The sequence below is a fragment of the Haladaptatus marinus genome, assembly GCF_051194195.1.
On the sequence record NZ_JBLZNK010000003.1, the window covers coordinates 655,182 to 708,368 of the forward strand.

Sequence of the window (53,187 nt, forward strand, 5' to 3'; positions counted from 1 at the left end):
CCGTTAGCGGGCCGACGACGCTTCGCGTGTTCGATGCAGAGGAGGGCGCAGGTGAACACTGCCAACTCGGCAACCTGTCGCTGGCCCATGGGGAAATCTACGATTGGTTGGACGACAGCCTCTAATCGCGCTATCGAAACGCTCTTTTCAGTAGTTGAATAACTTCGCGCTCCCGTTCGAATATGACCACGATGAACCGAATCATGGTGCTTGGCTCGCCGGGGGCAGGAAAATCCACGTTCGCCAAGCGATTGGGCGAGACGCTCGACAGGCCCGTCACGCATCTCGACGCCCGGTTCTGGGAGCCGGTATGGGAAAAACCGAACAGCGATGACTGGGAGGAAACGCATCGAAATCTCATCGAACAGCCGAAATGGATTCTCGATGGCAACTATGGAAGTACCATCGACCCACGGCTCGACGCCGCTGACACCGTTCTTTTGCTTTCAGTATCGAGATACGTCTGTCTCTACCGAGTCATCAAACGATGGCTTCTGAACTACGGCGGAACCCGCCCCGACATAGCCGAGGGCTGTGAGGAAAAAATCGACTTCGAGTTTCTCCGATACGTCTGGAACTTTCCGAACGACAAGATTCCGGCGATGGAGCGAAAGTTCGAACGGCTCGACGAGGGAACAACCGTGATTCGACTCCGGTCGAACGCGGAGCGAGATGCCTTTCTCAACCGACTCGGGGAGAAATAACGCCGGAATCGCGGGGTCAGACGACTCGGTTGACCATCCCCTCGCGGTTCCCCTCCGCAAGTGCCTCGTAGTTGGCCACGATAATGTCGCGCCAACGCGTCGGTTTGTGCGGCGTCGAACCGGCCATATGCGGCGTGAGAACCGCGTTTGAGAGGTTCCACAGCGGCGAGTCGGACGGAAGCGGCTCGGTCGAAAACACGTCGAGTCCGGCACCTCGAATGAGCCGATACTGGTGCGCGCGTATCAGGGCGTCTTCGTCCACTACATCGCCTCGGGCAATGTTGACGAGCACTGCATCGCTCGGCATGAGGTGGAACTCCTCTGCTCCGAGAAGGCCGCGCGTTTCGTCCGTCAGCGGACAGGCGAGAACGACGTAGTCCGACTGCCGAAGCACTTTATGGTAGTCGTCGGCAGGGTTCAACTTCGAGAAAGTTGAACCACCGTCAACAGTTATCAACCAGCCTTCTGTGTTGTACGTATGGTGTCACCGAAATACGAAACCCGAGGGACGTTCACCGTCGCCGGTCTCAAATATCGTGGGGGGAACGAGAACGACGAGGTTTCACAGTTGTGGGATTCGTACGGGGAGCGAATGGACGAAATCCACGCTCTCGCCATCACGGATGAGGCGTTCGGGGTGTGCTACGAGCACGACCACGACAACGGGACATTCAGCTATATCGCTGGCGTGGCAGTCGGGTCGGACAGGGAGATACCGGCGGAGATGGACACCGTGTCGGTTCCCGAGCAAACGTACGCCGTCTTCACGGCGACCCTCGACTCCCTCGGGGAGACGATAGATACAATCTACGACCAGTGGTTCCCGGCATCGGAGTACCGCCGTGCTGACGGGCCGGAGTTCGAGCGATACGGACGGGAGTTCGACTCGGACTCGCCGGATTCCGAATTCGAGTATTTCGTTCCGGTCGCGTCCGGGACGTAACTCCGCCTCAGTTAAACGCCTCGACTTCGTTCGTCAAATCCCGCGGTTCATCGACGGGCCCGTTCACGAATAGACCGTGACCGATGATGACACTCGCGACGATGCCAGCCGCGATAATTGCCACTGGAAGCGAAATCCGGGTCAGAACCCCGACACCAGCACCGAGGCTCATACTCGCGGCGATGCCGAACAAAACGAGGTCGTAGTACTGCCACGTGTATGCCATACAATCCTGTTGTTTCTCCAGCCACGAATAGCTAGGGGCGGACTGTAGCTAGTCGAAGAGGGAATTCACACTCGAACTCGACCGGCGAACCGATTCGTAGAAGGCGCGTTATGGCGGCGCTATTCAGACGAGAGACAGTCGCTGTGGAACCGGTGCGAAAAAATGGAACGGTCGCGATTTATTCTTGCGTGTCGTTGCTGGGTTCGCTAAACACGTTGTCATTTTTGAACGGGTTGTGCCTCTCGGGGTGTTCGATGTGGCGACACTGGACGGCGCCGAATCCGAGCGACCACTTGACCCTGTCCGACTGAATCTCGTTGCCGACGTGCTTTGGAATCCACCAGCAGAAGCCGTAGAAGTAGGTGTGGGAATTCTTGAAGCATTTGCCCTTCTCTCTCGGTCGGCCGTCAAGGAGATGGCCGTGGTGGAGTTTCCGTTTGCAGAGGTCTTTGAGCGTGGTAACGAAGACGGGGGAACAGGAACAACCTCTCATCGACTCCATATCCCGGTCACCCGGGAATTCGGCCTGCATCTCGTTCTGGAATTTCGTCTGCTCGGACGCCAGCGCGTCGGTGTCGCTGATGTACGGGTACCTAAGGAGAGCTACGTGGATGTTCTCGGCGAGTTCGCCATAATCGTCGTCGTCAACGTCGGTTTCAGGGTTCTCTCGGCCGTTTTCGTCTTCCCAGAGTTTACAGCCCGCCCACACGTACGTGGGGTTGTCGAAGACGTGGAGGCTGATGAGTTCACAGCCCCAGTCGCCCGGCTTGGCGTCCCCGATCTGGAAGATGGGGCCGGGGTTGTTCGTAAGCCGACTCTCGCTCCCGTTCCAGCCTCGTTTTTTGCCCTGGTAATATCGCTGTCACCGGTCGACTTTTAGGTCGAGTTTCCCGGCAGTAACCGTGTTATTGCGGCTGATTTCTTTGTCGTTCAGCCACGCCATCGTGCCCGCGCCGCCGAAGGCAGCGCCCGCGCCGATTCCGCCAAGTCCGAGGAGTGCTTTGCGCCGTGTCAGGTTTGGTTTCTTGTCTGACATGATTGGTACGTAATCCTCGGCCATGACGACTTCGTCCCGAAGCCCGCATCGGTCGAGGACAACAGACCATCATTCCACGATATGGGCCGTATATATACACTCGAAGATGGTTCCATAGAAAACGTATGAGGGAACCATAGATACAGTATAGTGGATTTCTATCGAACCGAGACTAATTATCCATGAGAACAGATGGAATACGACACCGTCCAAGTGCCATTTGGAGGGTTCCAATCGGTTGCGGAGTCGAGTCTCGGTGCAACAGACAACTGTTGTGGGGTGGCAGAAGACTGTTCTGAGACGAAAGGAAATCATCCCGCATTACCAGAAACCGGATTAGAGAGCACATAGCTAACCCCCTGTCCATCCACCATCTGTGAGCGCACCATGGGTGGAAATTGCCAATCATGTTGGAACAGTCGGGTCGGACAATGAACGCGACCGCCGTTCAACGGTCTCAATCGTCGTCATTGGAAGATGTCAGCTCGGAGGGTCTCACGCAGGACATTGCGTTCCGAATGCTGAGCTGCCAACGTCGGCGATACGTCATGCACTATCTCCTCCAACGGGAGGCATCCGCCTCCCTGCACGAATTATCGAAACAACTCGCAGCGTGGGAGAACGACATTTCGGTCGAGGAGGTCACGTACAAGCAACGATTGCGCGTTTACACGGCGATGCGACAGTCACATTTGCCGAAGATGGACGACAATGGCGTCGTCGAGTTCGATGCCAACGCAGGCACGGTGTCTCTCACTGAGGACGCAACGAAACTAGAGGTGTATCTCGACATCGTTCCGCACGACGGAATTCCGTGGAGTAGCTTCTATCTCGGGCTTGGAGCGTTGTCTGCCGGTCTCATAGCGGTTGCCTGGCTCGGGCTGTTTCCGTTTACCCTCCTTCCGGACATCGCGTGGGGAATCGTCGTCACGTCGTTGTTCGTGACATCTGCAGTCGTTCACAAACGCCACGATACGCAACACCATCTCGGTCAGGAGGGAAAGCCGCCCGTATGAGTCCTCTATCCGATCCGGGATTGCGGCGTGTTCTCCACGTCGGTGGATTAGCAATCATCGCCGCTGGAGTCCTGTTGATGGCTATCGTCATGTTCCCGCAAGTCATCGGCGCAGACCAAAGCTACGTGGTGGTGTCCGGCAGTATGAGTCCCTCCATGCACGCGGGCGATGTCGTCGTGGTTCGTGCCACCCCGGCGGCGTCCATCGAAGCTGGAGATGTCATCACGTTCGAATACGAGGGGGAGGCGACCGCGATGACTCACCGCGTCGTTGAGGTGGTTCAGCGCGATGGTCAAGTACACTTTCAAACGAAGGGTGACGCCAGCGAGGAAGTAGATTCGCGGCTGGTTCCAGCCAGCAACGTCACCGGGACGGTGTGGTTCCACATTCCGTATCTCGGACATCTCCTACACCTTGCACAGTCGAAACTCGGCATTCTCGCGCTCATCCTAGTTCCGGCGGTGCTCCTCGTTGCCACGGAATTGTATTCGCTGGCAAACGCAGTGAATAGCAACGATGGGAGTTCGGCCAATACGGAGAGAGAAGAGCGCGAACCGGAACCCACGGAGGGATCACAATGAATACGGCAAGAACGAAACTCGTCGTCCTCGCGCTAGTAGTACTGCTCGCGTTCGGAGCCCCCACGGTCGATCGATCGTTGGGCGTGCTTTCGGACAGCGAGACATTCGACTCGGCTGAAATCGTCGGGGGAACGGAAACGGGGACCAGCGACGCAGGTGTCCAGCCGACGGACAGTGTGAACGAAACGACGACGAAGGGAACGTCGCCGGAAAAGACGACCACGACGAACGAAACGGCCGCCAACGGAAATACGACGAGCGAGAGAGGGACTGCCGAAAGGACGACGGAAGCGACGACTCGAACGACGGGAAAAACGACCGCAACTGGTTCGGAATCCGGATAACGGACGGTACACTTCGTCAGTCGATTTTACCCGTGCCCTCGATGCTGATGGCCGGACACGGACGTATCTTCGGTTAGATGCGGGTATTTCACCCGTCTCGTCCGCTCCGGACATCGGTTGCAATCACCGTCCGACGAGTGGGAACAGTTCTCGGAGCCCCTCGATTTCGTAGGTTGGGTCGACCGAGAGCTCGTACTCCGTGCGGTGTGGTCGGCGGATGAACACCGAGTCGAGGCCGGCGTTGTGAGCCGCGAGTACGTCGCTTTCGCTGTCGCCGACGAAGAGGGCGGATTCTGCGCCGAGGTCGCCCAGGGCTTGCTCTAAGAAATACGGCTCGGGCTTTTTCCGGTGGAAGGCGTCGAGCGTCGGTGGCCTCCCGTAGTAGGTCTCGAAATGGCCACCGAGGTCAAAATGGTCGAGCATGAACTCGATGGTCGCGTGCTGATTGGAGCTGACGATTCCCAACGGCCGGTCGAACGACTCCAGCGCGTCCATGTCATCGTAGGTCGTGGTTCGACCAGCCCGGAGTTCGCGCAGTTGGGCTTCGGAGGCGGCGGTGTCACGAGCCTTCCAGAACTCGGCTCGGTCGAAACCGTAAGCGTCGCACACTCGCGCTAGGTCGTCCGGTGTCACACTGCGTGCGACGGCATCGAGATGCTCGTCCGCAGGCTTCGTGTCGAACTCGTCGAATACGGACAGTGCGGCCTCTCGAAGAATGGTTCCATTCGATGGTTTCACCAGCACGCCGTCGTTGTCGAACAACACCGCATCGTAGCTCATTTGCCGAAAACTGTTCGTCCGAACGGAGTATGCCTTTTGTTTCCGATGGCCGGACACATTCGCGTGTCAGGCTCGAACACCTATCGATGGATTCAAACGCTGACTTCACCGACAAGCAGGTCGGAAAACGCGTCGTCGCGGCCAACGGAATCGAAGTCGGGGTCGTCAAAACGGTACGGAACGGAACGCGATACGTCGAAGTCGGTTCCGACGTGAGGGGGGAAACGACCATCGAACTCGGATGGGATGGAACTGTCCACCACTCGGTTCACGAACTAAAGCGGCAGTTCATCGCCGACATCACCGACGACACGATTCGACTTTCCGTCTGAGTATCCGCCGGAACGTACGGCAGACGGTTATAAACCGACGAACGGCAGTCAATCGGTTGGTCGTCACCGTCTTCCTGCCACATTTTCGAAAGTGTCGAAAAGGGTTCCGGTGCGGTTCGTCTAGTTTATTCGACCGATACGATGTTCCACTCGTCGTCGGTCACGCGCTGTTCTGCTAGCGTTTCGCCGTCACCGAGCAGCCGGAACGAAAATCCGTCCTCGTTCCGTTCGGTTTGGAGTCTTGTCGTGGTCACGTCCGCGGTGACTTCGGCACGCCGTTCGTCCGGAATCCAATCGTCACGTACCGCAGTTAGTCCGTAATCCGTGTACGCGAGCCTGGTTGACTCCTCGATAGTGCCATCACTTCTGACTTCGGCGACGACTTCATCGGTTGACTGATTCTCTCGAACGACGAGCGTGTACGTCGTGAGCGACATACGAATCCGTTCACTCTACGCACCCATTCACGGCGGGGTTGCAAACGCAGGTCGTTTTTATTCGACCCGTTCCAGCACGATTCCGTCCTCGAACCGCCGCGTTTGCCCGCTTTCTCGGCGCGGAGTCGTTCCAGTTCGTCGGGCGAGACATCCGCACGGTCGGCCAGCGTGTAGACGATTTCGAGCACGTCGGCCAGCTCTTTGGGGTCACCGGATTCGTGGAATTCGGCGACTTCTTCGTCCAGTTTCTCGGCCAGTCGGCGGTCGTACTCTGTGCTGCTTGCGACGTGAATCGTCGGCTGTTCGCCGTTCTCTTCGATGATGGTCGGTATTCGGTCACGGACGAGTTTGTCGTACTGAGTCACGTGACAAAATCCGGCCATGAGTCGAAAAGGGATGTCGCTATCGACGTGGTTCGAACGCGTAGACACAGCCTCGTCACTGCCGGTGTAGACGTGTTCGTTGTCCGCCGCCGGACGCGTTCGGACGGCGTTCCTCGTCTCGAACTGCTGGCGTTTTTCTCCGTGTGTCGAATCGAGCAGGTAGACTCGGCCGTCGCTCGCGCCAACGTAGACACGCCCGACGACGGCGGTCGGTTGCGTGAGACGACTTTCGGTGTCCGCGGTGAACGTGTCCGGTTGGAACAGCCACTCCATCGTTCCGTCCCACGGCGATAGTTTCCGGAGTCGCTGCCCGCGCGTTTCGGGATGGCCGTACCGAGTGTCACAGACGGCGTAGAGCGACGCGTTCGTCACGGTGAGACTGACGACAGCTTCGTCGCTGCGGGTTCGAGTTCGCCAAAGGACGCTTCCGTCCATCCCGAGGGCGTGAAGGTTGTATCCTGCGAAGGCTGACACGGTGCCGCTGCCGACGTAGAGTCGGCCGGTTTCGAACGCGAGTGATTCGGGGTCGCATCCGGGGTCGAACGACCATTCGAGATGGCCGGACTCGCCGTCGAGTGCCCACACTCGATCGTCGCCAGCGACGTATGCGTGCAGTTCGCTGGCCACGACTGACGAACACCTCGGGCCGTGGAACTGCCAGCGTTGGTCGCCGGATTCGGCATCGAGTGCGACCATTCCCGTCTCGGTGCCAACGAAAACCGTTTCATCGACGACAGTCGGACTCGTGGTCGCGGAACCATCGAGGGAGCAGGTCCACCGTTCCTAGCCCGTTTCCGGGGTCAGCGCGAACACCCGGTCACTACTCACGGCGTAGAGTGCGTCTTCCAGGACGAGGTCGTTCGTAACACTTCCGTTCGAATCGTACCGCCAGCGCGGTTGTCCGTCTTCGAGCGCGACGATCCGTCCATCCGCGTTTGCGGCGTACACCATGCTGTCGGTTCCGATCGTCACTGCGGTGCTAACCGGACTGCCGGTGTCGAAACGCCGATTCGGCGTGGAAGGCGTCGATGGAGGGAGGGAAACGAACTCGGAAGCACCGGCAACGCCGAGGCGTCCTTCGAGGAGTACCTCGGCTACTTCGGCAACGCCTATCGCTACGGTTTCATCGTGGAAATCGAAGACCCGACCGGTGCCGACATGACACCATTCAAACATTACTCGATGGGGCGATTCTCCCACGAAAACGCCGTCTTCATGCCCGACCGAAAGCCGGTCTATATGAGCAACGACGGCACCGGTACCGTCTTTTTCAAATTCGTTGCCGACCGCGCAGGTGACCTGTCCGTCGGAACGCTCTACGCCGCGAAACCAAGCAGGACAGCGGGAACGACCCGAAGGCCGTCGATTTCGACATCGAATGGATAGAGATCGCCAGCGCGAGCGACGACGAAGTCGAATCGTGGATTGCCGAATACGACGGCCAAGATCCCGACGACGACCCAACGTACATCACCGACGAGGACGTGCAGCTGTGGGCGGCCGAAAAGGCAGATGACGACCGCGTTGCCTTCCTCGAATCGCGGAAAGCCGCCGCCGCAGTCGGCGCGACGAACGAGTTCCGGAAGATGGAGGGAGTCAACATCCCGCCGAACGCCACGCTCGGCGATTACATGTACATGGCGATGTCCGAAACCAACGAGACGATGGGAATGGACACGGGAGCGGACGGCGAAAACGAAATCCGACTGAAAGGCAACGACTACGGCGCGGTTTATCGGATGCAACTCGAACCGGGATACGAGGTGTCCCGAATGGAACCCGTCCTCACCGGTGGCCCAGACGCCAACATCTGTGGTGGCTGTCCATATGACGCCGCACCGAACTCCAGAAGTACGGTGTGTAAAAGCTGTGCACACAACCCGAAGGAGGACGAAGACGGCAACTCGGGTGCCGGAATGTCCGCCCTGAAAAACAGTGGCTCGATGGACCTCGAAAGCACCATTGCCGACCCCGATAATCTCGTCGTCATGCCGGACGGTCGCGTCGTCGACGGCGAGGATTCCGGCCTTCACGAAAACAACATGCTGTGGGTTTATGACCCCGGCGAGGACTGAGTAACGCCATCCGTTTCACACTCCGATAGCGGTTCCACTCCGTCGAAACGTTCGGATCGTCCCACTCGAAGCCATACTCTACTTCGAAGGTCGCGAGTCTGTCACGGAGTGTTTCCGTTCGATTTCCGTCAGCGATTCGAGAGCCGACCCGATGGGCTCGACGCTAGCCGTCACTTTCGTTGTGTTTCGTACATCTCGTCGCCGGTAGCGTCGTTCGCTCGCTCACCGCGTCGATTCGTTCCTCGACATTCGCTGTCGCAGTTTTCGTCCCCTTGGCGAGCGAGAGGACGCCGGTTTCGGTGCCACACAGTTTGCCCTTGAGTTCCGATTCGCCCATGCCGAAGGTATAAATGACTTGATTTGTTCCATAAACGGTGGTACGGTGGGAAGGGAGATAACTCGGCTACCTACAATAAACTATATTCCGAGAGACAAAGTCTGTTAATCTGGACTTAGAAGCCCTCTCCGAGGCAAAATTCAAAATGTAGAATCAACTGTGTAATTAATAATTAATAAACTAACCATGGCGAACAATTTTTAGGGTGATGTGTGTATCCATGTATCATGGCATCAGATTTCGGAGCACTGTCGCTGTTACCACCGCTGTTGGCTATCGTACTGGCTGTCGTCACACGGAGAGCGATGTTGTCGCTGTTCATCGGCGTCTGGGTTGGTGGCATCATCTACTCCAAAAGTCTCGGCGTCGCACAGATGTTCGACTGGATTATCAATTCCATCGGGGCGAGCACGTTCAACGCGAAAATCCTCGTGTTTACCCTGCTGTTAGGGGCCGGTATCGCGCTTATTTGGCGGTTAGGTGGTGCGTTCGCGATTACGCGCTTTGCCACCCGTAGAATCGATTCACACCGGAGAGCAGGAATTACGACATGGTTGCTCGGTCTCCTTTGGAACTTCGACGATTACGCCAACAACGCCATCGTCGGCAGTTCGATGAAGGACATCGCCGACGAGATGCGAATGTCCCGCGAGAAACTGGCGTACATCCTCGATTCGACCGCCGCGCCGATGGCGACCATCGGGCTGTCCAGTTGGGTCGCGTTCGAAATCGGCCTCATCAGGAACCAGTACAAGGAACTCGGCATCCAAGGGGAAACTCCTACTGCGGCCACGACGTTCCTGCAGAGTATCCCGTTCAATATGTACTCGATACTCGCGTTGGCGATGGTCGGTATCATCGTCGTCACACAGCGGGATTTCGGCGAAATGCTCGACGCCGAAAACCGCGCACAGCGCACCGGGAACGTCATCCGTGAGGAAGCAAATCCTCTCCAGAGTATCAAGGAAGATTTGGGAGAGCCCGTACTGGACAACGCACCCCTTCGGATGTTCGTCCTGCCCGTGTTCGTGCTCGTCGTCACCGTTATCGCCGGCGCGGCGATAACCGGGTATGCCCCGAATCGAAATCTCGTGCAGATGTTCGAGAACACGGATATCGCGGGTGCACTCGTGTGGGGTTCGTTCGGCATGGTTGCGACATCCATCGTGTTGTCGCAGGTTCACAGTGCGATGAGTCTCGATGAAACGATGGACACGGTTCTCGATGGATTCGCAACGATGCTTCCGGCGGTCAGTATCCTCGTGCTAGCGTGGTCGATCGGTTCCGTTGCCAGCGCGCTCGGCACCGGCCAATTCGTCACGGGACTCGCCAAGGGAGTCGTCTCACCGGTACAGCTCCCCGCCATCATCTTCATCACCTCGGCGTTCATTTCCCTCGCCATCGGTACGTCGTGGGGAACGATGTCGATTATGACGCCAATCGTGATACCGCTGGCATGGAACATCGGTGGCAATTCGCCATCGTTCATCGCCGTCGCCGTCGGTGCGATGTTCAGCGGTGCCATCTTCGGCGACAACTGTTCGCCCATTTCCGACACCACCATCCTCGCATCGACGTTCGCGGGATCTGACCACATCGACCACGTCCGCACGCAGATGTACTACGCAGGAACCGTCCTCATCGCGACGGCGGTTATCTACTTGCTGTACGGTATGACGGGCCTCAGCCCGCTCGTGCTCCTGCCAATCGGTATCGTGGTGTTGTTCGGCCTGGTCTATGCGTTCTCGGAGGTAGACGCAAAACGCAAGAACATCTCCGCGAAGCCGGGGTCGAAGCAACATTCGAAACCCAACGTGAGCAGCGACGACTAAGTAGCATCGAGGGAGGGGGTACCTGTTTTCTCACCATCCAAAGCGGAACATTACTCCGCAGTCCGATCCGACAACGTCTCCGATAGCTGTTTGCTTACGCCGGAGAGGTACGCCGTTCCCCAGATGGCGACGATGAGCGCTCCCATCGTGTTATAGAAGAGATCGAACACCGTGTCGCCTAGACCGTACTGCGTGAGGATTTTCCCGATAGAGAGCAGGCGTCCGATTTCTGCCGTGAGGAACTCGATGAGCTCCCAGACGACGCCGAACGCCATAACGAACAGGAGCAGGTAGACGAACATGAACCGTGGCGTGAGGTTTAATCCGTCAGTGTACTCATCGATTGCTCGCGCCGTGGCGTAGGCAGTCGCGGCAACGAGCGATGACGACAGGGCGTGAGTCATGTGATCCCACCACCACACCGATTTGTACGCGCTCAGGTCGATGATTCCCGGAATCTGAAGCGTGCCGAACGCATGGAGGAACATCGCCGTCGTAATCCACAGGACGAGCCCGACATCCATCGTGATGCCGTAATCGCGTTTGAGCAGTGCAGGCAACTGCGTGACCACGAGGCCAACGAACGCGTTGACGATGATGCCGGTGTTCCCCTCCCAGAGTCCGGCGACGAGAATACCGACGAGTCCGGCCTGCATCACGCGGACGAGTTGGGCCTGTCGCTTCTTCGAAAGATGGAGTTTCTCGCGTATTTTCATGCAAACTCCACCTCCTCCGCAAAGCGAGCATCAGCCCGTTCACGTCGCCGGAAGTACCAACGGAAAATTCCGCCAGCGACGAGTCCAGCCGCGGTTGCGGCGATAAAGACGGACATCAACTGATTGTTCGTCTGCACGAACGGCGTCCCCCACATATCGTGTGCAAAACCGGCACCGACCGCCCAGAACCCTGCGACAGCCATCGTCGTGATGACGGCGAAAAACACCGCAAATCCCGGCGTCATTCGAACGGCGGTCAGTAAATGGAGGTCTACGACGAGGAGCAGTGCTAACGTAGCGATAGAGAATGCGGAGACGAACTCCGTGGCAAAATCCGGACGGAAAACGCTGACCGCCAGCGGAAGTGCGGCGACCAATAGGAACGGAAACGGAAGCATCTCACGCCACGACTTGCTGGCAATCATCGGTGCAATTCCGACTGCGACGACCGTGATTGCGAATCCCGCTACGACCAACTGGTCGAACAAGATGCTCGTCGTGGCGAACGAAACGACGATGCCCAGTAGCAACCACGACAGTGCGGCGTTCATCCCCGTATCCCGAACGAACCAATCCTCTAATTGTGTCATCTGTGTCCCCCAAACGAGGATATCGGCTTCGCTCCCGTTATCCCCGCGCGAATGGACGACGTATGTACGCATAAAAACATGTTCACTCCGTCAGTCAGGAAGTCGGGCTGTAGTATTCGAGGCGGCGATGAAACATACGGTGTCGAGTCCACGGTTCGGACCGCTCAGGGGAGGGAATTCAATGACAACCCATTTGCGTCGATAACCCCAATCCGGTGCAATGACATCGCCCGAAAACGGCGACGGGGAGCGTTTGAGAGACGGTGGCGAGCGTTCGGGGAGCGATGGGAAACGTCCGGGGAGCGACGGGGAGCACCAACTGCAAGAGAAGTTCGAGACGGCGGAGCGAGCGCTCGCGTTCTACGAAAACAGCATGCATGACCACGTCAACGAGACGATGCGCGAATTCATCGACAACCGCATCATGTTCTTCCTTTCGACCGCGGACGAAACCGGCGAGACGGACTGTTCGCCGCGAATCGGTCCGGAGGGATTCGTCCACGTGTTGGACGAAAATCGACTCACGTACCCCGAATTTCGCGGCAACGGCGTCCACGCTTCTCTGGGCAATATCGAGGAAAACCCTCATGCGACGATGCTCTTTATCGACTGGTGGGATACCACGGTCGGCCTGCACGTCAACGGCCGTGCGACGCTCCACGACGAGGTAGCCGAAATCGAGAATTCGCCTGAAACTGACCGGCTGAAGGGATGGGTCGTCCTCGAAGTCGAGGAGGCGTATATCCACTGTGCGAAACACATTCCACAACTCAGCATCGAGGAGTTCGACCCGCCGTGGGGTACCGACGACCCGGAAGCGAAGCAGACCGGATTCTTCGAGTGAGCGCTCGGAGGAGTTTCAGAAATCGATTCACTCGGCCGACCGTTCCCTGCCCATTCGGCATCGACCGGCCGATGTCGTGGATATCGTCGTTCTGCGACTCTCACCAAAAACAGTCTCGATTCGTCAAAAACATCGGTTTTTCACAACAACGACACCGATTTCCGCTCTACAGATGAGCAAGGCGAGTGCCTTGAGGGTTGACCTCGAGGCAGTTCACCCAAGCGTCACGTCGAGGTAGAGCATCACGACGACACCAACCATCATCCCGAGAGTGGCGGCACGTTCGTTGCCACGAGCATGCGTCTCGGGGACGATTTCGTCGCTGATGACGAACAGCATGCCGCCCGCCGCGAACCCCATCGCGTACGGAAGTATCGGCATGGCGACCTGTACCGCGAGCGCGCCGAAAACGGCGAGTGGAATCTCGACCAGACCGGCCCGGATTCCCGCGACGGAGGCATAAAAGAGCGAACCAAGTCCGGCGTTTCGCGCGGCGACGGCGACGGCCAACCCCTCGGGAATGTTCTGGATACCGATTGCCAGTGTCAGCGCGAGCGCGTCTCCGAGATTACCGCCACCGAATCCGACGCCGACGGCGAGCCCTTCGGGCATGTTGTGGAGCGTGATGGCGACGATGAACAATAGAACGGAGGCGGTTCGCGGGTCGCTGGTGCCGTTTTCCCTGACATCTCCCGTGATGACGACGTGGACGTGCGGAACCCACTGGTCGGCTTGGTCTAAGACGAGCACGCCGAGGGCGAATCCGACGACCACGGGAACGACGCCACCGACTTCGATACCGGGGAGGATGAGACTGGTGAAACTCGCCGAGAGCATGACACCTGCGGCGAACCCCAGTGCCGAATCCAGCGACCGTTCCGAGGGGTCTTGCCAGACGAGGACGAGCAGTGCTCCGAGCGTGTTCAGAACTGCGATGATGATGCCGCCAGCGAGGCCCCACAATACGCGGTTGTGTCCGACCAACTCGACAAAAAGGTCTTCCAACATAGCGCTCGATTCGTCCTGCCAGACGAATCGGAACGATAAAAATCCGCGGTCGAGTGGGCAGGAGATTGAAATTCATCGAGGTTGACTGGTGTGTATGGGGGTTTGTGACATCTGCGAAAGTCGGAAGTCGAAAGGTACCAAGTTGGTCGGTCGAACCGGGGAGCTGTGGGTGTGTCGAGGCTGTATGATGCGGGCCGTAACCGGAAAAAAGGAGGAACTGTCGTTCATGAACTGGTAAGCCGAGTTTTATGTCGCTCGTCGTCGTGGTGAAACGCGATGACGAGCACACGGGCACGCAGGGAGTTCAAAGGGTCGCCGGACACGGACGAACTGTCGCGTTTGCGGTACGCGAAGAACGACGCGGATTTCGAGAGCGATGGCACGCGATGTGCGGGATGGCTGTACACACCGGAGGGCGTCAAGAAACCACCGGTCATCGTGATGGCACCCGGATTTGCTGCCGAGCGGACGTTCGGTCTGCCAACGATTGCAAAGCGATTCGTCGCCCGGGGATTTGCGGTTTTTCTGTTCGATTATCGAAACTTCGGAGACAGTGACGGCGAACCGCGAAACCTCGTGAACCCAGCCCGGCACGTTGCCGACTGGAGATCTGCCATCGACCACGTCCGAGGACTCGACGCGATCGACCGGCGGAAAATCGCGCTGTGGGGAACGTCGTACAGCGGTGGCCACGTCATCGAGGCAGCGGCGGGCGACCACCGGATTACCGCCGTCGTCGCGCAAGCCCCCTTCGTGGATGGACGGTCAATCCTTCGCTCGGCCGGTCTCAAGAAGACGGTGAAAGGGACGATTTCGGGACTGCGTGACCTCGTTCGGAAGTACACCTTTCGGAGTCCGTACACCCTCCCGGTCGTTGGCGATCCGGACGAGTTCGCCGTGCTGAACGCGCCGGGAGCGAAACGGGGCTTCATGAAAATCGTCCCCGACCCGCCGGTATGGGAAAACGAGGTTCCGGCGCGTGCATTCCTCGACATTCCACGCTATCGACCGATTTCGGTCGTCGAGGACGTTCCCTGTCCGATGCTTTTCGTCGCGGGTCGGGACGATGAAATCGTCTCTGCTTCGTCGGTCAAGGAGGCTGCTGAAACGGCCGACGCGACGTACGTCGAACTCCCGATTGGGCATTTCGATGTGTACGATTCTGCCCTCAAATCGGTGTTATCTCACGAGATGGCGTTCCTCGACCAATATTTATAGAATTGAAAGATTTGATGAATTTGTGTTAATGTACGAAGTGTATTTATACACCTCTAGTTTTTATTATGACTAATAGCGATGATTCAAGCGTCAGACGAATGGGAGCAGAGGAATGAACCGGACGGACAGTTAGATCTTCTGTCGCTTGACGATATTTTCGAGGTACTTACCTCGCCACAACGACGAGCAGCGCTATACTTTATGTGCCAACAACCAGCACGGATGGATATAGCGGAGTTGAGTGAGCGTGTGGCGACGGCGGAAATCAGCAACGGACGGGGTGATTGTCCGGAACAAATCACCATGATGTTGCACCACGTGCATTTGACAAAGATCGAACAGTTCTCCGTCGTGAACTACGACCGAGATGCAAAAACCGTTGAGCTAAATCCATTGCCGCGGCAGTTTCGACGGCTTCTCAAGTTCACGGCAGAAGACGAAGTCGAAGCGTGTACAGTCGTGGTCTAACCCAGCATCCGACCGAGCAACCACGCACTTGCGATGAGTACCGTCCCGCTGACGAACAACAGATAGTTCGCTCGCGGGTCGCTCGATGGAGTGATAGCGAGCGTGTAGTGCCTCCCGGAAACGGGCCAAAACGGACGAATCCCCATTGGCGTCACCACATCTGCGAGGAGATGGGAGACGATAGCGAGCGTTCCGACAAACAGTCCGAATCCAGCAAACCACATCCCGTTCGAGATGCCACTCACGATTCCGGCAAGGATACCTGCCACAACGCCCGTGAGCAGGCCGACCAGCAGTGCGAACGCGAGGGAATGTGTCGGCCCGCGATGGTTGAGACGGGTCGTCTTCGAATCGAGATCCGGGAGCATCGCCAGTGCGAGGAGTATACCGACACCGAGAAGCGCACGGTTTACCATCCCAATCGCGACGAGGATACCGCCAATGGGTGCATAAAGCGCGAGTGCAACGCCGTAATGACCCGGTCGGTACATACAGTTGCCACGGGTCGAACGGGGTTAATCTCGACGGAAATCGGTTTTACACACCCCCTCGTTTGAACCCGCATGGACGGATTGACGACGGTCGTCACGGGCGGCACACGAGGAATCGGTCGGCAGGTAGCACGTGCGTTCGCCGAGAAAGGCGCGAACGTCGCCCTCTGCGGGCGTGACACGGACGCAGTGGATGCGACCGTTGCCGATATCGAAGATGCGGGCGGAAACGTGGTCGGACTCCGGACCGACGTGCGCGACGAGTTCGACGTGGAGCGGCTGGTGGAAACCGCGGCCCGATTCGGCAATGATGGTATCGACGTGGTCGTGGCAAACGCCGGAATTTACCATGGAACACCCGGTGAAACGCCACTAACGGAAGAGGCCTACGCCGCCTTCGACGACACCGTTCGAACCAACTGTCGCGGGGTGTTTTCGACGATACGAGAGTCGCTTCCTCACCTCACCGATACCGCCAGAATCGTCGTCCCGACCGGCGGAATCGGACACAAGACGATGGACGGATACGGATCGTACGCCGTGTCGAAAGCCGGTGCAGAGGCGCTGGTACGTGGCTTCTCGGCTGAAATCGACCAGCCGGTCATCGGACTCGACCCCGGCGTGGTCGCCACGGAGATGATGGGCGAGGACGGCCGAGACCCCGAAGCAGTCGCCGAACTGTTCGTCTGGGCAGTAACCGAGGCAGAAGACGTGAACGGAGAAATCGTGGGACTGAAACAGTGGCGACAGGTTACGAGATAAGTTTCAAATAATCTATCATTTTTGCGATCAGTAAACTCGCACAGAGCCGAAACGTTAAGTCAGCAGTGTGAGAAATGGGGTTACCTGATGGTGAGTGACGATGTGGGGCAGACGCACATGCCAGAACTGCCGGAGTCGGTAACCCGGTGGCTGGATGAAACGGCCGACGAGTTAGGTCTCTCGCGCCAGCAACTGCTCTCGGAACTGCTCACCGCCCATCGCACAATCGACGAGGATGGCGCCGTAGAGGGCGAAATCGATGTACTGCGCGACGAGTTCATGTCGAAACTGACCGACGTGCGAGAGCGCGTCGTGCAGGTCAAGCGCGAGACGGACGGGAAAGCGGCCGTCAACCACGACCATCCCGAGCTGCGGGCGCAGTTGGACGAGATGCAGCAGGCAACCGACGCACTCGATGCGCTCAGCGAACGGGTGGCGGCAAACCACGAGCACATGGACGGCGGGTTCGAAAACTACGAATCAGTGCTCGATTACCTCACCGAGACCACCGACGAACTCGAAGCCCGACTCGACGTACTCGCCCGTGCGCTTGTCTCCGTCCGCGACCAAACGCGCACACTTGCCACACGGAATGCGACGCGGGCCGCCACTGCCAAACTCGCCCGGACTACCAACCAACACGGAATCAAGAGCGAAAAGTGCGGTGACTGCGAGACGAGCGTTACCATTTCGCTTCTGACCGAACCGTCGTGTCCGCACTGTACTGCGACGTTCGAGGATATCGAACCAAAACAGGGCTTTTTCGGGTCGAACTGGCTTGTCGTCGGTCGTCCACCCGCACTGGAATGTGACACGCTCGACCCCGACCTTGATGACTTACTGGATGAGGTGGCCGAGGAATGACCGACGGTTGGGACGGGGAAAATACTGACGAGCGAGACGAACCACTCGCAGATCTCGCGGCGGAAGTGGAATCACGTCGAACCCACGAGCCAACCGCCAACCGCAGGGAGTTTGAGGATGCCTTCACCGAAGTCACCGTGGAAGACGTGGACGTGGACGACCTGTGGGCCGATTTAGAAGCCGAAGACAGCGGCGACCTCGTCGTCTCCGCACCGCGCGAAGAGAGCGAAAACGACCGGGACGTTCGCATGATTCCGAAAACCACCTGTCACGGCTGTCCGCAGTTTGCCGAACCGCCGACCGTTCGCTGCACGCACGAGGGAACGGACATTCTCGCGATGGTAGATACCGAACAGTTCCGCGTGGCCGACTGTCCGATGGTCGTGGACGAAGATACCCCGCTTAACGAATGAGTGGGTTCACCGAAACGGCCCTGTCGCTCATCCAGCAGTATGGCTTTCTCGCCGTCTTCGTGTTCGCGTTTCTGGAATCGTCGATGCTATTTCCCTTTCTCCCGAGCGAACTTGTCGTTCCGGCGGCAGCGGGACTGTTGGTTCGCGACCCCGTCTCGTTCGCCCTGTTCGTTCTCACGATGACGGTCGGAACCACCCTCGGCAGCCTGTTCCCGTACTTCGTCGGCCACGAGGGTCACGAGGCACTCGACCGTTATGGGCGCTACCTCCGGGTTTCGGCGGACGAGACCGACCGCGCGAGTCGCTGGTTTCGAAGATGGGGCGAACATTCCGTGCTCTGGGGCCGTTTCCTGCCCGTGCTTCGTTCGGTCATCTCGATTCCTGCGGGGTTCGCCGAGATGGGATTTCGGAAGTTCGTCGCCTACACGACCGTCGGGGCGCTCCTGTTCAACGTCTCGGTGACGGGATTGGTGTATTTCGGCTGGGACGACTTGCCCCATCTGCTTTCGGTTCTCCCGTAGTACGTGGCGTTTTTGCGTCTCCACACGCTACCCGAAGGTATGCAATTCTGCGACGACTGCGGTTCCATGATGAAATCCATGGGGTCGAAGATGGTCTGTACGAACGACGACTGTCAGGCGACGACGGCGAAGGACGAAGAGCGCGCAAAGGAGTTCGTCTCCACCGAGGAACAGGGCGATTCCGAAATCATCGAAACCGAAGAGGGAGCGGACTTCGAGGGGAAACCGACCGCCACGGACATCACCTGCGACAAATGCGGCCACGGCGAAGCCTGGTACACCATCAAACAGACCGCCTCCGCCGACGAACCGCCGACGCGCTTTTTCAAATGCAAGGAGTGTGGCTACCGCTGGCGGGAGTACAACTGAGCTTCGCAGTTTTTGACTCCAGACCGACGTTTTAGGTATCGCGGCGACGAGCCTCTTGGTATGCGATTACATACCCGGGACGTCCGCCAAGACGTCCGCGAACTCGGCGGCCTGCTTGGCGACGTTCTCTCCCGGCTTGGGTCGGAAGAAGCGTTCGAGACGGTCGAAACCCTACGAACCGGCGCTATCGACTACCGGCGTGGCGAGACGGCGTCCCGCGACGAAATCCGGGACGAAATCAGCGATCTCTCGCCGGAGCTGTCGGGGCACGTCGCGCGGGCCTTTGCCACCTATTTCGAACTCATCAATCTCGCTGAAGAGCGCCAGCGCGTTCGGGCGATTCGGGAGGGGACACAGGAGGGAACGCTGGACGACAGCCTCCGCGCAACCGCCGAAACGCTGGCCGAGGCGGATGTCGACCCGGAAACCGTCCAGCGAGTGTTGGACGACGTGTGTGTGGTTCCGACGTTTACGGCCCACCCGACGGAAGCACGCAGAAAGACGGTGAAAGCGAAACTGCGGTCGGTTGCGGCACTGCTAGCCGAGTTGGACGAACGCCGACTGACCGACCAAGAGCAGGCGCGACTGGAGCGAAAACTGGAGAGCGAAGTGACGGGGTTGTGGGAGACGCGCCAGGTTCGAAAGCGAAGACCTGACGTAACCGACGAAGCGCGAAACGTCCTTTGGTACCTCGAAAATGTTCTATTCGACATCGTTGGCGAGGTGTACGACGAACTCGATCGCACGATCGGCGAGGAGTTCGACGCCGACGTGCCGGAACTGTTCGCCTTTCGCTCGTGGGCCGGGAGCGACCGCGACGGCAATCCGTACGTCACGCCCGAAATCACGGCGGAAACGCTCTCCCGTCAGCACGAAGTCGTGTTGGAACGCTACCGCGACGAACTGAAACGACTGTCTGGCGTCCTTAGCCAGGACGGCGACCGGGTCGAAACGAGCAGTGCGTTCGAATCGAGTCTCGAAAGCGACCGGGAGCGGTTTCCCGTTATCGCAGAGAGAGCGACTGAACGCTATCCCGAGGAACCGTACCGGGAGAAACTCGCCCTGATGCGGGTTCGAATCGACCGCGTCGGCGACGTGCGACCCGGCGGCTACGACGACGCCGACGAACTGCTCGCCGACGTTACCGTGATTGCCGACAGTCTCCGGGAGAACGGCGGGGAGTCGGTCGTCGAAACGAAAGTTGATCCCCTCCTCCGGTGCGTCGAAACCTTCGGGTTCTCGCTCGCGTCGCTCGATTTGCGCGACCATCAAGAAAATCACACGACCGCAATCGCCGAGGCGTTGGCCCGCGAGGGATTCGATTACGACTCCATGGACGAGGACGAGCGCATCGAACTGCTCACGGATGCGATTTTGCAGGACGACCCGATTCTCGACCTCGACCCGGATGGGCTTTCCGACACCGCGGGTCGAGTGCTGACGCTGTTTTCCGAAACCGCCGATTGGCAGCGGGAGTACGGACAAGAAGCCATCGACACCTACTGTATCAGCATGACCGAGGAGGCGAGTCACGTCCTCGAAGTCCTGTTTCTCGCCGACCAAGCCGGAATCGTCGACCTACCGGGCTACTGCGGACTGGACGTGGTACCCCTCCTCGAAACCGAGTACGCGCTGTCGGGTGCCCGGCGAATCATCGGTACCCTGTTCGAAAACGAGGCCTACACAGCCGCGTTGGCGGCACGAAACGACACGCAGGAAATCATGCTCGGCTACTCCGATTCGAACAAGGAAAACGGCTTTCTCGCCGCGAACTGGAGCCTCTACAAAAATCAGAGGCGACTCGCGGACATCGCGGACGAATACGACGTGGCGCTCCGCCTGTTCCACGGCCGCGGCGGGTCGATTTCCCGCGGCGGTGGGCCGATGAACGAAGCCCTGCTAGCACTCCCACGCGAAACCGTCTCCGGACAAGTGAAGTTCACCGAACAGGGTGAAGCCATCGCGGAAAAGTACGCCAACCCCGCGATTGCCGAGCGCAACGTCGAACAGATGTTAGACGCCCAGATTCGCGCCCGCTACGATGCACTCGACGGCGACCGGGAAGACGTGCCCGACGATTGGATAGAGATCATGGACACCGCGGCGGATACCGCCCGCGAGGCGTACCGCAACCTGCTCGAAGCCGAGGGCTTTGTCACCTATTTCGAGCAGACGACGCCGATTCAGGTCATCGAGGACTTGAATCTCGGGTCGCGACCCGCCTCTCGCTCGGGGGAACGAACCGTGGAAGACCTCCGAGCGATTCCGTGGGTGTTCTCGTGGACGCAGTCACGCTGTATCCTGCCGGGATGGTACGCGCTCGCGGCCGGATTGGACGCCGCCGTCGAAGACCACGGGACGGACATCCTCCGAGAGATGTACGAGGAGTGGCCCTTCTTCCGGACGACGCTCGACAACGCGACGCTGGCGCTCGCCCGCACTGACCTCGAAATTGCGGCGGAGTACGCCGACCTCGCATCGGATGACCTGCGCGAGGAGTTCTTCCCGAAATTACGGGATGAGTACGACCACTGTGTCGACCTCGTCACGGAAATCACGGAGCGTGACGACCTGCTCGCGAGGGAGTGGCTCAGAAACAGTCTCGATCGCCGAAACCCGTACGTCGACCCGCTCAACCTCCTGCAAGTGAACCTCCTGCGCCAAACCCATCTCACCGAGACGGAACGGAGGGCACTTCGACTCACGGTGACTGGTGTCGCGGCAGGAATGAAAAATACGGGGTGATGATTCCACGAGAAAAACTGGCGCTCATCTGGGAAGGCGGAACCATCGACCGGGATGTCGAAATCCGATAGTCGAAAAAGGAAAATCGGGTTCCCTTTCCGCACGCACGACCGATACGGACGTGTGAGCGATGAGGTTCGCGTCGAAGTCCATCCGGGGCGGGAGACTGTCGTGGAGTTCGACCCCGACCTGACGTTCGAATGCGTCGATAGCTGTACGTGGTGCTGTCATCACGGCGTGCTCATGTACGACCGCGAGTATTTCGAACTCGGTAAGCGCGCGAATCTTAACGAGGCAACGACGCAGTTCCGTGGACAGGATTTCATCAAGCGCGAGGAAAAAGACCACGACAACTGCGCCGAGGACGGACAGGCGTGTCACTTCCTCCAGGAGGACGGCCTCTGTGAACTCCACGCGGAACACGATTGGAAACCGGCGCGCTGTTCGGTGTATCCGTTGTCCGTGCGACGTGAGGACGGCGAGATTCGCGTCGATATTCGGAAATCCGCGGGCGAACACTGCGAAGGGATGAACGTTGGCGACCGCAAGGTTATCGACAACCTCGATGCGTTTTTGCCGGAGTATCTCTGGGAGTTGGAAAACCCGGATTCGGAACGAGAGCTCTGATCGTTTCGCGAAACGGAAATCGGAATCACGCCTGAGCGATAGTCACCCAGAACACGAAGACGAGCGCGCCGCCGAGCGTGGTGCTGGCGACGGCATGGGTTCGGAGTTTATCGAGGAGATGGTGGGCATCGTCGGAGAGTTGTGCGACCTCGTATATCTCGCCGCCGAGCTCGCAGCGCGGGAGGAAATCCATCGCGACGTGGAGAAAGACGCCCGCCGCGAAGCCGAAGACGAGGCCGTTGACCGCGCCGGTCGATGGCAAGTCAAGGAGTCCGGAGAGGATGGCCGTGATGCCGACACCGGCCGCGGGGAGGAGGAGAATCGAGGCTGGTTTGCCCGCTCGCTGGAGGCGGTGGGCCGCGACGTAGCCTGCGGGGCCTTTGTGGGAAACGATGGCGAGTCCGAGCAGAAGACCGAGGTCGGGCATGTTGCCGTACACGAGTCCGATGATGGCCCCCGCAGTGAGCGAATGAGCGGTCAGTTCGAGCGCGGCGTGGTCGAAGGGTACGTCGAGATGCATCAGTCGGTGGCCGATGGTGTGTGCGCCGAACCCGGTCAGAATGCCGAGTGCGATACCGAATCCGCCGAACTCGGGATGGTGTCCGATTGCGCCCGGAACGAGGAAGACGGCGGCACTGGTTATCATCGCGCCGCTGGCCAGTCCGAACGCCCAGACGAGTTTTCTCGCGTGCGTGGACTCACTTCCACGCGAACCGAGGACGGCGGCCCCCGCCATCGCCCCGAACGCAACCCACGCGATGGCGAGCACCTTATCCAGCCCCGCGGAGAGCGCAACGCCCGAGAGAACGACGAGCGCGACGAATCCGAGGAGACCGATACGAGACAGTCGTGACATAGTTATTAATCTCTGTCTTAATCTTATTAACCCGTCGATTCTCGGCCACAAAACTAATTTATTGTGACACTCTCGGCACGAGTAATGCAGACGAAGACGGTTCGAAACAGCCCCTCCCTTTCCGTCGGTCGTGCAGTCCAAGCGTTCGCGATGGTCGCTTTGTTCGCTATGACACTTCCGTTCGCGCACGCAGTCGTGGCCGGAACGCTCTCACGCCTCGGTTTGACTATGGGGAGTGGTCTGATTCAGTTGCTTCCGCTGAGCGTTGTGGTTGGCATGTCCGTCAGCGTCACGTTCTGTTGTTTTGCGTGCTGGGACTGCCTTCGGACGTAACCCATGCGCGCACTCCAGTTCTCCTGGCGGGATTGTCTCTTCGTACACTGGCCGGTCGAACGGGATTCCTTGCGAAGCGCAGTACCGGAGTCGCTCGCTATCGACACCTACGGTGAACAGGCGTGGGTCAGCGCCCTCGCTTCGACCATCGAGAACGCTAGACCTCCGGGCGTGCCGGTACGATTCGGGATGACGTTCCCACAGGTCAACTTCCGAACCTACGTTCGTCTCGGTCGAACGCCCGGCGTCTACTTTCTCAGCCTCGACACCGGCAGTCGTCTCGCAACTCGCGTCGCGCGGACACTCTATCGACTGCCGTACTACCACGCGGATATTACCACGGAGATGGATACCGTCCATCGAGTTCGAAGTCGTCGCATCCAACCCGACGTGCCACCTGCCGAGTTCGAGGCAACCTACGAATCCGAGGGATCGGCGCGGACGCCGGAATCGGAATCTCTCGAACGGTTCCTCGCGGAACGCTACCGTCTGTTCGTCCCGCAGGCGGGACTCACGACTCGTATCGAACACGACCCGTGGTATCTTTTTTCCGCCGACGCGGACGTGACCGCGGAGTCACTGTTCGAGGCGGTCGGATTGTCGGAGCCGGATGCGGAACCACGGGTTCGATACTGCCCCCGAATGGAGTTTCGCGTTCACACCCCGACACGAGTTGAAGGGTAACGTATCGGTGGAGATCGTCGGGAGGTGACGACTGCTGTTGCAAAGTGCGGGCCGGAACCGTACTACCTGATTTTGCGAACGTTACTGATATCCAACCCGTCGTCCTGAATCTCGATTTCGAAGCGGAGGATATCCTCCGCTTCGATGCGCGAGAGGACACCACGGAACTCGCGAACGAACATGGTTCTGGCGCGTTCGTTGCCGCCGCGTTCCCACTCGAAGCTGATGGTACCGTCCGTCGCACCCATCAGTTCGGCCCATCTGGGTGCTCGTGAGGCTCTCTTGGTCGAGCAGGACGAGTATCAGGCCTCCCCAGGACTGGGTCGCTTTCTTCATTCCCTTCAACAGCATCGGAATCTCGTGCCACTCCACCTGCTCGTCGGGTAAGGAAACGAGGTCGGTGAGCGAGTCGATGATGACGAGGCTGTCGGACGCGTGCTCGGTGAGATACTCCCCGAGAGCTTCGAGAATATCTCGACGACTGTGACTCTTTCCGAGGTCAGTAATCGTGCGGCGTTTCTTGACGTACCAGTCGTGGGGTATCGGACTCAACTGGAAATACTCGGTCGAGAGGTCTTCGAACTCGATAGTTTCGGTCGCGGACGACACCAGTTCCTCGTCGATAGTGTGGGTAACCTCACCGTAAATTTCCTGGGCACTGGCGGTAAACGAGATATATTGAATTTCATCGGGGAGACTGGCACGCGAATCGACCGTCCCGTAGTGTAGGTCAAACAGGGTAGAGTCGGCGTTTCCGAGGTCGTTTATCCTCGCGCTAGTGTACGCGAACTCGCGCGCACCCGCCCCGGCATCGCCCGCCAGCAGGACGACGCTGCCGGGCGGGGAGTCGCCGCCGACAAGCGAGTCGAACTGCGAGACACCAAACGGGATTCTGTTCATGTGGGTGACACTCATCCCTACTGTTTACCGTTTACGCTCGCACCGCTGTTCCGCGGCCGAGCAACCGACACGTCACCAGCAACGTCCACGGAATCGAGCGCCAGTTGCGCCGCTTCAACCGCGCCGTCCGCGCGCGCTCGTGTCGTCACGCCGTACACCGCAGGACCCCACGAGGATTGGCCCGCTCCAAAAATTGCCGGAGAGTCCTCCATTTCGGTCACGAGTTCGCCGACCGGCGGGCGATAGACTCCGCCCTGTTCGTCGGCGTACCACGCGCCGTTCAGCCGACCGATTTCCGCGACTGCATCGCCGAACCGCTCGGGATCGTCGCCCACGATTGCTGGGAGTGCCCGACGAAGGAGCACTGTCGAGATATCGTTCGCAATGGTCGGGTCCGCGCGCTCGACCACGGAACGCATGCTTTCGTCCTCGTCGTCACCACTTCGTCCCGGTTTGGTCTCGGGGAGCACGACGACGAATCGCCATTCCGCAGGAATCGCGTGACTGGCCACGACCGGTGGAACGAACCACTCGCCGCGAGACGGACGGTCGGTGGTGAATCGCTCGGTCGGATGTCCGGCATCGACGACGAATCCACCCTCCTCGAACGTTGAAACGCCGACGCCGCTTCTCCCGCCTCGGTCGAGTTCGGGTGCGTTTTCGCGAACCGCCGGCTGTCGGTCGTACGCCCTTGCGACTGCGGCGAGCACGGTGAGCGCGAGTTGCGTACCGCTCCCGAGCCCCACGTGGCTTGGAAGGGTTTCGTGGACACGAACGTCCACGCCGGGCACCCCGAGCAGGTCGGTCGCACAACGAGCGTACTTCCGTGCGCGGGAATCATCACACCGTATTTCGTCCGCAGGATGTGCTTCGACCGAGACGGTCGGCGATTCGAGTGCGACGCCGAGGCCACCGTACAGTCGCTCGTGGGCGAGCGAGAGGTTCTGAAACCCAAAGTGGAGTCGCGCCCCGACCGTCACCTGAACCATATCTACACGTCAACGGTAGGAAAAAAGCCGATTTCGGCAGTGGCAAATTACCGCGGTATCGCGGCTTTCTCCCGTTCCATATGGTCGAGGACGAACTCCGCGGCCCGTTTCGCACCGTTTTCGTGACTGGGTGATTCCGGCGGATGGCGCGCCGCCCGCAGGACGTGCGGAATCGAGTGTTCGACTTGGAAGCCGCGAAGCCCTCTCCGTTCGATGACCCGTGAAACGCCGTGTTGCTCGTCGGTGAACGGATAGATGATACAGGGCGTTCCGGCCACCGCGGCCTCCATCACGGTGGAGTACCCCGAGCAGATGACCATGTCGGCTGCCCGAATCCACGGGAGAAGCGACGCGGCACATTCCCAGTCGTCATCGCCGACGAGCGTGACGGTGGGGCCCTCGCCTCGGAGGTTTCGAGCCAGTTCGTCGAAGTTCGTGGAGTAGGTACTCGGAACGACGAGGACGCCCACGTCGTCCGGTGCTTCCGCGCCGTTCGGTTCGAGTGCAATCGGCGGGATATGGACGACGCCCGGAGGGTCGCCTCTGTCCGGCGGCCAGACGGCGGGGTAGAGAAATGCCCGTGCAACCGTAAGCTGATACCGATTGAGCAACCAGGTGAACCCCTGTTCGACGGCGGCGTCGTAGTAGGAGGCGGCGTTGTGCGTGAGGACGTACAGCGGTGTATCGGTGAACTGGGCCGCCATCGCGGCAAACATGTCGTCGGTGACGAGCGCAGCGGGGTCTTCCCGGCGAAGCCAGCGGGCGAAATCGAACACCCGTTTCGCGCTGTTTGGAACGCTTCGAGTCACCACATCGAAAATCGACCCGCCTTGATAATCACCGATGTAATCGACCGTCGCCGGGCGGTACACCTCGTACCCGTTATATTCGATGAACTGCGACCCAGGTCCACCGCCGGCGAGGACGATGTCGGTTTCCGGCCCTTCCAGTGCCTGTGCCACGGCGAGCATCCGGGTCGCGTGACCAGCACCCTCCGGATAATGTGCGACGGCGACGGTCCGACTCATGGGAAACTCTCTACGGTGCCGCGGCAAGTATATTTGGATTTTATGATTGCTGTGGATAAATAGTAGACAATAGAATGGTGTTCGGGGGCAAGTGAGTCAGCGGGAATCGGAGGATAAGAAACCGATCGATTGAATCAGGCACAATCGATAGAGGATGTCGCTGGCACCACGCTGGAACTCGAATCGAACTTCGTGCGATACTCGTCGCTCGATTGATTTTTCCTCGCTTTCGTTCACCGTGACTTCGATACTCGTCACGAGGGGTAACTCACTCTGTCCGTGAACCCGTCGCAAAATCATGGGACCGCCGAGAGTCGAACTCGAGTCCTACGGACCCCATCCGCAGAGGATACCACTACCCCACGGTCCCGCGGCATTTCGGAAAAGGCGAGTGCGTGAGTTAAGCCCTTCGTTTCAGTCCTGTTCTCTCGGCACGACGAGGTCGCCGTCGTCTCGCACTGCGAGACTCGCTAGCGGGTCGTTTTCGTACGCCGAAACGCCGTGATACCGTCCAACCACGTAGCCGTCGTGCTCGCTCTCGATCGTCGTCTTCGAATCACCGTGCGGCGTTACGATGTCCGTGATAGGGTCGCCTTCCTCGAAGGTGTCACCCGCTTCGACTCGATGGCGAACGATTCCCGCCGTGTCGGTGTAGGGATGAACCGCTCGTTTTACCGGGAAATCGACGGGGGCGTCGAGTCCCGTCGGTTTCGGGTCGTCGGAAAGCATGTCGAGTTCGTGCATAACGTTCAACAGGCCGAGCACACCCTTCTCGCGGGTGTCCTCCTCGACCACTTCGAAGCCGCCGAGTTCGACGGTAAACGCCGGAATTCCGGCATTGTTCAGCGCCGACCCCGCGGTCGAACGCTGGAGGTTTTGTTCGACGTACTCCTCGGCGGCATACTCGTTGATGACCGGGAAATCGTAGGCATCCACGAGTCGTTCGAGGTCGTCCGCGAGTTCGTTTGCCTCCTCTTCGGTTCGTTCACTTCCGAACAGCACCCTGTCCCGAATCACGAATGGAATCGACCCGACCTGCGCAGTGTGGAGGTCGACGAGCGCGTCCGCGGACTCCTCGAACGCGTCGTAAATCCGTCCGTCGATGAGTTCCTGGACGCGAGGGGGGCGCGAGCTGTCGGCATCGGGGTCTGGGAAGTATCGGTTCGGGTCGTCGTCGTGGTAGTAGGAAGTTCGTGTGGTCCGCCGCAGTCCTGCCGGATTCAGAGTCGGGAGACAGACGACTGTTCCCCGAATCCGTGATTCGAGATTCTCCTTCATTACGTCCTGTGCGGTGGCGAGGGCGGTGACTTCGTTGCCGTGAATCGAAGCCGTAATCCAGAGTGTCGGGCCGTCTTCTTCGCCCTCCGCGATGAGGACAGGGAGTCGCTCCGGAGTTCCCGTCGGAAGGTCGGTAACGTCGAGCCATCCGGTGACCAGTTCGCCGGGGGAGGATTCCGCGGTGCCGAGTTTCATATCGAGAGGTGTTCGTCAAATGGTAAAAAATCGCGTGTAGCGGCAGCGGTGGTGAAACGAACCCTTGACGAATTTTGAAATTTGACAAGCGATGTGAGTTCTCCGACACTGCGCCGAATCGACTGCGTGCTGTACACCGTTCCTGAAGCCGACTTCGAAGCCGCGAAAACGCACTACGAGGGCGCACTCGGACTCGAAAGGCTGTGGGAGCGCTCCGACCAAGCCGGATTTCGAATGGACGACCACGAGGACGGTATCGCGGAAATCGTCCTCTCGACCGAGGAGGAAATCCCGCAGGGATTAGTCCATTATCTCGTGGACAGCGTGACGGACGCGGTAACGTACTTTTCGAATCACGGCTACGAAGTGATTCACGGGCCGGAAGCGATTCCGGTGGGCCACGTGGCCACGATTCGAAACGAGTGGGGACACGAGTTCGACATCATGGATTTCGAGGGGTAAAATCGCATCCGACGACCGACACTGAACAGCTATTCGGAGTCCGTCCCCGGCGAAGTGAAATCACACAGCGCCTGAGTCGTGAAAAAGACCGAATGAATGTCGCCCGAGTCGAAAACCCCGATTTGCGTCCCCGACTGGTTGCAGTCGAACAGTTCCAATGGAACACGAAGGAGTTCTTCTGCGCCCGTATCCCACACGCGAATCGTCACGTCGTAGGATGTTGGTTCGTAAAACGCGATGTCCATCGCAGAATCGATCGGTAATTCGAACGTCGTATCGAGAACCGCTTCGTCGATTTCGCTGTCAGTAACGATGACCGCCACGGTTCGAAATCGGATGCCAGCATTCCAGAGACCGATAGTATGGGGAGGAGATGCATCCTTGCCGCGCCAACCGATCACCACGGTTTCGATCGACATTCCTGGGTCGTACTTGTCGAGATTCCCTCTCGAAATCGGTGGCGCTCGACTGTCGGTCATCACCGCTGTAAGCGCACCCACACTCACCCATCCCGCAATCGTCGTCATCACGACGGGAAAACCGGCAAGGAGTGTCCTACTATTCACATTTTCACTAAATAAATACATAGATAAAACACTTTCATGGTATTTTTGAAGCATTTATCAGTCGAATACGTGCCCTGATGACAAATTATTTTCAATGTCAGGGTTGGATGGAGTTGATCACACCAACACGCGCTCCAGCGAGACAACCTCGTCTTCCTCCGCCTCCGCATCGCCGACCATCCGTCCGAGACAGACCACCGAACCGTCCGGCGTGTAGCAGGCGACGAGCTGGTTCCGTTCCGCATCCCCGGCGTCGATGACGCCGGGTGCGTACACTGGCGCGCCGTTTGAGACCTGTTCTGCCGCGTTCGGTGCGATGGTGACTGCCGGAAGATGCGTCAATGCGCGCTCCGCCGGTTGGACGACTTCGCGCAACCAATCGTCATTCCCTTCCTCCCGCCATCGTCCGAGCGCGTCGGAAAGGTCGTGCAGGGTGACGAGGTCGGTGTCGTCGAAGGGGTCAGTTCCGGTTCGACGCAGGTGCCCCATGTGCGCGCCGGTACCGAGCGCGAGTCCGAGGTCGTGACAGAGCTTTCTGATGTAGGTACCACTCTCGCATCGAATCCACAAGAGTGCCTGTCTGTCGCGGACTTCGAGCACGTCCAACTCGTAAATCTCTCGGACGCGAAGTCGGCGCGAGACCGCGCTTTTTCTGGGCGGTTTCTGATACAGCGGTGCTTCGAACTCGGAGACGATTGCCTCAATGTCGCCTGGCGGTTCGTCATGGATTTCCAGCACGGAGACGTACTCCTTCGACCCTTCGAGAAACACCTGCGAGAGTCGAGTCGCTGTTCCCGTCAGAATCGGTAGACAACCGGTTACCTTCGGGTCGAGGGTTCCGGCGTGGGCCGCCTGTTCGACTGCACAGAGGTCACGAACCCATGCCGCGACCTGATGAGCCGATGGTCCGGGCGATTTGTCGAGATTGATGACGCCGAATTCGAGAAGTTCGTCGGGCGAACGCTCGTCTGGTGGGCCGCGAAGCGTCATTAGAAGTCGTATGAAACGCCGGTAATCGGGTACTTGCCCTCGTCCGCCGATGGGTCGTAGTCCTCGACGGCGGTCGTCAGCATGTCGAGCACGTCCTCGGGGTTCCACCGCGCGGTGTTGATACTCAGGTCGTAGATGGTGAGGTCGGTGATGTCGATGCCGTAATACTCCTCGTATCGTTGAGCCTCACTTCCCGCACGGGCGCGTGTTTCGGTTGCGGCCTGTTCGACAGATTTCTCTTCCCGGTCGGCGATGCGTGTAGCGCGAACGTCAAGCGGGGCGTCCAGCCAGATGCGGAAATCCGCGTGTTCCCCAGCGAGCCATCCCGCGAGGCGAGATTCGAGGACGAGGTCGTCCCGCTCGACGGCGATTTCGCGGAGTCGTCGATCCAAATCGCGGTCGATTTCCTCGTCCTCCTCGGCGAGTTTGTTGAACTCCAGCGGAGTCAGGTTCCGCTCCGCGGCGAGTTCGCGAAAGATGTCGCCGCCGCTCACGTGTTCGAGTCCGAAAATCTCGGCGAGTCCCTCGGCGGTCGTACTCTTCCCGCTCCCCGGTGGACCGGAGACTGTCAGTAGCATATTCCCTCTCGAACGGGAACCAAGAAAGAGGTTTTGAACTTACGTGGGCGTCGTCTGGATGTTCAGTGCCTTGCGGATGAGTTGCGTGAACGCCATCGAGCAGAGGAAGTACCAGACGATCCATGCCTGCATCGGGCCGATAGCGCCGTGCGTCCACTCGATCGGTCCGCCGACGAGCGGGAGGACAATATCCTTTGGTACAACAGATTGGGTCACGTCGCTAATCCGCCAGTACATCCAGAGGAAGACGGGGATGGTGATGAACATCGTCCACACCATCGGGCGGAACTGCTCTTTGAACATGCCCGCCTGATCCCCCATGGCGTCCATCTGCTCCTCGCGGATGCGCTCCATCGCCTGCTCGTCGCCGCGCTCTTTGGCCTCCTTCTGGCGCTTCTGGATGTCCTTCATCCGTTGTTGGTACGCGCCCATCTTCTCCATGTTCATCAGGTTGTCCTGGAGGAGGGTGGAGTACAGCCCCGTCAGCATCGCGAGAATCATGATGACGACGTAGAACGGGAGCGCCGCCTCGATTGGGGCTAAAAACACGTCAACCGCACCCCCGACGACGTTCCGAACCGATTTGATGGAGTATCCCGCGAACAGGCCGATGCTGGCCACCGCCGCGAGTTTGTCCCATTTCGACCACGTCGTGCCTTCCATCTCGTCGATGTCGGTGGACGACGTAGATATGGTATCGCCGCTCGACCCATCGAGCGCGCTCCCGACTGCGTCGGAATCGGCGAGTTCGAATCCGCGGTCGCCGTCCACGAGGATACCCTTCTCTATCATGCGACCCCATTGGCCGCTCGTGATGTCGTCGCTCACGTCGCTCCACTCGACCTCGTCCGACCCTTCGTCGGTGCGTTCGTACACGACCGAGAGAGCGTCGGCCATCGCCGCATCCTCGGCGATGAGCGATTCCACTTTCTGCGCTGTCCGTGCCATTACCACGGGTTTGGAATCCGCCGTTAATCAACCTTCGCCATCGACACGACGAGCGAGGGTGGTGGGTGGTCGTGGCGACTGTGTCAGAATACGCTGGAGGCGCGCGTTTTTCGAATTATACGAGGGATCGACGACCGTCGTGGATGGTCATTACAAGGCACGGGACGACACGTACGCCAATTTGACTCGTTAACTATCCCTTTACCGGACATTTAACTGACGGATAGTTAATGTGAACAGGTCTGAACGAGACACTGCCGCGGGCGGTTTGACCGCGCGGTATCTGCGGTTGTCCCCGTGTGCGGAGTTTAACCATGAGAGAAGATTCCATGAAATCGAAGTTTCGAGCCGGAACCGCACTGGTTGCACTGGCGCTCGTAGCCAGCACCGTCGCGTTTGCTGGAGGCGCGTCCGGGTTCCAGATGAACCAAGAGACACCAAGTGCGGTGACGGACGATTCGGTTGCCGAATCGGATTCGGTAAACGAATCGGAATCCGTCTGTGACGGGGAGGTGAACGCCAAATTACCCGGAAATTGCAAAGTTCACATCACCGTCGTCCCGCACGCCGTCGATACGGAGGACGACCTCGCAGGGTTCATCGTCCGGAACGACGGTCACGGCGGTGACGACTCCGAGAACCTCACGTACAGATACGAGACGAGCGAAGGCGAATCCGGGACGGCCGGATTCGGATACACGAATATCAACGCCAGCGACGACGGGTCGGTAACCCTTCGAATCTACTACGACGTCGAACTCGTGACGGAGGTTCAAAGCGACACGGATACGGTTCGTGACCTCGGTCCAGATAACGACGGAAACGACGACTCCGACAGCGGAGCGGACGATGGACAGGACGGGTCGGACGACTCCGGCGAGCAAGACGACTCGAACGAGTCCGACGAACAGGACGACTGTTCATAGGACGACACGTTGCAGTAGCCCGGAAAATACGTTCCACTCAACCAAAACCTTTTGTCACGTTCACTTGAATCACGTGATATAAGCGGTAGTTTGAACGAACTGCTTCCCGAAGACGACTTCTGGCGAACGTGTCTGCTCGGTGGACTCGCCGTTCTCGTCTTCCCGATTCTCGTCCTCCTGACGCTGAATGCACCGGAGATACTGGTCGTCGGATTCATTCTCACGTTCATCGCGTGGGCGGTGAGCAGAAACGACGCGGCGGACGCGACAAATGAAAAAGCACCGCAACTCGATGCACTCGAAACGTTACGGAAACGATACGCCAACGGGGATATTGGCGAAACCGAATTCGAACAACGACTAGATAGACTTCTCCAAACGGAGTCCTCGAAGCCGCGCGAAAAAGAACTGTCGTTCGAGTAATTCGACCGTTTCCGGGTCGTTACGCTTCGTTCTCGACGGTCGCTTTGATTTCGTCCCACACCTCGTCCGGCGTCTGTTCGCCGTCGATGCGGACGAGTTCGCCCGTCTCCTCGTAATGTTCGATGACGGGTTCGGTGTTCTCGCGATAGACGCGGAGTCGCTCTCGAACCGTTTCCTCGTCGTCGTCGTCACGCTGTTCGAGACGCGCTTCGACTTCCTCGTCTTCCGGCGGGTTGTACTCGACGTGGTAGATGTCGCCCGTCTCCGGGTCGAGTCGGCGGCCCGTCAGTCGATGAACGAGTTCCTCCTCATCTACGTCGAGGTAGAGTACCACATCGAGGTCGGTGATGTCGTCGAGATACTCCGCCTGCGAGAGGTTCCGCGGATACCCGTCGAGAACGTAGCCGTCGGCCTCCGAGAGGGCGGCGTTGACGATTTCGTTCACCACGGGGTCGGGAACGAGTTCGCCAGCGTCCATGAAGCTCGCGGGCGTCCCGTGCTCCGTTTCCATGTGTTTGTTCGCGCGGAGCGCGTCGCCCGTCGTAACGTGCTCGACATCGAACTCGTCGGCGATTCGTGCACTCTGAGTTCCTTTTCCTGCACCGGGCGCACCCAGAATCAGGATGTTCGGGTTCATGCTCACATCTCCATTGCCATTGCATAAAGGCTTAAAGAAAGCGTCCGAGCATTCGGGTTTTTAGTAGGGGGCGACGAAGACCCGACATGAGCAGATTCAGTGCCGATACGCCGAAAGAACGCCGAAAGCTGGTGATGGATGCCATCGTCGCACACCGCGAGCGCGGCAGTCCGTTCTGCACACTGATGGTCGGGCAGGAATTCCAAACCGAAACGAAAATCGAAGACGAGGAGCCTGAAAACGAGAACGGCGACGGCGAACCGGCGGAGGCCCCGCCATGGATACAGTTCGGCGACCAAACGCTAAATCTCGACTGCACCGACGAGGAACTCGACCGCCTCAAAACCCTCCTTCGCGAGTTCCCGGCGTTCAAAATCGAACAACTTCACAGTCCCGAGGAGGCAGAAGGGACGAACGTCCGCATCAGCGCGAAAGCCGACGTTAATAGAATTGCACAATTCGTGGATCAAACGCTCCAAGAGGTGTACGAATGTCCAAAATCGACCACGATTTGGGCAGTCGAGGTGTAACGAACTGGTGGGATTTTCGTAGCCATTAAGAATACAGACCCCAACTACTGCGTCACATGACGCACAGACACGCCATTAGAGATACGTCTGACATAGAACACTGGATGGATGCGACCCGACGGCATACGCGACAGGTAATCGACACCGGGTGGTACGTCACATGAGCCTCTTCGACCGCGTCGTTCTCCCGGTCGCCAGCGAGAAGGACGCCAAAGCAACATGTGACGCTGCACTGGAGCGAATCGAGTCGGCGGGCGGGCAGGTCGTCGCCGTTCACGTCATCGAGAAAGGCGGCGGCGTCGTTGACAAAGCATCCGTCGAGCAACGCGAGGAGAGAGCAGACGACATTTTCGAAATCGTCCGGAACCGCTGTGATGCCCTCGGCGTTCCAGTCGAGACGGAAATCGTGTACGGAACAGACATTGCGGAATCCATCTTCGATGTTGCCGACGAAGTCGATGCCACGGCAATCGCGTTCACGCCTCGCGGCGGGAGTCGCTGGGTGAAACTGCTCACCGGGGACGTGATGTTGTCCCTCATTACGGAGACGAACCGACCGGTCGTCGTGCTACCCGACGCGGAGGAGGACTGATGGCGGACGAAGAACTCGCCAAGGATCTGGGGCCGCTGGCGGCACTTACCATCGGGGTTGGCACGATGATTGGTGCCGGTATTTTCGTCCTACCACAGCAGGCTTACGCAATCGCAGGGCCTGCCATCGCTCTATCGTTCATCGTGGGCGGCATCGTCTCGCTGTTCACCGCACTCTCAGCGAGCGAACTCGGCACGGCAATGCCGAAAGCAGGCGGCAGTTATTACTACGTCAACCACGCTCTCGGCCCCCTGTTCGGTTCCATTGCGGGAATGGGGAACTGGATGGGATTGGCGTTCGCCTCCGCATTCTACATGATAGGTTTCGGTGACTTCGTGACGGCGCTGGTCTCCGTTCCGCCCGTCGATTTGGGCGTCCTGCTAATCTCCGGAAAACAGGTCGCCGCGTTCGGTGCTGGCATGCTATTTGTCGGAATCAACTACGTCGGCGCGAAGGAAACTGGTCGTCTCCAGAACGTCATCGTTATCACATTGGTCGCAATCCTGACGGCATTTTCGATACTCGGCTTCCTGCAAGCCGACCTCTCGACGCTTAGGCCTTTCGCACCCACCGAGGCGGGATACGGCGCAGTACTTCCGGGAACGGCCCTCGTGTTCGTTTCATTTCTTGGCTTCGCCAAAATCACGACCGTCGCCGAGGAAATCAAAAACCCGGGTCGAAACCTACCGCTCGCCGTCGTCGGGTCGGTTGTCATCGTCACCGTGATGTACGCAATTCTGATGATTGTCATGGCAAGCGTCATCAACTGGGAACAACTCGCTGCGCCCGGCGCGGATCCCGTGGTCGAAGTTGCCGAAGTCGCATTCGGTGAGGCGCTCGGATTGGCTGGCGTGGGTGCCGGACTCATCGTCTTCGGCGGCCTGTTAGCGACCGCCTCAAGCGCGAACGCGTCGATTCTAGCGTCTTCCCGCATCAACTTCGCGATGGGTCGTGACAAACTCATCACCGCGTGGCTGAATGATATTCACGACAAGTTTGCAACGCCCTACCGCTCCATCGCGGTCACAGGCGTCATCATTCTCGTTCTCATCCTCATCGGGAACATCAAAATTCTCGCAAAGGCTGGGAGTGTGCTTCATCTTATCGTCTACGGCCTGCTCAATCTCGCGCTCATCGTGATGCGCGAGTCCAACGTTGCGGAGTACGATCCCGATTTCCGGGTACCACTCTACCCGATAACGCCTCTGCTTGGCGCGCTGTTCTCGTTCGCCCTCATCGCGTTCATGGAACCCATCGAAATCGCGTTGGCAGTCCTGTTCGTCGTCGTGGGAGTCGGCTGGTTCTTCATTTATGCACGACCACGAACTGACAAACAGGGTGTACTGAGCAAGTACGTTCTCAGCCGTTCCGAGCAGATGCCAGAACCCGCCGTCTCCGCGGCGACATCCGTGAAACCGGACGGCGGCGATTACCGCGTTATGGTTCCGCTGGCGAATCCGGAACACGAAAAAGACCTGATTTCGCTGGCCAGCGCGGTTGCGAGTCAGCGCGGCGGAACCGTGGTCGCGACCCACATCGTACAGGTGCCCGACCAGACGCCGCTCGCCAGCGGTGCGGAACACGTCGAAACGCTGGACGCGGAGTCGAGAGAACTGCTCGATCGCGCTCGTGAGGACGCGGAAACGTTCGGCGTGCCGGTCGAAACGCACACGATCCTCTCCCACCGCTCGTTCGAGGAAATTTTCGATGCGGCCCGAACCCACGGCGCGGACCTCGTCGTCATGGGCTGGGGCGAGGACAGCCACGGGTCGCCCGGTCGTGCGGAGAGTGCAATCGACGAACTAACGAACGACCTGCCCTGTGACGTGGTCGTCTACCGCGACCGCGGCTTCGACCCCCGAAGGGTGCTCGTGCCCACTGCGGGAGGACCGGACTCCGACCTCAGCGCCGCCATCGCGCGGATGCTCCGGGCCGAGTACGACTCCGAGGTGTCGCTCCTCTACGTCGCCGACGATTCGGACGAGGATGGCGAACGATTCCTCTCCGAGTGGGCTGACGAACACGGCTTGAGCGACGCGACCCTCATCGTGGAGCACGGCGATGTGGAATCGGCAATCGAACGAACGGCCCAAGATTGTTCGATGATGATCATCGGCGCGACCGAGGAGGGACTGCTGTCACGACTCGTCCGCGGGTCACTCGCGCTCGACGTGGTGAACGACGTGGACTGTTCGGTTCTGCTCGCCGAAAAGGCGCGCAAACGGTCGATTCGAGAGCGACTGTTCGGCTAGTCGCTCCACGACCACTCAGTCCAAATGGATGTACGTTCGGGTTCGGCCCACACCCGAAATCGACCCGATATCCGACGTAACTGTTTTTCGAACCTCGTACTCGTCAGCTGCTTCTATTTCCACGATGATGTCGAACTCACCGGCAACGATGTGGGCCTCAATCACGGTCGGCAGTTCGCGAATTGCCTCGACCACGTCGACGGACATCCCGGCACCCGTAAGGACGGTCGTGTATGCACGAATCATCGACCCTAGTAGGATGCAAGAGACGAAAAGCGTCGGCTTCCGAATCGACCCGTTACGACCGCCAGTAGGCGGGCGTCAACAACACCAGTACGGGGAAGATTTCGAGTCGGCCGATCCACATCAACACGACCATAAGCAGTTTCGAAGCGTCCGAAAACGGGAGATAGTTGTTCATCGGACCGAGCAGTTGGAAGCCCGGACCGACGTTGCCGAGCGTCGCCGCGACCGCCGAAAGTGCCTCCAACGAGTTCAGATTCGGCCCGCCCGCTCGCTCGGCATCGAGGAAGAGCAGGAGGGTACTGACGAGGAAGATGACGAGGTAGAGCAAGGAGAAGGCGTAAATCCCGCGCACTGCTCGTTCATCAAGCGCGCGCCCGCCGAGGCGGAGGGGTCGAATCGCCTCTGGGTGAACGGTCGTAAACAACTCACGGCGGAACGATTTGAGGATAACGTACCAGCGGACGATTTTGATCGCCCCACCAGTCGACCCGGCACTGCCGCCGATGAGCATCGCCGCGAGGAGGAGGTACTGCGCGGAACTGTTCCACGTGTTGAAGTCCATGCTCGCGTATCCCGTCGTCGTGACGATGGAGACGAGTTGGAAGGTGGCGTGTCGAATCGACGATTCGACGTTGCCCGCGATGGGTGGCCCACCGGGGACAAACACCAGTGCTTCGTGCGTATAGAGCAAAACGGTCAGAATCGCGGAGAGGACGGCAAGTACGCCGACGTAGAATCGGAACTCGGCGTCACGAATGAGCTTTCGTGGTTCGCCGTTCAGGACGTGCCAGAACAGCGCGAAGTTCGTCCCCGCTGCGACCATGAAGGGAATGATAACCCACTGTGCTAGCGCGGAAAACGCTTCGACGCTTCTCGCCTCGGGCGAGAAGCCACCGGTCGCCATCGTCGTAAAGCCGTGGCCGACGGCGTTGTAGAGGTTCATCTCGGGTGCGAGCGGTTGTCCGATGAACAGGCCGAGGCGGAACAGGCCGTAGAGCAGGACGATTTCCAGCGCCGTGATGCCGAGGTACGCCTTCCAGAGTGCGCGCGCTGTTTCCGCGATTCGGGGCGTGAGTTTCTGGATGCCCGGCCCGGGCGCTTCCGCGTCCATCAACTGCGCGCCACCGACCGACAGTTCCGGGAGAATGGCGACGGCGAGGACGACGATTCCCATCCCACCGAGCCACTGGGTCAACTGCCGCCACATCAGCAGGGCACGGGAGTGGGTTTCGAACGAGATGTCGCCGATGACAGTCGCCCCGGTCGTGGTGAAGCCACTCATGCTCTCGAACAGCGCGTTGACCGGGTCTGCGAGCGTCGAGGGGCCGGAAACGATGTCGATATATGGAAACTGACCGAGAATCGTGATTTGGTTTCCGGCGATGACGTAGGGAAGGCCGCCGACGATGGACACCGCAAACCACGTCAACGCGACCATCAGGAATCCTTCTCGCGCGCCGAGGTCGGGATCCGGGTCGAGGCGTTCGAGCGACGACCCGACCACCAGCGCGATTACGATGGTCATAACGAACGTCCGGATTGCCCCGAACTCGCCGTAGTATGCAGCGATGAGGAGGGGGAACAACAGTGGCACGGAGAGCCATTTGACGACGGAGCCGACGAGACTTACGCTGGCTTGCCAATCGACTCGAAGGTTCATATCGCGGCACTCACTTCGTTCAGCACGTCGGTATCGACGAACATCACGACGTGGTCACCTTCCTTCACGACCGTATCACCACGCGGGACGACGAACGAACCGTTCCGCGTAATCGCACCGATGACGACGCCGTTCGGGAGGTCTGCGACAGCCTCTCGAATGGGTCGATTCGTAAGCACGCTCTCGGCGTCGATTTCGATTTCGAGAACTTCCGCACGGTCGTTCTCGATGAGCGCGATGTTCTCGGCGCGTTCCTCGCGAGTAAAGCGCGTGATTTCCTCGGCGGTCACCTCGCGAGGGTTGACCGCCACGTCGATGCCGACCGCCTCGAACAGCGAGACGTACTCGGCGTCCTCGACGATGGCGATTGCGCGTTCGGCACCGAGTTGCTTGGCGAGCACCGAGACGAGGAGATTTTTCTCGTCGTTCTCCAAGGCCGCGACGACCACGTCCGCCTCGTCCACGTGTTCGCGGGCGAGGAACTCGGCGTCGGTCGCATCGCTCGCCATGACGACGGTTTTCGGGAGGTCTTCGGCGAGTTCCCGTGCGCGGTCTTGGTCTTGTTCGATGAGCCGCGGGCGCAAATCCCGTTTTTCGAGCAGTCGAGCGGTGTGGAAACCGATTTCGCTGCCGCCGATGACGACTAGTTCCTTGTCCGCACTTGGCGTTTCGTGGGGGGCGACTTCGAGAGCGAACTGCTGGACGCTCTCTGGGCTGCCGATGACGACGACCTTATCGTCGGCCTGAATCACTGTTTCACCGCGTGGAATCGCCACATCGCCGTTTCGGATGATTGCGGCGAAAGTCAGCGAGTCGAAGCGGTCTGCCTGCCGAACAGTCTGGTCTGCGACCGGACTGTCCGCTCGAACCTCGAACTCGGCCATCTGCACCTTGCCACCCGCGAAGGGGTCAACGTCGCGCGCGGCGGGGAGGCCGATGACGCGAACGATGTCCATCGCGGTGAGCAGGTTCGTACAAACCATGAAATCGACGCCGAACGCGCTCTGTTCTGCGTGCTCCCACGTTTCGAGGTAGTCCACCTTCTTCACCCGTGCGATGGTGAACGGGTCGTCCACCGTCTTCGCCGTGCCGCAGATGACGAGGTTCGTCTCGTCGTCGTCGGTACTGGCGATTATCATGTCGGCCTGTTCGATTCCGGCGTCCCGTAGCGTGGCAAGCGAGGTGCCATCGCCTTCGATTGCGAGCACGTCGAGCGAGTAGGTGAGCGAGTCCACGCGCTCTCCATCCTGATCGACGACGACCACTTCGTGGCTGTCGGCGAGGCTCTCGGCGATGGACGAACCCACCTCACCAGCGCCGACTATGATGACGCGCATGCGTTACCCTCCGTGACATTCGTGTCGGTTCTTGCCATCCATGGGGTAAGGGTATTTCTCTTTGGCGACAGCGAAACGGAATTACGGGAGCCATTGAGCGAGCCGCGAGGTGATATCGAGATGTCGTTTCGTCATGATAATGGTGGAATCGGCGCGCTGTCCCACGGTTTCCGGAAGTGCACCGAACACGAGTTGCTGGAGTTCGCTTTCCCGCGTCGCGCCGATGACGGTGAGGTCGTGGTCGTCAGTTCGCTCGACGATGGTGTCCGCGACGTTCTCACCTTCGAGGAGCGACTGAGTAACCGAAACATCGTCTATCAGCGCCGCTGTCTCGGCCACGATTTCGCGGGCGGATTCGCGTTCCGATTCCGAGGCGAGGGGGGAGACGACGTGTGCGACCTCGACCGTCGCATCCTCGGCGTGAGCGACGGCGCGGGCCGCCTTACTCGCCAATTCGGCGTGTGGGCCACCTGCGGTCGGAACCAGAACGGAGTCGGTGTCCGCCGATTGTGAGCCGATTTTCTCGACCAGCACGTCGCAGGGGGATTCCTTGACGACCCTATCGACGGTGCTCCCAAGCACGACTTCCCTACGGTGTGACCCTCGGCCGCGCCACCCGATGAGCACCGCGTCGCAGTCGTGCTGTTCGACCGTGTGCAGGATGGCATCGGATGCTCGATGGCCGATTCGGACGATGCCGTTCACCGGCACGTCCGAATCCTCGGCGTAGGACATCGCTTTGCGGAGGACTTCACGTTCGTCATCGACGGAGCGGTAGCTTTCCGAGATAGGCGTCTGTTCGGGAACGAGTGCGGCCGAAAGCACCAGCAGTTCGCCGTCTCTGTCTTCGGCGATATCGATCGCCGTTTGCATCATCTGCTCGACGTGCTCGGGGTTGGCGATGGGAACTGCGAGTTGGTACTCCCGGCCGTCGGACGGTTCGCGTTCAGTGACGACCGTTGGCGTCTCGCGTTCGAACTGCGTTTCCTCCGGATCGGTGGATTTCCACGCGAACCAGAACCCGACCCCGATGACTTGCGCGAGGAGGCCGACGACGAACGCCTTCGGTTCGACGTTGACCAGCAGGACGAGGTTGGCGACGACCGCGATAATCGGAACCCACGGGACGAAGGGCACGGTAAATCCGCGGTCGATGTTCGGTCGTTTCCGTCGGGACTGGATAAGGGCGAGATTGACGAAGATGAGGCCGCCGAGGAGCATGAAGTCCGCGAAGTGCGTGACCGCGTGGAGACCGAGGTGGAAGACGTGCGGAACGTGCAGTCCAAGGCCGAGCGAGGAGAGGAAGTTGTTGACGCCCATCGTCGCACCTTCTTCCGCGCCCGGTGGCGTTCCGAGCAGCACCGTGAACACGAGCATGTAGAAGGTGATGAGTCCACCCGTCAGCAGGACGGATTTGTAGGGCGTGTTCAGCGAGGGGTGGAGATCCTCAAACTGCTCCGGCAGGTGGTTTCTGCGGGCCATCGCGAGCTTGACCCGCGACCCCGCGAGAATCGTCGCATTCGCGGCCGACAGCATCGAGAACAGCGCACCGACGATGATGACGTAGAAGCCGAAATCACCGAGATAGTACTGAGCCGCCCGTCCCATCGAGATTTCGCCGTTCTGTGCGACGAAGTTCTTTGCAGCCTCTGATCCGGAGAGTCCGGCCTGTTGGGCGAGGAATTCGAGGAACTCCCCGTTGTTGACCGCCAGCACGATGACGACCACAACCAGCGCGTAGATGACCGTAACGAAGCCCATGCTGATGAAGATGGCACGGGGGATGTTCTCGCTCGGCTTCTCGATTTCCTCGGCGTTGGTCGCGATAGCTTCGAAGCCGAAGAAGGTGATGAACACCAGCGCGGTCGTCAGGCCGAGTTGGCGCAGGTCGTTCAGGTTCTCGGTCATGGACGATGTGACGACGGAAGCATCGAACCCTTGGAGACCGCCGTAGAGGAAGAGAATGATGAGGGCGACCTTCAGCCCGGTGACGACGATTTGGAAGAGACCCGTCTCCTCGGTTCCTTTGAGGTTCACGCCGACGAGCAGGGCGAGAACGACGAGGCCCGCAATCCAGTAAGGAATGGCCTGCGGAATCGACAGCGCCGGATAGATGAACCGGTAGAACCAGTCGGAGAAGCTGGCGAGATAGAAGGCGGCGCTCGCGGGATAGCCGAGAATCATCGACCACCCGACGATGTAGGTTAAATCCGTATCGAACACGTTGGCGACGTACATATAGCCGCCCCCGCTTTCGGGGTAGATGGCGGCGAACTCGGCGTAAGCGAACGCGGTGAAACTCGCCACCAGCGCGGCCGCGAGAAACGAGACGATGGCGGCCGCGCCGACGTTGCTCACCGCCAATCCCGAGAGTACGAAGATTCCTGCCGCAATCATCGTTCCGACGCCAAGCGCAACCGCACCGACCAGACCGATGTCGCGGTCGAGTTCGGTCTGGATATCCGCAGAGTCCGTCGTAGTCTCGGCAGAACTGTCAGTCATCGTTCAAGCTAAAGGATGGGTGTACGAAAGGTTTGGTGGCCCAGTTCTTCGATTTGCGAAGTTATCATATATCGTGGGTTGCTTGCAAATTCAGCCCCAACACTTCTTGAACCGCATATGGTACGCTTCCGGATATGGTAGAGCATACTCGGACGTTGGGATTCCGTGTTGCCTTCGCGTTGGGATTAGGGACGATGATCGCCGCGGGTATTTTTTCGCTCTCGGGCACTGCCGTCGCCCAGGTCGGCAGCAACGCCGTCATTTCGTTCGTCATCGCGGCAGCGATTGCGGGCATCACTGCGGCTTCGTATTCGGAGTTCGCCTCCATTTACGCGGAAAACGGCGGCGGTTACCTCTTTTCATCGCGCACGTTCGAAGATGACCGCCTCCTCTTCGCCGTCGGTGCCTCGCTGTTTCTGGGCTATTCCGCGACGACTGCGTTCTACCTCGCCACGATGGGCGAGTGGTTTCACCAGTTCATCATTCCACACGGAATCTCGATTCCACACGGTACCGTCGCAGTTGTGACCGCAATCCTGCTCGGAGTGTTGAACGCCCGCGGTACCGAGGAAAGCGGGACGTTCCAGGTGTTCGTCACTGGTGCGAAGGTCGCCGTCCTCCTCGCATTCATTGGCGGGGCGCTCGCGTACAAAGCACCGTCCGCAACGGTGGACACGTTCGTCGGTGGCTTTGCGAAAGGTGGCCCGGCAAGCATCGTTTCCATCGCCGCCGTTGCGTTCATCACGTTCTTCGGGTTCTCGGCCATCGCGGCGAGTGCGGGCGAAATCATCAATCCGAAGGAGACGGTGCCGAAGGCCATCGGGGCAAGCATCGTGACCGTCACCGTACTGTACATCTTCGTCATCGTCGCGATGATGAACTCGCCGACCGACCCACAAATCATCGCTGAACAAGGCGAAACCGCGATGGGAAAAGTCGCAGCCGATTTCCTCGGCGTCTTCGGAAAATATCTCATCGTCGCCGGAGCCATCTTTAGCATGGTAAGCGCCTCGAACGCCTCGATTCTGGCAGCCAGCGGAATCGGGTCGTTGATGGGAAAGCAGGGACAGGCACCGCGACGATTCTCGCGGATTCATTCCGACTACGGCACGCCGTTCTGGAGCGTCGTCGCCTGTACCGGAACCATCGTCGCGCTCGTGGTGGCGTTCATCGCGCTGTTTCCAGCGCAGGGTGGGCTCGGGCCGATCAGCCTCGGATTGGAGGCGCTCACCGGCTTTGCGAACCTGAACCTGCTCGCGCCGCTCGCAGTCGTCAACGTCGCGCTCATCCTCTCCCGAAAGCGATTCCCGGAGATGGAGCGCCCGCTGAAGGTGCCGCTCGTTCCGTGGCTTCCGTTCATCGGTGTGCTGGCGAACCTCGCGCTCATCACGAACCTCCCTACACACGGTATCATCGCCGGGGTTGCAGCGGAGTTGGTTCTTGTGGCAGCGTATCTCGTGTGGGGTGGCGCGCCCGACGTTGACGAGATGATTTCGCGAACCGTCGCCGCGCGCGCACCGAAGACGAATGGCGGGGAACCCGACGAAGCGGTATCGGATGAGGATAGATTCCGCGTTCTCGTGCCAGTCGAGCGAATGTACAACGCGCCGGAACATGTGCGGCTCGCCGGAAAAATCGGGGCACTACGGGGTGAAAACCCGCTCGTTCAGGTCGTCAACGTCACGCAAATCCCCGAACAGACGACGAGCGATGACGTTACCGACATCGCCGAGGCGCGGGCAGACCGATTGCTCGATACCCTTGCTGAGGCGAACCTCGATGTGGACTACACCGTGGAAGGACACATCTGTCGGAGCGTTTCCTTCGACATCCTGAACACTGCTCGTGAGGACGAAGCCGACCTCATCCTGATGGGCTATCCAAAGGAACACGAAGATATCGCGGAAGCGGTGGAATACGACTCCCCTTGCGACGTGCTATTCGTGGACGGGTTCGGCGAGGAGTCGCCGACCCTCGACAACGTCACGGTCGGTACCGGCGGCGGACCACACCACGAAGCGGCGCTCTCGCTCGTGAACGAACTCGGTCGGAGCGGCACCGATGTTCACGTCGTCAACGTCACGCCGGGCGGCGAGGGCGGCACGGCGGAAGACCTCGACGGAACGCTGTCGGAACTGGGAGACGTGTCGTCCGTGCAGACACACGAAGGGCGGGCTGACACGGTTGCGGACGGATTGGTCGCGGCCGCCGACGAACACAACAGCGTGCTGGTCATCGGCGCGTCCCGAACCCGTCTGCTGAAGCGATGGGTGTTCGGTAGTACCCCCGACCGCGTCGTCTCGTATGCAAAAATAGCTGGTGTTCCGGTCATCGTCTGTGCCCACCCGACGGGCGTCTCCGGACGACTGGAGGACGCGCTGTTTCCACTGTACCGGACGCTTCGCAAACTCCGGCGCGACCGCAGGAAAGAAACCGAACCGAGTTCGAGTTAAATCTCTTCGTGAATCCAGTAGTGGGCGATGTGGTTGGCGTCCACCCAGTGGATTTCGTCGTCGGCCTCTATTTTGATGTACGGTTCTTCCTCGAACTCGACGTTGTGGGTGTGAAGTTCGAGCTCCTCACCACCAGCCGTCTTCACCATGATTTCTCCCTTTTCTTCCAACTCAGTTTCCAACCGCTGGTAGATGTCTGACATCGAAGTTGCCTCCGTCGAAATCAACAGTGGGAACCGCGAAAAATTTTGTTGCCAACGAGGTAAGGGAAGCGTTTGCAGATAGGGAAAGACGGACGAAAACAACACACTGGCGCGCGCCGAATTGAGTCTCCCTTTCGGCTCATAGTCATCGACGACTGCTACATCACACCGTTATCTCGCAACAAGTCGGCGAGAATGTGGAAGTAGAGAACCACGGCCGTGAAAACCGCGGCTGCTGGCGAAACGAGCAACAACACACCCACGAGAACGCCCCCGAGCAGTGCGTGTGAGAGGATGCGTTCGTGTTCCAGTTCAGCACTGTCCACGTCCTCGAACACCCAATCTTGGTCCCCGAAGGCGGCGGTCGGATTTCTGAGACAGGCTCGAAGATGTCGCCAACTTCCGGTTCGAATCCGGGTGAGGACGAAATGATCCAAATCGATGAAGACACTCAGAAGAACACCGTAGACGAACAGACCGGCGAGGAGTGGCGTGGCAAATCGTTCCGACAGTGGAACGAGAAGAAGTCCCGACACGACCACGCCGATGAGGAAATGCTCCCGCGAATACATCTGCTGCATCCGACACGGCGACGGGAGTAAAAGGTAGCGTCCTCAGGGAACTCCACGCAGTGTACGCTCCCTATTTACTTTCACTTGATGGTTCAGCTATTTATACCACCTCCTGAATTAGTCATTCATTTGATCAAAATGCGGGAAGAGTCGGAGCGGCTCCACTAACGCTCGTCCGGTCGTCCGAACCACACCGTGGCGAACAAGGAACGATTCAACTTCTACACCAACGACGTCGGGGCGACACACCGAGAACTCCGCAATCGAGATGGGGACGGAAATCCAATAGAAGAGGGAACGGACGTCGAATTGTTTCGATTTAGTGACGTGTGCAGGAACACGCTCGAATTCTGTCACTATGAGAAATAATAAAGAAGCCAACGCATCGAAACCGTCGAAGTTCGGTACGTTCATACGCTTTCCGCCGCAGTGATTCACCCGATGGTAGGACACAGCACGGAGCGTGTAACGCTCGCTCGACTCCCCTCCGGTGTCGAACTCGAAACGACGATACACACCTACGAGGGCGACGAAGACGGGCCAACTCTGTACGTGCAGGCCGCACAACACGGACGTGAAGTCAACGGCAGTGAAGTGCTTCGACGGTTTCACGAGGAAATCGACCCCGCAGAACTTGCCGGAAAAATCGTCGCGGTACCGGTCGCGGACCCGTTGACCTTCGACCGCGTGTCCTACACCACGCCGGAGCAGTTAGACAGTATCAACCCGAACATGAATCGGGTTTGGCCGGGAGACGAGGAGGGAACCCTTCACGAGCGCATGGCGGCCACGCTCTGGGAGTATGCGACCGACGCCGATGCCATCGTCGACCTCCACACCGGCAGTCCGAACATGCTCACCCACGTCGTGTTCATGGAGGGTGACGAGGAATCGCGCGACCTCGCCGAAGCGTTCGGTACCGACCTCCTCCTCTCCGAGGAAGCAGGCGACGATGCTGATGTGGAATGGAGCGAACGGGACTTCGGTGGAAAGTTCCGTGTCGCGGCCACCCGAGCGGGAATCCCGTCCATCACGCCGGAACTCGCGCACAACAAGGAGGTCGTCGAGAATGCGGTCGAAACTGGACTTACCGGCCTGCTCAACGTCTGTCGCGAACTCGATATTCTCCGGCCGTCACCTGCCGACAACGGTGATTGGACGCTGGCACGAAACCATCTCGGTCGAGTCGATGCCACCGACTCGGGCCTCTTCGTGGTCGAATCGAATCACGAACTCGGCGACCGAGTCGACGCAGGTGAGCGCATCGGAACCCTATACGACCCGGCGACGTACGAGGTGTTGCAGGAGGTCGAAACCGACCGAGCAGGCGTGTTGTATGCACTCACCCGCGAGGCGACGGTCTGTGGCGGCGGGAAACTACTCAGCGTCGCCTTGCTTCGAGACTGAATGACCGATCCCGGCGTAAACCGCTGAATTTTCCCGAGGCCAGGAACGCGGACGATGGCAACCCCGACGATCCACTCGGGCTGTACCGGTTTCGAGATACCGACCGCTTGGTCGTAGTACGGGTTGGCGTCCCCTTTCGTAACGAATCCAGCGTGTGGCGCTGGGCAGTTCCGAAGCTCTGCACAGCTAGTTGCCCCTGTGAGGTACATCGGATCGGCCTTTTCATACCAGTTTTCCCCCTCCTCGACCCAGAACCGTGCGCGATGGAGAATCGGTATCGCCGAGTCGTCACCGTTCGGTTGAAAGACGAGCACGTCACCCGAATCACCGAGCGAGTAATAGCCTCGGTTTTGGCCGACGCGGGCGGAGACGACCCCACCGCGACTCCCCGGCGGCGACACCCGATGTTCTTCCATCACGACGACGACATCGGCCTGTTCGACGTTCGGAGCCATACTCCCACTGATGACGGTGTAGGCCGGTGGCCAGACGCCCAGCATCGTCACGAGGAGCAGGCTAACGACGAGAACGACCGTGACCGTATGCCCGAGCAGTCGGCGAAGCCTGAACACGACCCACAGAAACGAGCAGTGTCGGCTTTGTTATCGACCGCTTTCCCGGCGGAAAGCGTCGCTTTCCGGCGTCTCGTGGCAGGCAGACGAGGTCTACTAACTCATCATGCATCCACAACCGAGAGGGCAGACTCCGACTTCGATTCGAACCGTCCCCGTGACTCGGCGCACTGCTACTCCTGAACGAGGTTCGCGAACGCTTCAATCGGGATGATTTCCATCGTTTGCATGTCGAGTCCTTGATTCTCGATGGCTATCGACGCCCGAAACGCTGCGTTCCTATCGGGCGCATCGAAAATGACCATGAAATCGTACTCCCCGAGTATCGCGTAACTTGATTCGATTTCGGCCTCGTACTCCGCGACCTCGGTCGAGAGGTTGCCAAGCGCCGACGCCAACTTCTGTGCGTTCTGCACGCTTCCCCGAATTTTTACCAGTGACACGTATTTTGCCATCGCACAGGGAACGGGCGTCGTCGGCAAAGCGATTGTGGCAAGTAGATTCACCCTTCGTTTCGAATTGCCACACACCATCGCTTTTTGTCTGGGGACGAATCAGTTCCGATATGACCAAAGACGACCTCCGCGAGCGAATCTGGACACGACTGGAAGACGAGGGTGTCGCACGTTTTCCGTTCCCACCGCGCGGCCGTATCCCCAACTTCGCGGGAGCGATGGAGGCGACGGAGCGACTCGCCGACCTCCCCAAGTGGAAAGAGGCGGAGGTGGTGAAAGCGAACCCGGATTCGCCACAGTTGCCCGTCCGGCGGCGTGCGCTCCGCGAGGGAAAAATCGTCTACATGGCCCAACCACGTCTTCGGGACGAAAAACCGTTTATGAAACTCGACCCGGCGGACATCGCCGATACCGACGCCGCCGCAACGGTTTCGAAGATGGACGACTACGCCGAACCCGTCGCTCCTGACGACATGCCGCCGGTCGATTTCGTCGTCTCCGGAAGCGTCGCGGTGACGGAAACCGGGGCGCGAGTCGGGAAGGGAGAAGGTTACAGCGACCTCGAATACGCGGTTCTTCACGAGATGGGACTCGTCGACGAAACGACCACGGTTGCCACGACGGTACACGAAATCCAACTCGTGGAAGACGACCTGCCGGTCGAACCACACGACGTGCCGATGGACATGGTCGTCACACCCGACCGACTCATCCGAACGGACACGCCGTTTTCGGATCCGGCGGGGATTCAGTGGGAGGTGTTACCGGACGAGAAAATCGAGGAAATCTCGCTTCTTCAGCGACTGCAACCGTGAGTCCGCCAGTGGAAACGTGGGGTTATCTCCCGATAAGCAACGATACCGACCCCACCGCGGGCGAATAACGAACTTCGAGGAGTGCAAGGACGTGGTATGCGCACAGCATGGGTGTTGGCCACGCTCTCGTTTGTCCTCGTTTCGACGCTCGTCGTCGGGATTGGAATCGGGGGAACGGCAGGCCAGCGGACGGTCGATTCCTGCACGACGATTTCGAATCCGGGGCGCTACGTCCTCACGAGCGACGTGACGAACGCAACGGTCGATACCTGCATCCGGGTTTCGGCGAGCGATGTCGTGTTCGACGGGCGCGGAAACGACATCGACGGTGTCGGTGCGTTCGGTTCCGCCGGTGTCCTTGTCACGGGTGGGAGGAACGTCACCGTTCGGAACGTGGTCGCAACCGACTGGGACGACGGCATTCGCTTTGTCGGAAGCCGGAACGCGAGGGTGGGCAACACGACGACGGCCAGAAATCGCGTCGGCCTCTCGCTCGTCTCGTTTCGGAGCGGAACGGTCGAGAACAACACTGCCCGAGAAAACGCGGTCGCTGGCGTCTTCCTCGTCGGCGCGAGCAGGGATACCACACTCAGAAACACGACGGCGACCGAGAACGCACTGGTCGGTGTGCAACTCGTCGAAGCACGAGGGAACAGCGTCATCGGAACCACCGCCCACGGCAACCAGTTCGGCGTCGCGCTGCTCGGCGCAAGCGGGAACACGGTTCGCGGGAGCGTCGCGACCGAAAACGACATCGCGGGAATCTGGTTGTCCGCGGCCAGCGACAACCACGTCCGGGACAATCGGGTCTCGAACCTATTTTACGGGATTTACCTGGCTGACGGTGCTCGAAACAACACCGTCGAATCGAACGCGGCACTGGGGAACGCCGTGGGTGTTCGCCTTCGGGCGAGCGACCAAAACGCCGTCCTTCGCAATCGAGTGTCGAACAGCAGCGACACCGGAATCCTCCTCATTTCAAGCGACGAAAACCGGGTCGTCGGCAACGTCGGAACCGAAAACCGACGCGGAATCGTCGTGTCAGAGTCCTCGTTGGGAAACAGTCTCTCGAACAATTCCGTCGGTGAACGGGACGGGCGACTGCGGAACTGATGCGGACAGTTCCCTACATACGTGGCGCATACTCGCGAGCGAACACGGTAACGAGCGACCTGAACACACCGAGGACGATGGGGCCGAAAAACAGTCCCATGAACCCGAACGTATAGACGCCGCCGAAGATACCGACGACGAGGAGGCCGGGATTCAGCCGTGCCTCGTGCCCACTGACTACGGGTCGGAGGTAGTTGTCCGAGAGGCTGATGACGAGCGTTCCGTAGACGAACAGGAACGCGGCTGCAACCGGTCGGTTTGCGAAAAACAGGTACGCCGAGGCGGGAAGCCACACGACGGATGCACCGATCAGCGGCAGCAGTGAGAGAAGCGTCGTCACGACGGTCAAAAACACCACACCGGGAACGCCCGCGATGAAGAGACCGATTCCGGTCAAGACGCCCTGCACGACCGCCACGAGGACGTTGCCGGCCAGCACGCCCCACATCACCTGATTCATCTCGCCGTACAGTTCGTCCTGTACCGACGCCGGAAGCGGCGTGCTCTTGCGTACCCATTCGAGGAACAGCTCCCCATCGACGAGGAGGTAGTAGAGAATAAACGCCAGAATCGTCATTCCGATGAGTGCGTCGGAAATCCCGCCGAAGATACTCACCACGTTTTCCAGCAGTTGCGTGCTATCGGTGGGAATCAACTCCCGCAGGTTTCGTCCCTCGTTGGTGATGCCGGTGTAGCGCTCGATGAGACGAAGCAGTTCGAGAAACTGTGGGTCACCGCGGAGAATCGCTCTGAGGATGGTTATCGCCTGCTGAACGGCGGTGAAGAGGAGCGTCGCGACGGGAATGAGAACGACGAGCGTCGTCACAACGAGAAGAAGGAGCGCCGAAACCCGAGGCCCGACGCGCGGTGCGAGCCGTTTCTGAAGCGGATAGAGAACGTAGCTCAGCAAGATAGCGGCTAAAACGTACTGGAGAAACGGCCTGACGAGCAGTAACGCGAGCAAGCCGAATACGCCGATCAGGAACAACAAAAATCCACGTTCCCGGTTCATGCGGTCACAACGACGTGAACGCGTATAAATCGCCACGTCGATGTTTGAAATCGACGGTCAAGGATTAGCCATCACACCTATAGAAACCTCAGTCGTCGCCGGTTACGGGGGATAAAATGGCACAACAGTACCAGCAACCGCAAGCTCAGCAGTACCAGCAACCAGAAGGTCAGCAGTACCAACAACCGCAGGATCAGCGAACCGTCGGACAGCAACCGCAACGCCAGCAACAGCCAACCGGCGGGCAGTTCGGCGGAACGGGGCAACAAACCGGTGGCCAGCAGGGACAACAAATCGGGCAGCAGTCCGGGCAACAGCAGGTGTACGCCTACGATGAGATGCTCCCGAACGACATGCGGACGGCCCTGCACGATTTCAGCCATCTGAAGAAGTCGTGTGAGTGGGCGGCCGAGCAGGTTCACGGCCAGATGCCGGGCGAGACCGAAATCCCACGAACGCTCGAAGATCTCGCAGAAATAGCCGAACTGAACGAAAAGCTCATCGTCCGCGACTCCCGCCACGGACCGGAGGTTGCCCAAACCTTCCTCACGGTGGCACAGGACGACCTCCAGCAGTTACAGCAGGTGGCCCAACAACAACCCATCCTCACCACGGTCGTCTCCGACCTTCAGAGAGCCATCAACTCGACGACCCAACTGTTGGGAAGCATCGGCCAGCAGGTCGGCGGCCAGCAGTCGATTGGTCAGCAATCGGGTGGGCAGCAGTCAGGTGGGCAGCAGATGGGGGGACAACGGTCAGTCGGCCAGCAGTCGATCGGACAACAAGGCCGGTTCTGACCCCATCGATAAAAGAAGCGAATCGCTATTTTTCGAGTGTGAGTACCTCTGTCGCGTTGGTAACGTGGGAACGATAAAATCGAATCGGCTAGCGTGGCGTTAGCTGCCGAACATCTCGCGCATCATCGGATGCATTTCCATCAACTGCTCTTCTGCGATTTCCTCGTAGAGCTTGTACGTGATGGAGACGGTCAGCAGTAGTCCCGTACCGGAG

General features: G+C 59.3%; 64 protein-coding genes, 1 tRNA gene and 2 pseudogenes (2 of these 67 running past the window's edge). 34 read left to right on the forward strand and 33 right to left on the reverse strand.

Going from position 1 to position 53,187, the window contains the following annotated elements:
- Together ACN2TU_RS09275 and ACN2TU_RS09280 are read left to right on the forward strand one after the other, a co-directional pair.
- A protein-coding gene (locus ACN2TU_RS09275) for an alpha/beta hydrolase family protein (protein ID WP_435154850.1) crosses the window boundary here: on the forward strand, positions 1-125 show its 3' portion. The gene continues 1,063 nt to the left of window position 1, outside the view; the window shows 125 of its 1,188 coding nt (coding positions 1,064-1,188); its start codon lies beyond the left edge, outside the window; the stop codon is at positions 123-125.
- Between the two features lie 66 nt (positions 126-191).
- Positions 192-704 carry a P-loop NTPase family protein gene (locus ACN2TU_RS09280; protein ID WP_435154852.1) on the forward strand — a complete coding sequence of 171 codons (513 nt, stop codon included), beginning with the start codon at positions 192-194 and terminating at the stop codon, positions 702-704.
- A 16-nt stretch (positions 705-720) separates the two neighbouring features.
- Here ACN2TU_RS09280 and ACN2TU_RS09285 read toward each other — a convergent pair whose 3' ends face one another.
- Entirely contained in the window at positions 721-1,125 is a 405-nt protein-coding gene (locus tag ACN2TU_RS09285; protein ID WP_435154854.1) for an NAD(P)-dependent oxidoreductase, read from the reverse strand.
- Between the two features lie 57 nt (positions 1,126-1,182).
- On the opposite strand from ACN2TU_RS09285, the gene ACN2TU_RS09290 reads away from it, so the two are divergent.
- Complete coding sequence (locus tag ACN2TU_RS09290) at positions 1,183-1,647, forward strand: GyrI-like domain-containing protein (protein WP_435154856.1); 465 nt, start codon at positions 1,183-1,185, stop codon at positions 1,645-1,647.
- Positions 1,648-1,654: 7 nt separating this feature from the next.
- On the opposite strand, the gene ACN2TU_RS09295 is transcribed toward ACN2TU_RS09290, so the two are convergent.
- Positions 1,655-1,873: a DUF8015 family protein gene (locus ACN2TU_RS09295; protein WP_435154858.1), complete on the reverse strand. Its 219-nt coding sequence runs from the start codon at positions 1,871-1,873 to the stop codon at positions 1,655-1,657.
- A gap of 256 nt (positions 1,874-2,129) precedes the next feature.
- Here ACN2TU_RS09295 and ACN2TU_RS09300 point away from each other — a divergent pair, with 256 nt between their 5' ends.
- Positions 2,130-2,753, forward strand: a complete 624-nt coding sequence (locus tag ACN2TU_RS09300) for a hypothetical protein (protein WP_435154860.1) — start codon at positions 2,130-2,132, stop codon at positions 2,751-2,753.
- On the opposite strand, the gene ACN2TU_RS09305 is transcribed toward ACN2TU_RS09300, so the two are convergent.
- On the reverse strand, positions 2,736-2,909 hold the full coding sequence (locus ACN2TU_RS09305) for a SipW-dependent-type signal peptide-containing protein (RefSeq protein ID WP_435154862.1): 174 nt from the start codon (positions 2,907-2,909) through the stop codon (positions 2,736-2,738). The genes ACN2TU_RS09300 and ACN2TU_RS09305 overlap by 18 nt on opposite strands.
- A gap of 407 nt (positions 2,910-3,316) precedes the next feature.
- Here ACN2TU_RS09305 and ACN2TU_RS09310 point away from each other — a divergent pair, with 407 nt between their 5' ends.
- Genes ACN2TU_RS09310 through ACN2TU_RS09320 form a run of 3 tightly spaced genes read left to right on the forward strand, consistent with a single transcriptional unit; the run spans position 3,317 to position 4,850 of the window.
- A complete protein-coding gene (locus tag ACN2TU_RS09310) occupies positions 3,317-3,925 on the forward strand; it encodes a DUF7344 domain-containing protein (RefSeq protein ID WP_435154864.1) in 609 nt (202 codons plus the stop codon).
- On the forward strand, positions 3,922-4,506 hold the full coding sequence (locus ACN2TU_RS09315; RefSeq protein WP_435154866.1) for a signal peptidase I: 585 nt from the start codon (positions 3,922-3,924) through the stop codon (positions 4,504-4,506). Before ACN2TU_RS09310 ends, ACN2TU_RS09315 begins: the two co-directional genes overlap by 4 nt.
- The gene (locus ACN2TU_RS09320; RefSeq protein ID WP_435154868.1) at positions 4,503-4,850 is read left to right on the forward strand and encodes a hypothetical protein; all 348 of its coding nucleotides are present in this window, start codon (positions 4,503-4,505) and stop codon (positions 4,848-4,850) included. Before ACN2TU_RS09315 ends, ACN2TU_RS09320 begins: the two co-directional genes overlap by 4 nt.
- Positions 4,851-4,973: 123 nt before the next feature.
- On the opposite strand, the gene ACN2TU_RS09325 is transcribed toward ACN2TU_RS09320, so the two are convergent.
- Entirely contained in the window at positions 4,974-5,630 is a 657-nt protein-coding gene (locus ACN2TU_RS09325) for an HAD family hydrolase (protein ID WP_435154870.1), read from the reverse strand.
- 86 nt (positions 5,631-5,716) lie between these two features.
- Here ACN2TU_RS09325 and ACN2TU_RS09330 point away from each other — a divergent pair, with 86 nt between their 5' ends.
- Positions 5,717-5,962 carry a hypothetical protein gene (locus tag ACN2TU_RS09330; protein WP_435154872.1) on the forward strand — a complete coding sequence of 82 codons (246 nt, stop codon included), beginning with the start codon at positions 5,717-5,719 and terminating at the stop codon, positions 5,960-5,962.
- A gap of 125 nt (positions 5,963-6,087) precedes the next feature.
- On the opposite strand, the gene ACN2TU_RS09335 is transcribed toward ACN2TU_RS09330, so the two are convergent.
- The 3 genes and pseudogenes from ACN2TU_RS09335 to ACN2TU_RS09345 form a co-directional block, all read right to left on the reverse strand.
- Positions 6,088-6,216, reverse strand: a complete 129-nt coding sequence (locus ACN2TU_RS09335; protein ID WP_435154874.1) for a hypothetical protein — start codon at positions 6,214-6,216, stop codon at positions 6,088-6,090.
- Positions 6,217-6,272: 56 nt separating this feature from the next.
- Positions 6,273-7,217: an outer membrane protein assembly factor BamB family protein gene (locus ACN2TU_RS09340; RefSeq protein WP_435156161.1), complete on the reverse strand. Its 945-nt coding sequence runs from the start codon at positions 7,215-7,217 to the stop codon at positions 6,273-6,275.
- An 87-nt stretch (positions 7,218-7,304) separates the two neighbouring features.
- Positions 7,305-7,550: pseudogene (locus ACN2TU_RS09345) on the reverse strand (outer membrane protein assembly factor BamB family protein); the annotation flags it as partial.
- Here ACN2TU_RS09345 and ACN2TU_RS09350 point away from each other — a divergent pair.
- Both ACN2TU_RS09350 and ACN2TU_RS09355 read left to right on the forward strand, forming a co-directional pair.
- Complete coding sequence (locus ACN2TU_RS09350; RefSeq protein ID WP_472850201.1) at positions 7,431-8,168, forward strand: alkaline phosphatase PhoX; 738 nt, start codon at positions 7,431-7,433, stop codon at positions 8,166-8,168. The pseudogene ACN2TU_RS09345 and the gene ACN2TU_RS09350 overlap by 120 nt on opposite strands.
- Before the next feature lie 98 nt (positions 8,169-8,266).
- Entirely contained in the window at positions 8,267-8,857 is a 591-nt protein-coding gene (locus ACN2TU_RS09355; RefSeq protein WP_435154876.1) for a PhoX family protein, read from the forward strand.
- A gap of 163 nt (positions 8,858-9,020) precedes the next feature.
- On the opposite strand, the gene ACN2TU_RS09360 is transcribed toward ACN2TU_RS09355, so the two are convergent.
- On the reverse strand, positions 9,021-9,194 hold the full coding sequence (locus tag ACN2TU_RS09360; protein WP_435154878.1) for a hypothetical protein: 174 nt from the start codon (positions 9,192-9,194) through the stop codon (positions 9,021-9,023).
- 227 nt (positions 9,195-9,421) lie between these two features.
- Here ACN2TU_RS09360 and ACN2TU_RS09365 point away from each other — a divergent pair, with 227 nt between their 5' ends.
- Entirely contained in the window at positions 9,422-11,026 is a 1,605-nt protein-coding gene (locus ACN2TU_RS09365; RefSeq protein ID WP_435154880.1) for a Na+/H+ antiporter NhaC family protein, read from the forward strand.
- 50 nt (positions 11,027-11,076) lie between these two features.
- Here the strand turns inward: ACN2TU_RS09365 and ACN2TU_RS09370 are convergent, their stop codons facing one another.
- Both ACN2TU_RS09370 and ACN2TU_RS09375 read right to left on the reverse strand, forming a co-directional pair.
- Positions 11,077-11,742: a DUF2238 domain-containing protein gene (locus tag ACN2TU_RS09370; protein ID WP_435154882.1), complete on the reverse strand. Its 666-nt coding sequence runs from the start codon at positions 11,740-11,742 to the stop codon at positions 11,077-11,079.
- On the reverse strand, positions 11,739-12,404 hold the full coding sequence (locus tag ACN2TU_RS09375; RefSeq protein WP_435154884.1) for a hypothetical protein: 666 nt from the start codon (positions 12,402-12,404) through the stop codon (positions 11,739-11,741). The genes ACN2TU_RS09370 and ACN2TU_RS09375 overlap by 4 nt, the downstream gene beginning before the upstream one ends.
- Positions 12,405-12,552: 148 nt before the next feature.
- On the opposite strand from ACN2TU_RS09375, the gene ACN2TU_RS09380 reads away from it, so the two are divergent.
- Entirely contained in the window at positions 12,553-13,176 is a 624-nt protein-coding gene (locus ACN2TU_RS09380; RefSeq protein WP_435154886.1) for a pyridoxamine 5'-phosphate oxidase family protein, read from the forward strand.
- A gap of 213 nt (positions 13,177-13,389) precedes the next feature.
- Here ACN2TU_RS09380 and ACN2TU_RS09385 read toward each other — a convergent pair whose 3' ends face one another.
- A complete protein-coding gene (locus tag ACN2TU_RS09385; protein ID WP_435154888.1) occupies positions 13,390-14,184 on the reverse strand; it encodes a ZIP family metal transporter in 795 nt (264 codons plus the stop codon).
- A 276-nt stretch (positions 14,185-14,460) separates the two neighbouring features.
- On the opposite strand from ACN2TU_RS09385, the gene ACN2TU_RS09390 reads away from it, so the two are divergent.
- Positions 14,461-15,402: an alpha/beta hydrolase gene (locus ACN2TU_RS09390; RefSeq protein WP_435154890.1), complete on the forward strand. Its 942-nt coding sequence runs from the start codon at positions 14,461-14,463 to the stop codon at positions 15,400-15,402.
- A 78-nt stretch (positions 15,403-15,480) separates the two neighbouring features.
- Complete coding sequence (locus ACN2TU_RS09395) at positions 15,481-15,870, forward strand: DUF7344 domain-containing protein (RefSeq protein ID WP_435154892.1); 390 nt, start codon at positions 15,481-15,483, stop codon at positions 15,868-15,870.
- On the opposite strand, the gene ACN2TU_RS09400 is transcribed toward ACN2TU_RS09395, so the two are convergent.
- Positions 15,867-16,361 carry a metal-dependent hydrolase gene (locus ACN2TU_RS09400; protein ID WP_435154894.1) on the reverse strand — a complete coding sequence of 165 codons (495 nt, stop codon included), beginning with the start codon at positions 16,359-16,361 and terminating at the stop codon, positions 15,867-15,869. The genes ACN2TU_RS09395 and ACN2TU_RS09400 overlap by 4 nt on opposite strands.
- A 72-nt stretch (positions 16,362-16,433) precedes the next feature.
- Here ACN2TU_RS09400 and ACN2TU_RS09405 point away from each other — a divergent pair, with 72 nt between their 5' ends.
- From ACN2TU_RS09405 to ACN2TU_RS09435, 7 genes are all read left to right on the forward strand, one after another.
- Positions 16,434-17,123 (forward strand): SDR family NAD(P)-dependent oxidoreductase, encoded by a 690-nt coding sequence (locus ACN2TU_RS09405; protein ID WP_435154896.1) that lies wholly within the window; start codon positions 16,434-16,436, stop codon positions 17,121-17,123.
- A gap of 87 nt (positions 17,124-17,210) precedes the next feature.
- Positions 17,211-17,987, forward strand: coding sequence for a hypothetical protein (locus tag ACN2TU_RS09410; protein WP_435154898.1), 777 nt, complete (start codon positions 17,211-17,213; stop codon positions 17,985-17,987).
- Positions 17,984-18,400, forward strand: coding sequence for a DUF8135 domain-containing protein (locus ACN2TU_RS09415; RefSeq protein ID WP_435154900.1), 417 nt, complete (start codon positions 17,984-17,986; stop codon positions 18,398-18,400). Before ACN2TU_RS09410 ends, ACN2TU_RS09415 begins: the two co-directional genes overlap by 4 nt.
- Complete coding sequence (locus tag ACN2TU_RS09420; protein WP_435154901.1) at positions 18,397-18,921, forward strand: DedA family protein; 525 nt, start codon at positions 18,397-18,399, stop codon at positions 18,919-18,921. Before ACN2TU_RS09415 ends, ACN2TU_RS09420 begins: the two co-directional genes overlap by 4 nt.
- Positions 18,922-18,960: 39 nt before the next feature.
- Positions 18,961-19,290 carry a transcription factor S gene (locus tag ACN2TU_RS09425; protein WP_435154902.1) on the forward strand — a complete coding sequence of 110 codons (330 nt, stop codon included), beginning with the start codon at positions 18,961-18,963 and terminating at the stop codon, positions 19,288-19,290.
- 60 nt (positions 19,291-19,350) lie between these two features.
- Positions 19,351-22,035 carry a phosphoenolpyruvate carboxylase gene (gene ppc, locus ACN2TU_RS09430; RefSeq protein ID WP_435154903.1) on the forward strand — a complete coding sequence of 895 codons (2,685 nt, stop codon included), beginning with the start codon at positions 19,351-19,353 and terminating at the stop codon, positions 22,033-22,035.
- A 123-nt stretch (positions 22,036-22,158) separates the two neighbouring features.
- Positions 22,159-22,662: a hypothetical protein gene (locus ACN2TU_RS09435; RefSeq protein WP_435154905.1), complete on the forward strand. Its 504-nt coding sequence runs from the start codon at positions 22,159-22,161 to the stop codon at positions 22,660-22,662.
- 25 nt (positions 22,663-22,687) lie between these two features.
- Here ACN2TU_RS09435 and ACN2TU_RS09440 read toward each other — a convergent pair whose 3' ends face one another.
- Positions 22,688-23,518, reverse strand: a complete 831-nt coding sequence (locus tag ACN2TU_RS09440; RefSeq protein ID WP_435154907.1) for a ZIP family metal transporter — start codon at positions 23,516-23,518, stop codon at positions 22,688-22,690.
- 84 nt (positions 23,519-23,602) lie between these two features.
- Here ACN2TU_RS09440 and ACN2TU_RS09445 point away from each other — a divergent pair, with 84 nt between their 5' ends.
- Both ACN2TU_RS09445 and ACN2TU_RS09450 read left to right on the forward strand, forming a co-directional pair.
- Positions 23,603-23,851 carry a hypothetical protein gene (locus tag ACN2TU_RS09445; protein ID WP_435154909.1) on the forward strand — a complete coding sequence of 83 codons (249 nt, stop codon included), beginning with the start codon at positions 23,603-23,605 and terminating at the stop codon, positions 23,849-23,851.
- 3 nt (positions 23,852-23,854) lie between these two features.
- Positions 23,855-24,535, forward strand: coding sequence for a YqjF family protein (locus ACN2TU_RS09450; protein WP_435154911.1), 681 nt, complete (start codon positions 23,855-23,857; stop codon positions 24,533-24,535).
- A gap of 62 nt (positions 24,536-24,597) precedes the next feature.
- Here the strand turns inward: ACN2TU_RS09450 and ACN2TU_RS09455 are convergent.
- The 5 genes and pseudogenes from ACN2TU_RS09455 to ACN2TU_RS09475 all read right to left on the reverse strand — a co-directional run bounded on the left by ACN2TU_RS09455 (position 24,598) and on the right by ACN2TU_RS09475 (position 28,925).
- Positions 24,598-25,435: pseudogene (locus tag ACN2TU_RS09455) on the reverse strand (RAD55 family ATPase).
- 17 nt (positions 25,436-25,452) lie between these two features.
- Positions 25,453-26,424: a beta-ribofuranosylaminobenzene 5'-phosphate synthase family protein gene (locus ACN2TU_RS09460; RefSeq protein WP_435154913.1), complete on the reverse strand. Its 972-nt coding sequence runs from the start codon at positions 26,422-26,424 to the stop codon at positions 25,453-25,455.
- Positions 26,425-26,471: 47 nt separating this feature from the next.
- Positions 26,472-27,452, reverse strand: a complete 981-nt coding sequence (locus ACN2TU_RS09465) for a glycosyltransferase (RefSeq protein ID WP_435154915.1) — start codon at positions 27,450-27,452, stop codon at positions 26,472-26,474.
- 299 nt (positions 27,453-27,751) lie between these two features.
- Positions 27,752-27,822, reverse strand: a tRNA-Pro gene (locus ACN2TU_RS09470).
- Positions 27,823-27,866: 44 nt separating this feature from the next.
- The gene (locus tag ACN2TU_RS09475; protein ID WP_435154916.1) at positions 27,867-28,925 is read right to left on the reverse strand and encodes a succinylglutamate desuccinylase/aspartoacylase family protein; all 1,059 of its coding nucleotides are present in this window, start codon (positions 28,923-28,925) and stop codon (positions 27,867-27,869) included.
- 93 nt (positions 28,926-29,018) lie between these two features.
- Here ACN2TU_RS09475 and ACN2TU_RS09480 point away from each other — a divergent pair, with 93 nt between their 5' ends.
- The gene (locus tag ACN2TU_RS09480) at positions 29,019-29,387 is read left to right on the forward strand and encodes a VOC family protein (protein ID WP_435154917.1); all 369 of its coding nucleotides are present in this window, start codon (positions 29,019-29,021) and stop codon (positions 29,385-29,387) included.
- Positions 29,388-29,416: 29 nt separating this feature from the next.
- Here the strand turns inward: ACN2TU_RS09480 and ACN2TU_RS09485 are convergent, their stop codons facing one another.
- The 4 genes from ACN2TU_RS09485 to ACN2TU_RS09500 all read right to left on the reverse strand — a co-directional run bounded on the left by ACN2TU_RS09485 (position 29,417) and on the right by ACN2TU_RS09500 (position 32,469).
- Positions 29,417-29,953 carry a hypothetical protein gene (locus ACN2TU_RS09485; RefSeq protein WP_435154919.1) on the reverse strand — a complete coding sequence of 179 codons (537 nt, stop codon included), beginning with the start codon at positions 29,951-29,953 and terminating at the stop codon, positions 29,417-29,419.
- Positions 29,954-30,070: 117 nt separating this feature from the next.
- Positions 30,071-30,943, reverse strand: coding sequence for an RNA-guided pseudouridylation complex pseudouridine synthase subunit Cbf5 (locus ACN2TU_RS09490; protein WP_435154920.1), 873 nt, complete (start codon positions 30,941-30,943; stop codon positions 30,071-30,073).
- On the reverse strand, positions 30,943-31,521 hold the full coding sequence (cmk, locus tag ACN2TU_RS09495; protein ID WP_435154922.1) for a (d)CMP kinase: 579 nt from the start codon (positions 31,519-31,521) through the stop codon (positions 30,943-30,945). The genes ACN2TU_RS09490 and cmk overlap by 1 nt, the downstream gene beginning before the upstream one ends.
- 39 nt (positions 31,522-31,560) lie before the next feature.
- Complete coding sequence (locus ACN2TU_RS09500; protein WP_435154924.1) at positions 31,561-32,469, reverse strand: DUF106 domain-containing protein; 909 nt, start codon at positions 32,467-32,469, stop codon at positions 31,561-31,563.
- Between the two features lie 314 nt (positions 32,470-32,783).
- Here ACN2TU_RS09500 and ACN2TU_RS09505 point away from each other — a divergent pair, with 314 nt between their 5' ends.
- Together ACN2TU_RS09505 and ACN2TU_RS09510 are read left to right on the forward strand one after the other, a co-directional pair.
- Positions 32,784-33,395 (forward strand): hypothetical protein, encoded by a 612-nt coding sequence (locus ACN2TU_RS09505; protein ID WP_435154926.1) that lies wholly within the window; start codon positions 32,784-32,786, stop codon positions 33,393-33,395.
- A 90-nt stretch (positions 33,396-33,485) separates the two neighbouring features.
- Positions 33,486-33,818 carry an SHOCT domain-containing protein gene (locus ACN2TU_RS09510; protein WP_435154928.1) on the forward strand — a complete coding sequence of 111 codons (333 nt, stop codon included), beginning with the start codon at positions 33,486-33,488 and terminating at the stop codon, positions 33,816-33,818.
- Positions 33,819-33,837: 19 nt separating this feature from the next.
- On the opposite strand, the gene ACN2TU_RS09515 is transcribed toward ACN2TU_RS09510, so the two are convergent.
- Positions 33,838-34,455, reverse strand: a complete 618-nt coding sequence (locus ACN2TU_RS09515) for an adenylate kinase (RefSeq protein ID WP_435154930.1) — start codon at positions 34,453-34,455, stop codon at positions 33,838-33,840.
- An 86-nt stretch (positions 34,456-34,541) separates the two neighbouring features.
- On the opposite strand from ACN2TU_RS09515, the gene ACN2TU_RS09520 reads away from it, so the two are divergent.
- From ACN2TU_RS09520 to ACN2TU_RS09530, 3 genes are all read left to right on the forward strand, one after another.
- The gene (locus ACN2TU_RS09520; protein WP_435154932.1) at positions 34,542-34,985 is read left to right on the forward strand and encodes a DUF7975 family protein; all 444 of its coding nucleotides are present in this window, start codon (positions 34,542-34,544) and stop codon (positions 34,983-34,985) included.
- Positions 34,986-35,145: 160 nt separating this feature from the next.
- On the forward strand, positions 35,146-35,577 hold the full coding sequence (locus ACN2TU_RS09525) for a universal stress protein (RefSeq protein WP_435154934.1): 432 nt from the start codon (positions 35,146-35,148) through the stop codon (positions 35,575-35,577).
- Positions 35,577-37,829, forward strand: coding sequence for an amino acid permease (locus tag ACN2TU_RS09530; RefSeq protein ID WP_435154936.1), 2,253 nt, complete (start codon positions 35,577-35,579; stop codon positions 37,827-37,829). The genes ACN2TU_RS09525 and ACN2TU_RS09530 overlap by 1 nt, the downstream gene beginning before the upstream one ends.
- A 15-nt stretch (positions 37,830-37,844) precedes the next feature.
- Here ACN2TU_RS09530 and ACN2TU_RS09535 read toward each other — a convergent pair whose 3' ends face one another.
- The 4 genes from ACN2TU_RS09535 to ACN2TU_RS09550 form a co-directional block, all read right to left on the reverse strand.
- Entirely contained in the window at positions 37,845-38,075 is a 231-nt protein-coding gene (locus ACN2TU_RS09535; protein ID WP_435154938.1) for an Lrp/AsnC family transcriptional regulator, read from the reverse strand.
- A 52-nt stretch (positions 38,076-38,127) separates the two neighbouring features.
- Entirely contained in the window at positions 38,128-39,735 is a 1,608-nt protein-coding gene (locus ACN2TU_RS09540) for a TrkH family potassium uptake protein (RefSeq protein ID WP_435154940.1), read from the reverse strand.
- Positions 39,732-41,072: a Trk system potassium transporter TrkA gene (gene trkA, locus ACN2TU_RS09545; RefSeq protein ID WP_435154942.1), complete on the reverse strand. Its 1,341-nt coding sequence runs from the start codon at positions 41,070-41,072 to the stop codon at positions 39,732-39,734. The genes ACN2TU_RS09540 and trkA overlap by 4 nt, the downstream gene beginning before the upstream one ends.
- Positions 41,073-41,153: 81 nt before the next feature.
- Positions 41,154-43,574 (reverse strand): amino acid permease, encoded by a 2,421-nt coding sequence (locus ACN2TU_RS09550; RefSeq protein ID WP_435154944.1) that lies wholly within the window; start codon positions 43,572-43,574, stop codon positions 41,154-41,156.
- A gap of 134 nt (positions 43,575-43,708) precedes the next feature.
- On the opposite strand from ACN2TU_RS09550, the gene ACN2TU_RS09555 reads away from it, so the two are divergent.
- Positions 43,709-46,027 carry an amino acid permease gene (locus ACN2TU_RS09555; protein WP_435154945.1) on the forward strand — a complete coding sequence of 773 codons (2,319 nt, stop codon included), beginning with the start codon at positions 43,709-43,711 and terminating at the stop codon, positions 46,025-46,027.
- Here the strand turns inward: ACN2TU_RS09555 and ACN2TU_RS09560 are convergent.
- The 3 genes from ACN2TU_RS09560 to ACN2TU_RS09570 form a co-directional block, all read right to left on the reverse strand.
- Positions 46,024-46,230 carry a hypothetical protein gene (locus ACN2TU_RS09560; protein ID WP_435154946.1) on the reverse strand — a complete coding sequence of 69 codons (207 nt, stop codon included), beginning with the start codon at positions 46,228-46,230 and terminating at the stop codon, positions 46,024-46,026. The two genes, ACN2TU_RS09555 and ACN2TU_RS09560, sit on opposite strands and share 4 nt — an antisense overlap.
- 158 nt (positions 46,231-46,388) lie before the next feature.
- Complete coding sequence (locus ACN2TU_RS09565) at positions 46,389-46,802, reverse strand: hypothetical protein (protein ID WP_435154947.1); 414 nt, start codon at positions 46,800-46,802, stop codon at positions 46,389-46,391.
- 117 nt (positions 46,803-46,919) lie between these two features.
- Positions 46,920-47,216, reverse strand: a complete 297-nt coding sequence (locus ACN2TU_RS09570) for a hypothetical protein (RefSeq protein ID WP_435154948.1) — start codon at positions 47,214-47,216, stop codon at positions 46,920-46,922.
- Between the two features lie 27 nt (positions 47,217-47,243).
- On the opposite strand from ACN2TU_RS09570, the gene ACN2TU_RS09575 reads away from it, so the two are divergent.
- Positions 47,244-48,209, forward strand: a complete 966-nt coding sequence (locus tag ACN2TU_RS09575) for a succinylglutamate desuccinylase/aspartoacylase family protein (protein WP_435154950.1) — start codon at positions 47,244-47,246, stop codon at positions 48,207-48,209.
- A 745-nt stretch (positions 48,210-48,954) separates the two neighbouring features.
- Here the strand turns inward: ACN2TU_RS09575 and ACN2TU_RS09580 are convergent.
- Positions 48,955-49,236, reverse strand: a complete 282-nt coding sequence (locus ACN2TU_RS09580) for a GYD domain-containing protein (RefSeq protein ID WP_435154951.1) — start codon at positions 49,234-49,236, stop codon at positions 48,955-48,957.
- A 110-nt stretch (positions 49,237-49,346) separates the two neighbouring features.
- Here ACN2TU_RS09580 and ACN2TU_RS09585 point away from each other — a divergent pair, with 110 nt between their 5' ends.
- Together ACN2TU_RS09585 and ACN2TU_RS09590 are read left to right on the forward strand one after the other, a co-directional pair.
- Positions 49,347-50,051, forward strand: a complete 705-nt coding sequence (locus tag ACN2TU_RS09585; protein WP_435154953.1) for a 5-formyltetrahydrofolate cyclo-ligase — start codon at positions 49,347-49,349, stop codon at positions 50,049-50,051.
- A gap of 96 nt (positions 50,052-50,147) precedes the next feature.
- On the forward strand, positions 50,148-51,164 hold the full coding sequence (locus ACN2TU_RS09590; protein WP_435154954.1) for a right-handed parallel beta-helix repeat-containing protein: 1,017 nt from the start codon (positions 50,148-50,150) through the stop codon (positions 51,162-51,164).
- Positions 51,165-51,177: 13 nt separating this feature from the next.
- On the opposite strand, the gene ACN2TU_RS09595 is transcribed toward ACN2TU_RS09590, so the two are convergent.
- The gene (locus ACN2TU_RS09595) at positions 51,178-52,176 is read right to left on the reverse strand and encodes an AI-2E family transporter (protein WP_435154955.1); all 999 of its coding nucleotides are present in this window, start codon (positions 52,174-52,176) and stop codon (positions 51,178-51,180) included.
- Between the two features lie 116 nt (positions 52,177-52,292).
- Between ACN2TU_RS09595 and ACN2TU_RS09600 the strand changes: the two genes are divergently transcribed.
- On the forward strand, positions 52,293-52,973 hold the full coding sequence (locus tag ACN2TU_RS09600; RefSeq protein ID WP_435154956.1) for a hypothetical protein: 681 nt from the start codon (positions 52,293-52,295) through the stop codon (positions 52,971-52,973).
- Between the two features lie 99 nt (positions 52,974-53,072).
- Here the strand turns inward: ACN2TU_RS09600 and secY are convergent, their stop codons facing one another.
- A protein-coding gene (gene secY / locus ACN2TU_RS09605; RefSeq protein WP_435154957.1) for a preprotein translocase subunit SecY crosses the window boundary here: on the reverse strand, positions 53,073-53,187 show its 3' end. Its footprint extends 1,352 nt past the window's final position; 115 of the gene's 1,467 nt are visible here — the last part of the coding sequence; its start codon lies beyond the right edge, outside the window; it ends in the stop codon at positions 53,073-53,075.

Coding starts and splice junctions, on each gene's coding strand:
- ACN2TU_RS09280 (WP_435154852.1), top strand. CDS start 192: ATGAACCGAATCATGGTGCTTGGCTCGCCGGGGGCAGGAAAATCCACG.
- ACN2TU_RS09290 (WP_435154856.1), top strand. CDS start 1,183: ATGGTGTCACCGAAATACGAAACCCGAGGGACGTTCACCGTCGCCGGT.
- ACN2TU_RS09295 (WP_435154858.1), bottom strand. CDS start 1,873: ATGGCATACACGTGGCAGTACTACGACCTCGTTTTGTTCGGCATCGCC.
- ACN2TU_RS09305 (WP_435154862.1), bottom strand. CDS start 2,909: ATGTCAGACAAGAAACCAAACCTGACACGGCGCAAAGCACTCCTCGGA.
- ACN2TU_RS09310 (WP_435154864.1), top strand. CDS start 3,317: ATGTTGGAACAGTCGGGTCGGACAATGAACGCGACCGCCGTTCAACGG.
- ACN2TU_RS09315 (WP_435154866.1), top strand. CDS start 3,922: ATGAGTCCTCTATCCGATCCGGGATTGCGGCGTGTTCTCCACGTCGGT.
- ACN2TU_RS09320 (WP_435154868.1), top strand. CDS start 4,503: ATGAATACGGCAAGAACGAAACTCGTCGTCCTCGCGCTAGTAGTACTG.
- ACN2TU_RS09325 (WP_435154870.1), bottom strand. CDS start 5,630: ATGAGCTACGATGCGGTGTTGTTCGACAACGACGGCGTGCTGGTGAAA.
- ACN2TU_RS09330 (WP_435154872.1), top strand. CDS start 5,717: ATGGATTCAAACGCTGACTTCACCGACAAGCAGGTCGGAAAACGCGTC.
- ACN2TU_RS09340 (WP_435156161.1), bottom strand. CDS start 7,217: ATGGACGGAAGCGTCCTTTGGCGAACTCGAACCCGCAGCGACGAAGCT.
- ACN2TU_RS09360 (WP_435154878.1), bottom strand. CDS start 9,194: ATGGGCGAATCGGAACTCAAGGGCAAACTGTGTGGCACCGAAACCGGC.
- ACN2TU_RS09365 (WP_435154880.1), top strand. CDS start 9,422: ATGGCATCAGATTTCGGAGCACTGTCGCTGTTACCACCGCTGTTGGCT.
- ACN2TU_RS09370 (WP_435154882.1), bottom strand. CDS start 11,742: ATGAAAATACGCGAGAAACTCCATCTTTCGAAGAAGCGACAGGCCCAA.
- ACN2TU_RS09375 (WP_435154884.1), bottom strand. CDS start 12,404: ATGCGTACATACGTCGTCCATTCGCGCGGGGATAACGGGAGCGAAGCC.
- ACN2TU_RS09380 (WP_435154886.1), top strand. CDS start 12,553: ATGACATCGCCCGAAAACGGCGACGGGGAGCGTTTGAGAGACGGTGGC.
- ACN2TU_RS09385 (WP_435154888.1), bottom strand. CDS start 14,184: ATGTTGGAAGACCTTTTTGTCGAGTTGGTCGGACACAACCGCGTATTG.
- ACN2TU_RS09390 (WP_435154890.1), top strand. CDS start 14,461: ATGACGAGCACACGGGCACGCAGGGAGTTCAAAGGGTCGCCGGACACG.
- ACN2TU_RS09395 (WP_435154892.1), top strand. CDS start 15,481: ATGATTCAAGCGTCAGACGAATGGGAGCAGAGGAATGAACCGGACGGA.
- ACN2TU_RS09400 (WP_435154894.1), bottom strand. CDS start 16,361: ATGTACCGACCGGGTCATTACGGCGTTGCACTCGCGCTTTATGCACCC.
- ACN2TU_RS09405 (WP_435154896.1), top strand. CDS start 16,434: ATGGACGGATTGACGACGGTCGTCACGGGCGGCACACGAGGAATCGGT.
- ACN2TU_RS09410 (WP_435154898.1), top strand. CDS start 17,211: ATGGTGAGTGACGATGTGGGGCAGACGCACATGCCAGAACTGCCGGAG.
- ACN2TU_RS09415 (WP_435154900.1), top strand. CDS start 17,984: ATGACCGACGGTTGGGACGGGGAAAATACTGACGAGCGAGACGAACCA.
- ACN2TU_RS09420 (WP_435154901.1), top strand. CDS start 18,397: ATGAGTGGGTTCACCGAAACGGCCCTGTCGCTCATCCAGCAGTATGGC.
- ACN2TU_RS09425 (WP_435154902.1), top strand. CDS start 18,961: ATGCAATTCTGCGACGACTGCGGTTCCATGATGAAATCCATGGGGTCG.
- ppc (WP_435154903.1), top strand. CDS start 19,351: ATGCGATTACATACCCGGGACGTCCGCCAAGACGTCCGCGAACTCGGC.
- ACN2TU_RS09440 (WP_435154907.1), bottom strand. CDS start 23,518: ATGTCACGACTGTCTCGTATCGGTCTCCTCGGATTCGTCGCGCTCGTC.
- ACN2TU_RS09445 (WP_435154909.1), top strand. CDS start 23,603: ATGCAGACGAAGACGGTTCGAAACAGCCCCTCCCTTTCCGTCGGTCGT.
- ACN2TU_RS09450 (WP_435154911.1), top strand. CDS start 23,855: ATGCGCGCACTCCAGTTCTCCTGGCGGGATTGTCTCTTCGTACACTGG.
- ACN2TU_RS09460 (WP_435154913.1), bottom strand. CDS start 26,424: ATGGTTCAGGTGACGGTCGGGGCGCGACTCCACTTTGGGTTTCAGAAC.
- ACN2TU_RS09465 (WP_435154915.1), bottom strand. CDS start 27,452: ATGAGTCGGACCGTCGCCGTCGCACATTATCCGGAGGGTGCTGGTCAC.
- ACN2TU_RS09475 (WP_435154916.1), bottom strand. CDS start 28,925: ATGAAACTCGGCACCGCGGAATCCTCCCCCGGCGAACTGGTCACCGGA.
- ACN2TU_RS09490 (WP_435154920.1), bottom strand. CDS start 30,943: ATGACGCTTCGCGGCCCACCAGACGAGCGTTCGCCCGACGAACTTCTC.
- cmk (WP_435154922.1), bottom strand. CDS start 31,521: ATGCTACTGACAGTCTCCGGTCCACCGGGGAGCGGGAAGAGTACGACC.
- ACN2TU_RS09500 (WP_435154924.1), bottom strand. CDS start 32,469: ATGGCACGGACAGCGCAGAAAGTGGAATCGCTCATCGCCGAGGATGCG.
- ACN2TU_RS09505 (WP_435154926.1), top strand. CDS start 32,784: ATGAGAGAAGATTCCATGAAATCGAAGTTTCGAGCCGGAACCGCACTG.
- ACN2TU_RS09515 (WP_435154930.1), bottom strand. CDS start 34,455: ATGAACCCGAACATCCTGATTCTGGGTGCGCCCGGTGCAGGAAAAGGA.
- ACN2TU_RS09520 (WP_435154932.1), top strand. CDS start 34,542: ATGAGCAGATTCAGTGCCGATACGCCGAAAGAACGCCGAAAGCTGGTG.
- ACN2TU_RS09525 (WP_435154934.1), top strand. CDS start 35,146: ATGAGCCTCTTCGACCGCGTCGTTCTCCCGGTCGCCAGCGAGAAGGAC.
- ACN2TU_RS09530 (WP_435154936.1), top strand. CDS start 35,577: ATGGCGGACGAAGAACTCGCCAAGGATCTGGGGCCGCTGGCGGCACTT.
- ACN2TU_RS09535 (WP_435154938.1), bottom strand. CDS start 38,075: ATGATTCGTGCATACACGACCGTCCTTACGGGTGCCGGGATGTCCGTC.
- ACN2TU_RS09540 (WP_435154940.1), bottom strand. CDS start 39,735: ATGAACCTTCGAGTCGATTGGCAAGCCAGCGTAAGTCTCGTCGGCTCC.
- trkA (WP_435154942.1), bottom strand. CDS start 41,072: ATGCGCGTCATCATAGTCGGCGCTGGTGAGGTGGGTTCGTCCATCGCC.
- ACN2TU_RS09550 (WP_435154944.1), bottom strand. CDS start 43,574: ATGACTGACAGTTCTGCCGAGACTACGACGGACTCTGCGGATATCCAG.
- ACN2TU_RS09555 (WP_435154945.1), top strand. CDS start 43,709: ATGGTAGAGCATACTCGGACGTTGGGATTCCGTGTTGCCTTCGCGTTG.
- ACN2TU_RS09560 (WP_435154946.1), bottom strand. CDS start 46,230: ATGTCAGACATCTACCAGCGGTTGGAAACTGAGTTGGAAGAAAAGGGA.
- ACN2TU_RS09565 (WP_435154947.1), bottom strand. CDS start 46,802: ATGTATTCGCGGGAGCATTTCCTCATCGGCGTGGTCGTGTCGGGACTT.
- ACN2TU_RS09570 (WP_435154948.1), bottom strand. CDS start 47,216: ATGAACGTACCGAACTTCGACGGTTTCGATGCGTTGGCTTCTTTATTA.
- ACN2TU_RS09575 (WP_435154950.1), top strand. CDS start 47,244: ATGGTAGGACACAGCACGGAGCGTGTAACGCTCGCTCGACTCCCCTCC.
- ACN2TU_RS09580 (WP_435154951.1), bottom strand. CDS start 49,236: ATGGCAAAATACGTGTCACTGGTAAAAATTCGGGGAAGCGTGCAGAAC.
- ACN2TU_RS09585 (WP_435154953.1), top strand. CDS start 49,347: ATGACCAAAGACGACCTCCGCGAGCGAATCTGGACACGACTGGAAGAC.
- ACN2TU_RS09590 (WP_435154954.1), top strand. CDS start 50,148: ATGCGCACAGCATGGGTGTTGGCCACGCTCTCGTTTGTCCTCGTTTCG.
- ACN2TU_RS09595 (WP_435154955.1), bottom strand. CDS start 52,176: ATGAACCGGGAACGTGGATTTTTGTTGTTCCTGATCGGCGTATTCGGC.
- ACN2TU_RS09600 (WP_435154956.1), top strand. CDS start 52,293: ATGGCACAACAGTACCAGCAACCGCAAGCTCAGCAGTACCAGCAACCA.